Source organism: Williamsia sp. 1138, from assembly GCF_002095435.2.
Taxonomy (GTDB): Bacteria; Actinomycetota; Actinomycetes; order Mycobacteriales; family Mycobacteriaceae; genus Williamsia.
On the sequence record NZ_MJEJ02000052.1, the window covers coordinates 172,684 to 229,205 of the forward strand.

General features: G+C 65.4%; 57 protein-coding genes and 1 tRNA gene (2 of these 58 only partly in view). 33 read left to right on the plus strand and 25 right to left on the minus strand.

The window, feature by feature from the left end; translation table 11 throughout:
* The 3 genes in view from BH683_RS24325 to BH683_RS24335 are tightly spaced (at most 46 nt apart) and all read left to right on the plus strand, a layout consistent with a single transcriptional unit that may run on beyond the window.
* On the plus strand, positions 1-364 hold the 3' portion of the coding sequence (locus BH683_RS24325; RefSeq protein WP_084838862.1) for an ABC transporter ATP-binding protein. Its footprint begins 1,304 nt before the window's first position; 364 of the gene's 1,668 nt are visible here — the last part of the coding sequence; its start codon lies off the left edge, out of view; the stop codon is at positions 362-364.
* A gap of 5 nt (positions 365-369) precedes the next feature.
* Positions 370-1,494, plus strand: coding sequence for an LLM class flavin-dependent oxidoreductase (locus BH683_RS24330; protein WP_210405269.1), 1,125 nt, complete (start codon positions 370-372; stop codon positions 1,492-1,494).
* 46 nt (positions 1,495-1,540) lie between these two features.
* Positions 1,541-2,287 (plus strand): hypothetical protein, encoded by a 747-nt coding sequence (locus BH683_RS24335; RefSeq protein WP_084838864.1) that lies wholly within the window; start codon positions 1,541-1,543, stop codon positions 2,285-2,287.
* A gap of 1 nt (position 2,288) precedes the next feature.
* Here BH683_RS24335 and BH683_RS24340 read toward each other — a convergent pair whose 3' ends face one another.
* Positions 2,289-2,867, minus strand: coding sequence for a TerD family protein (locus BH683_RS24340; protein ID WP_084838865.1), 579 nt, complete (start codon positions 2,865-2,867; stop codon positions 2,289-2,291).
* 102 nt (positions 2,868-2,969) lie between these two features.
* Here BH683_RS24340 and BH683_RS24345 point away from each other — a divergent pair, with 102 nt between their 5' ends.
* A complete protein-coding gene (locus BH683_RS24345) occupies positions 2,970-3,764 on the plus strand; it encodes an SDR family oxidoreductase (RefSeq protein WP_084838866.1) in 795 nt (264 codons plus the stop codon).
* Between the two features lie 153 nt (positions 3,765-3,917).
* Here BH683_RS24345 and BH683_RS24350 read toward each other — a convergent pair whose 3' ends face one another.
* Positions 3,918-5,495, minus strand: coding sequence for a fatty acyl-CoA synthetase (locus BH683_RS24350; protein WP_084838867.1), 1,578 nt, complete (start codon positions 5,493-5,495; stop codon positions 3,918-3,920).
* Between the two features lie 107 nt (positions 5,496-5,602).
* Here BH683_RS24350 and BH683_RS24355 point away from each other — a divergent pair, with 107 nt between their 5' ends.
* Positions 5,603-6,373 (plus strand): LuxR C-terminal-related transcriptional regulator, encoded by a 771-nt coding sequence (locus BH683_RS24355; RefSeq protein ID WP_246833567.1) that lies wholly within the window; start codon positions 5,603-5,605, stop codon positions 6,371-6,373.
* Positions 6,374-6,381: 8 nt separating this feature from the next.
* On the opposite strand, the gene BH683_RS24360 is transcribed toward BH683_RS24355, so the two are convergent.
* The 9 genes from BH683_RS24360 to BH683_RS24400 all read right to left on the minus strand — a co-directional run bounded on the left by BH683_RS24360 (position 6,382) and on the right by BH683_RS24400 (position 12,831).
* On the minus strand, positions 6,382-6,747 hold the full coding sequence (locus tag BH683_RS24360; protein WP_084838868.1) for a hypothetical protein: 366 nt from the start codon (positions 6,745-6,747) through the stop codon (positions 6,382-6,384).
* Between the two features lie 55 nt (positions 6,748-6,802).
* Complete coding sequence (locus tag BH683_RS24365; protein ID WP_084838869.1) at positions 6,803-7,336, minus strand: flavin reductase family protein; 534 nt, start codon at positions 7,334-7,336, stop codon at positions 6,803-6,805.
* Positions 7,337-7,398: 62 nt separating this feature from the next.
* Positions 7,399-7,812 (minus strand): SRPBCC family protein, encoded by a 414-nt coding sequence (locus BH683_RS24370; protein ID WP_084838870.1) that lies wholly within the window; start codon positions 7,810-7,812, stop codon positions 7,399-7,401.
* Positions 7,813-7,817: 5 nt separating this feature from the next.
* Complete coding sequence (locus BH683_RS24375) at positions 7,818-8,987, minus strand: LLM class flavin-dependent oxidoreductase (protein ID WP_084838871.1); 1,170 nt, start codon at positions 8,985-8,987, stop codon at positions 7,818-7,820.
* Between the two features lie 252 nt (positions 8,988-9,239).
* Positions 9,240-10,031, minus strand: a complete 792-nt coding sequence (locus BH683_RS24380) for a putative hydro-lyase (RefSeq protein ID WP_084838872.1) — start codon at positions 10,029-10,031, stop codon at positions 9,240-9,242.
* Positions 10,028-10,906, minus strand: a complete 879-nt coding sequence (locus tag BH683_RS24385) for a 5-oxoprolinase/urea amidolyase family protein (RefSeq protein WP_084838873.1) — start codon at positions 10,904-10,906, stop codon at positions 10,028-10,030. Before BH683_RS24385 ends, BH683_RS24380 begins: the two co-directional genes overlap by 4 nt.
* Positions 10,903-11,517 carry an allophanate hydrolase subunit 1 gene (locus BH683_RS24390; protein WP_084838874.1) on the minus strand — a complete coding sequence of 205 codons (615 nt, stop codon included), beginning with the start codon at positions 11,515-11,517 and terminating at the stop codon, positions 10,903-10,905. Before BH683_RS24390 ends, BH683_RS24385 begins: the two co-directional genes overlap by 4 nt.
* Positions 11,514-12,245 (minus strand): 5-oxoprolinase subunit PxpA, encoded by a 732-nt coding sequence (locus BH683_RS24395; RefSeq protein ID WP_084838875.1) that lies wholly within the window; start codon positions 12,243-12,245, stop codon positions 11,514-11,516. The genes BH683_RS24390 and BH683_RS24395 overlap by 4 nt, the downstream gene beginning before the upstream one ends.
* An 85-nt stretch (positions 12,246-12,330) precedes the next feature.
* Positions 12,331-12,831, minus strand: a complete 501-nt coding sequence (locus BH683_RS24400; protein WP_084838876.1) for a MarR family winged helix-turn-helix transcriptional regulator — start codon at positions 12,829-12,831, stop codon at positions 12,331-12,333.
* A gap of 62 nt (positions 12,832-12,893) precedes the next feature.
* On the opposite strand from BH683_RS24400, the gene BH683_RS24405 reads away from it, so the two are divergent.
* Positions 12,894-14,054: an FUSC family protein gene (locus tag BH683_RS24405; protein ID WP_246833568.1), complete on the plus strand. Its 1,161-nt coding sequence runs from the start codon at positions 12,894-12,896 to the stop codon at positions 14,052-14,054.
* Here BH683_RS24405 and BH683_RS24410 read toward each other — a convergent pair.
* The gene (locus tag BH683_RS24410; protein ID WP_084838877.1) at positions 13,994-14,596 is read right to left on the minus strand and encodes a TetR/AcrR family transcriptional regulator; all 603 of its coding nucleotides are present in this window, start codon (positions 14,594-14,596) and stop codon (positions 13,994-13,996) included. The genes BH683_RS24405 and BH683_RS24410 overlap by 61 nt on opposite strands.
* Before the next feature lie 96 nt (positions 14,597-14,692).
* Between BH683_RS24410 and BH683_RS24415 the strand changes: the two genes are divergently transcribed.
* Together BH683_RS24415 and BH683_RS24420 are read left to right on the plus strand one after the other, a co-directional pair.
* Positions 14,693-15,832 (plus strand): acyl-CoA dehydrogenase family protein, encoded by a 1,140-nt coding sequence (locus BH683_RS24415; protein WP_084838878.1) that lies wholly within the window; start codon positions 14,693-14,695, stop codon positions 15,830-15,832.
* 24 nt (positions 15,833-15,856) lie between these two features.
* Entirely contained in the window at positions 15,857-16,831 is a 975-nt protein-coding gene (locus BH683_RS24420; RefSeq protein WP_246833569.1) for a TIGR03564 family F420-dependent LLM class oxidoreductase, read from the plus strand.
* Between the two features lie 118 nt (positions 16,832-16,949).
* On the opposite strand, the gene BH683_RS24425 is transcribed toward BH683_RS24420, so the two are convergent.
* Entirely contained in the window at positions 16,950-17,891 is a 942-nt protein-coding gene (locus BH683_RS24425; RefSeq protein ID WP_084838879.1) for an ROK family protein, read from the minus strand.
* 199 nt (positions 17,892-18,090) lie between these two features.
* Here BH683_RS24425 and BH683_RS24430 point away from each other — a divergent pair, with 199 nt between their 5' ends.
* Entirely contained in the window at positions 18,091-19,041 is a 951-nt protein-coding gene (locus tag BH683_RS24430; protein ID WP_143696124.1) for a hypothetical protein, read from the plus strand.
* A 90-nt stretch (positions 19,042-19,131) separates the two neighbouring features.
* Here the strand turns inward: BH683_RS24430 and BH683_RS24435 are convergent, their stop codons facing one another.
* On the minus strand, positions 19,132-20,349 hold the full coding sequence (locus BH683_RS24435; protein WP_084838881.1) for a thiolase family protein: 1,218 nt from the start codon (positions 20,347-20,349) through the stop codon (positions 19,132-19,134).
* Positions 20,350-20,493: 144 nt separating this feature from the next.
* Here BH683_RS24435 and BH683_RS24440 point away from each other — a divergent pair, with 144 nt between their 5' ends.
* From BH683_RS24440 to BH683_RS24480, 9 genes are all read left to right on the plus strand, one after another.
* A complete protein-coding gene (locus BH683_RS24440) occupies positions 20,494-21,645 on the plus strand; it encodes an MBL fold metallo-hydrolase (protein WP_348639233.1) in 1,152 nt (383 codons plus the stop codon).
* A complete protein-coding gene (locus BH683_RS24445) occupies positions 21,642-24,161 on the plus strand; it encodes an HAD-IC family P-type ATPase (RefSeq protein ID WP_084838882.1) in 2,520 nt (839 codons plus the stop codon). The genes BH683_RS24440 and BH683_RS24445 overlap by 4 nt, the downstream gene beginning before the upstream one ends.
* A gap of 17 nt (positions 24,162-24,178) precedes the next feature.
* Positions 24,179-24,367, plus strand: a complete 189-nt coding sequence (locus BH683_RS24450) for an Rv0909 family putative TA system antitoxin (RefSeq protein ID WP_084838883.1) — start codon at positions 24,179-24,181, stop codon at positions 24,365-24,367.
* Complete coding sequence (locus BH683_RS24455; RefSeq protein ID WP_246833570.1) at positions 24,306-25,625, plus strand: lipase family protein; 1,320 nt, start codon at positions 24,306-24,308, stop codon at positions 25,623-25,625. Before BH683_RS24450 ends, BH683_RS24455 begins: the two co-directional genes overlap by 62 nt.
* A gap of 57 nt (positions 25,626-25,682) precedes the next feature.
* Positions 25,683-26,120, plus strand: coding sequence for an SRPBCC family protein (locus BH683_RS24460; RefSeq protein WP_084838884.1), 438 nt, complete (start codon positions 25,683-25,685; stop codon positions 26,118-26,120).
* Positions 26,121-26,180: 60 nt separating this feature from the next.
* Positions 26,181-27,851 (plus strand): substrate-binding domain-containing protein, encoded by a 1,671-nt coding sequence (locus tag BH683_RS24465; RefSeq protein WP_084838885.1) that lies wholly within the window; start codon positions 26,181-26,183, stop codon positions 27,849-27,851.
* 223 nt (positions 27,852-28,074) lie between these two features.
* Positions 28,075-28,581: an FMN-binding protein gene (locus BH683_RS24470; protein WP_246833571.1), complete on the plus strand. Its 507-nt coding sequence runs from the start codon at positions 28,075-28,077 to the stop codon at positions 28,579-28,581.
* Positions 28,578-29,450 carry an FAD:protein FMN transferase gene (locus BH683_RS24475; protein ID WP_246833572.1) on the plus strand — a complete coding sequence of 291 codons (873 nt, stop codon included), beginning with the start codon at positions 28,578-28,580 and terminating at the stop codon, positions 29,448-29,450. Before BH683_RS24470 ends, BH683_RS24475 begins: the two co-directional genes overlap by 4 nt.
* Positions 29,447-30,964 (plus strand): FAD-dependent oxidoreductase, encoded by a 1,518-nt coding sequence (locus BH683_RS24480; RefSeq protein WP_084838887.1) that lies wholly within the window; start codon positions 29,447-29,449, stop codon positions 30,962-30,964. Before BH683_RS24475 ends, BH683_RS24480 begins: the two co-directional genes overlap by 4 nt.
* Before the next feature lie 89 nt (positions 30,965-31,053).
* On the opposite strand, the gene BH683_RS24485 is transcribed toward BH683_RS24480, so the two are convergent.
* The gene (locus tag BH683_RS24485) at positions 31,054-32,013 is read right to left on the minus strand and encodes a proline dehydrogenase family protein (RefSeq protein WP_084838994.1); all 960 of its coding nucleotides are present in this window, start codon (positions 32,011-32,013) and stop codon (positions 31,054-31,056) included.
* A 2-nt stretch (positions 32,014-32,015) separates the two neighbouring features.
* Positions 32,016-33,650: an L-glutamate gamma-semialdehyde dehydrogenase gene (pruA, locus tag BH683_RS24490; RefSeq protein WP_084838993.1), complete on the minus strand. Its 1,635-nt coding sequence runs from the start codon at positions 33,648-33,650 to the stop codon at positions 32,016-32,018.
* Positions 33,651-33,853: 203 nt separating this feature from the next.
* On the opposite strand from pruA, the gene BH683_RS24495 reads away from it, so the two are divergent.
* Positions 33,854-35,389 (plus strand): helix-turn-helix domain-containing protein, encoded by a 1,536-nt coding sequence (locus tag BH683_RS24495; protein WP_246833586.1) that lies wholly within the window; start codon positions 33,854-33,856, stop codon positions 35,387-35,389.
* Here BH683_RS24495 and BH683_RS24500 read toward each other — a convergent pair.
* The 3 genes from BH683_RS24500 to dacB all read right to left on the minus strand — a co-directional run bounded on the left by BH683_RS24500 (position 35,325) and on the right by dacB (position 38,902).
* On the minus strand, positions 35,325-35,996 hold the full coding sequence (locus BH683_RS24500; RefSeq protein ID WP_084838889.1) for a Pr6Pr family membrane protein: 672 nt from the start codon (positions 35,994-35,996) through the stop codon (positions 35,325-35,327). The two genes, BH683_RS24495 and BH683_RS24500, sit on opposite strands and share 65 nt — an antisense overlap.
* A 4-nt stretch (positions 35,997-36,000) precedes the next feature.
* Positions 36,001-37,137, minus strand: a complete 1,137-nt coding sequence (locus tag BH683_RS24505) for a DUF3068 domain-containing protein (RefSeq protein WP_168187114.1) — start codon at positions 37,135-37,137, stop codon at positions 36,001-36,003.
* Positions 37,138-37,240: 103 nt separating this feature from the next.
* On the minus strand, positions 37,241-38,902 hold the full coding sequence (dacB, locus tag BH683_RS24510; RefSeq protein WP_143696125.1) for a D-alanyl-D-alanine carboxypeptidase/D-alanyl-D-alanine-endopeptidase: 1,662 nt from the start codon (positions 38,900-38,902) through the stop codon (positions 37,241-37,243).
* Positions 38,903-39,004: 102 nt separating this feature from the next.
* On the opposite strand from dacB, the gene BH683_RS24515 reads away from it, so the two are divergent.
* Entirely contained in the window at positions 39,005-39,532 is a 528-nt protein-coding gene (locus BH683_RS24515) for a GNAT family N-acetyltransferase (RefSeq protein WP_084838892.1), read from the plus strand.
* A 100-nt stretch (positions 39,533-39,632) separates the two neighbouring features.
* Here the strand turns inward: BH683_RS24515 and BH683_RS24520 are convergent.
* Positions 39,633-39,705: transfer RNA gene (locus BH683_RS24520), tRNA-Arg, on the minus strand.
* Positions 39,706-39,727: 22 nt separating this feature from the next.
* Positions 39,728-39,976 carry a DUF2630 family protein gene (locus BH683_RS24525; protein ID WP_084838893.1) on the minus strand — a complete coding sequence of 83 codons (249 nt, stop codon included), beginning with the start codon at positions 39,974-39,976 and terminating at the stop codon, positions 39,728-39,730.
* 96 nt (positions 39,977-40,072) lie between these two features.
* On the opposite strand from BH683_RS24525, the gene BH683_RS24530 reads away from it, so the two are divergent.
* Positions 40,073-40,891, plus strand: coding sequence for a maleylpyruvate isomerase N-terminal domain-containing protein (locus BH683_RS24530; RefSeq protein ID WP_084838894.1), 819 nt, complete (start codon positions 40,073-40,075; stop codon positions 40,889-40,891).
* A 23-nt stretch (positions 40,892-40,914) separates the two neighbouring features.
* Positions 40,915-42,219, plus strand: a complete 1,305-nt coding sequence (locus BH683_RS24535) for a family 1 glycosylhydrolase (RefSeq protein ID WP_084838995.1) — start codon at positions 40,915-40,917, stop codon at positions 42,217-42,219.
* Here BH683_RS24535 and BH683_RS24540 read toward each other — a convergent pair.
* Positions 42,116-43,135 carry a hypothetical protein gene (locus tag BH683_RS24540; RefSeq protein WP_084838895.1) on the minus strand — a complete coding sequence of 340 codons (1,020 nt, stop codon included), beginning with the start codon at positions 43,133-43,135 and terminating at the stop codon, positions 42,116-42,118. The genes BH683_RS24535 and BH683_RS24540 overlap by 104 nt on opposite strands.
* A 137-nt stretch (positions 43,136-43,272) precedes the next feature.
* On the opposite strand from BH683_RS24540, the gene BH683_RS24545 reads away from it, so the two are divergent.
* On the plus strand, positions 43,273-44,079 hold the full coding sequence (locus BH683_RS24545) for an SDR family oxidoreductase (RefSeq protein WP_084838896.1): 807 nt from the start codon (positions 43,273-43,275) through the stop codon (positions 44,077-44,079).
* Positions 44,080-44,083: 4 nt separating this feature from the next.
* Positions 44,084-44,848: a precorrin-6A synthase (deacetylating) gene (gene cobF, locus BH683_RS24550; protein ID WP_084838897.1), complete on the plus strand. Its 765-nt coding sequence runs from the start codon at positions 44,084-44,086 to the stop codon at positions 44,846-44,848.
* An 84-nt stretch (positions 44,849-44,932) separates the two neighbouring features.
* Here the strand turns inward: cobF and BH683_RS24555 are convergent, their stop codons facing one another.
* Positions 44,933-45,679 (minus strand): 3'(2'),5'-bisphosphate nucleotidase CysQ, encoded by a 747-nt coding sequence (locus BH683_RS24555; protein WP_246833573.1) that lies wholly within the window; start codon positions 45,677-45,679, stop codon positions 44,933-44,935.
* Between the two features lie 25 nt (positions 45,680-45,704).
* Between BH683_RS24555 and BH683_RS24560 the strand changes: the two genes are divergently transcribed.
* The 3 genes from BH683_RS24560 to BH683_RS24570 are packed head-to-tail and all read left to right on the plus strand — an operon-like array spanning position 45,705 to position 48,413.
* Positions 45,705-46,580 (plus strand): DNA-formamidopyrimidine glycosylase family protein, encoded by an 876-nt coding sequence (locus BH683_RS24560; RefSeq protein ID WP_084838899.1) that lies wholly within the window; start codon positions 45,705-45,707, stop codon positions 46,578-46,580.
* Positions 46,577-47,662 (plus strand): Ca2+-dependent phosphoinositide-specific phospholipase C, encoded by a 1,086-nt coding sequence (locus tag BH683_RS24565; RefSeq protein WP_246833574.1) that lies wholly within the window; start codon positions 46,577-46,579, stop codon positions 47,660-47,662. The genes BH683_RS24560 and BH683_RS24565 overlap by 4 nt, the downstream gene beginning before the upstream one ends.
* A 10-nt stretch (positions 47,663-47,672) precedes the next feature.
* Entirely contained in the window at positions 47,673-48,413 is a 741-nt protein-coding gene (locus BH683_RS24570) for an SDR family oxidoreductase (RefSeq protein ID WP_084838900.1), read from the plus strand.
* Here BH683_RS24570 and BH683_RS24575 read toward each other — a convergent pair.
* Positions 48,381-49,745, minus strand: coding sequence for a cytochrome P450 (locus BH683_RS24575; RefSeq protein WP_084838901.1), 1,365 nt, complete (start codon positions 49,743-49,745; stop codon positions 48,381-48,383). The two genes, BH683_RS24570 and BH683_RS24575, sit on opposite strands and share 33 nt — an antisense overlap.
* Here BH683_RS24575 and BH683_RS29185 point away from each other — a divergent pair.
* Positions 49,744-49,875: a hypothetical protein gene (locus tag BH683_RS29185; RefSeq protein ID WP_281492334.1), complete on the plus strand. Its 132-nt coding sequence runs from the start codon at positions 49,744-49,746 to the stop codon at positions 49,873-49,875. The two genes, BH683_RS24575 and BH683_RS29185, sit on opposite strands and share 2 nt — an antisense overlap.
* Complete coding sequence (locus tag BH683_RS24580) at positions 49,875-50,546, plus strand: response regulator transcription factor (RefSeq protein WP_084838902.1); 672 nt, start codon at positions 49,875-49,877, stop codon at positions 50,544-50,546. Before BH683_RS29185 ends, BH683_RS24580 begins: the two co-directional genes overlap by 1 nt.
* Positions 50,547-50,631: 85 nt before the next feature.
* On the opposite strand, the gene BH683_RS24585 is transcribed toward BH683_RS24580, so the two are convergent.
* Entirely contained in the window at positions 50,632-52,038 is a 1,407-nt protein-coding gene (locus tag BH683_RS24585) for a HAMP domain-containing sensor histidine kinase (RefSeq protein WP_246833575.1), read from the minus strand.
* Positions 52,039-52,204: 166 nt separating this feature from the next.
* Here BH683_RS24585 and BH683_RS24590 point away from each other — a divergent pair, with 166 nt between their 5' ends.
* The 4 genes in view from BH683_RS24590 to BH683_RS24605 are tightly spaced (each overlapping or abutting the next) and all read left to right on the plus strand, a layout consistent with a single transcriptional unit that may run on beyond the window.
* Complete coding sequence (locus BH683_RS24590; RefSeq protein ID WP_084838904.1) at positions 52,205-53,890, plus strand: thiamine pyrophosphate-binding protein; 1,686 nt, start codon at positions 52,205-52,207, stop codon at positions 53,888-53,890.
* Entirely contained in the window at positions 53,887-54,552 is a 666-nt protein-coding gene (locus BH683_RS24595) for an SRPBCC family protein (RefSeq protein ID WP_084838905.1), read from the plus strand. Before BH683_RS24590 ends, BH683_RS24595 begins: the two co-directional genes overlap by 4 nt.
* A complete protein-coding gene (locus BH683_RS24600) occupies positions 54,549-55,580 on the plus strand; it encodes a 3-oxoacyl-[acyl-carrier-protein] synthase III C-terminal domain-containing protein (protein WP_246833576.1) in 1,032 nt (343 codons plus the stop codon). Before BH683_RS24595 ends, BH683_RS24600 begins: the two co-directional genes overlap by 4 nt.
* Positions 55,577-56,522, plus strand: the 5' portion of a protein-coding gene (locus tag BH683_RS24605; RefSeq protein WP_084838907.1) for an aminotransferase class I/II-fold pyridoxal phosphate-dependent enzyme. It continues 59 nt past the right edge of the window; 946 of the gene's 1,005 nt are visible here — the first part of the coding sequence; the start codon lies at positions 55,577-55,579; its stop codon lies beyond the right edge, outside the window. The genes BH683_RS24600 and BH683_RS24605 overlap by 4 nt, the downstream gene beginning before the upstream one ends.

The following is a 56,522-nucleotide window of genomic DNA, read 5'->3' on the forward strand; positions in this document are numbered from 1 at the left end:
GCGCGTCGCGATCGCCCGCGCCCTAGCCCTGAACCCGCAGCTCGTCGTCCTCGACGAACCGGTGTCGGCGCTCGACGTCTCCGTGCAGGCGCAGATCCTCGATCTGCTCGCGAGGCTGCAACGTGAGTACGACCTGAGCTACCTCTTCATCTCCCACGACCTCGCGGTGGTCCGCCAGATCAGTGACGGTGTCGCGGTGATGAGGCGGGGTCACATCGTCGAAACCGGGCCCATCGCGGATGTTTTCGACAACCCATCGCACGAGTACACGCGTGAACTACTCGATGCGATTCCAGGGCAGGCGATTCCAGGGCAGGCCATTCCAGGAAAGACGAGCTCCGGAAACCGGGTGGCTGTGTCGTGACCCGCATCGCTCCGAGATTCCACTGGTTCCTGCCCACGGGCGGCGACGACGAGAGGCTCGGCGCGCGCTCGCACGGGGTGTCGATAGCCAGTGGGTACGTCGCGGACGCCGCCGCATCCGATGGGCATCGCGATGCGTCACTCGAGTATCTGACCGAATTGGCCAGGACCGTCGACGAACTCGGCTACGAAGCCGTCCTGACACCCACCGGCGGGCATTGCGAAGACGCCTGGCTCGTGACAGCGGCGCTGATACCCGCAACCCGGCGCCTCAAGTTCCTCGTCGCGTTCCGGCCCGGTGCGGTCGCGCCCGTGCTCGCCGCCCAGATGGTCAGCACCTTCGACAGACTCTCCTCGGGGCGTATCCTGCTCAATGTCGTTGTCGGGGGCGACGATGCCGAGCAACGGTCATTCGGTGACACCCTGGGAAAAGACGAGCGGTATGCGCGTGCCGACCAGTTTCTCGAGATCACCCGGGATGTCGGGCTGGGCAAACCCGTTCAGGTCGACGGGCCGTACTACACGATCGACCGACCGCGGTCGCCTGGCTTCGCCGGCCATCCGAGCGTTCCGATGCCGGATGTGTACCTCGGCGGATCGTCGACGGCGGCGATCGACGTGGCGGCCCGACGGGCCGACGTCTTCCTCACCTGGGGTGAACCGCCGGCTGCCGTCGGCGAGAAACTCGCGCAGGTCAAGCAACGGGCCGCTGATCTGGGGCGAACCATCCGCGGGGGCATCCGGTTGCATGTCATCGCCCGCGACACCGCGGAGCAGGCCTGGCAGGCGGCGGACGACCTCATCGCCGGCGTCGACGCCGACACCATCTCGGCACGTCAGCAACAACTGGCCGCCATCGGATCCGAAGGTCAGCGGCGGATGCTCGCGCTGCATGGCGGCGATCGGGACAACCTGGTCGTCGGACCCAATTTGTGGGCCGGCATCGGACTGATCCGCGGCGGCGCAGGCACGGCGCTGGTCGGCAGTCACGACGAAATCGCCGACCGCATCGACGAATACCGGGACGCGGGTATCGAGGAGTTCATCTTCTCCGGCTATCCGCACATCGAAGAAGCCCGACACTTCGGCGTCGGTGTCCTCCCGAAGTACCGGTCGGGGCAGCGGATCTAGGATCCGTTTCGCCGGGTTCGCGCTTCCGGGCCTGTAGTTTCAAGCCATGCACTTCATCGACAGCCTGGTCGACGGCGGAAAGCTGCCGATGTTCTTGCTGTTCCTGTCGTTCCTGGTCACCTTCATCGTGACCCGGACCATCACCCGCATGATCCGCGCGGGCAAGGGGCCGTTCAAGGACAACGTCTCTGGCGGCGTCCACATCCACCATTCGATACCGGGCATCATCTTGACGGTCGTCGGCGCCTTCACGTCGGTCGGCGTCGACGGGCATTCGCCGTGGGCCGAGGTGAGTGCGGTGATGATCGGAATCGGTTCGTCACTGGTGCTGGACGAGTTCGCGCTGATCCTGCATCTGAGCGACGTGTATTGGTCGTCGCAGGGTCAGCTGTCGGTGCAGTTGGTGTCACTGACCATCGCCTTACTCGGCCTGGTCCTGCTCGGGGTCAATCCGATCGCCGAGACCACCGGCTTCACCGGTGGACACGCCGTGGTGCTGGCGTATGTGCCGATCCACATTTTTGTCCTGCTCGTCTGCGTCGAAAAGGGGAAGTACTCGACGGCGGCGATCGGTGCCTTCATCCCACCAGTCGCGTGGGCGGGAGCGGCGCGGCTGGCGCGCCCCAAGTCACGGTGGGCTCACAAGCGGTACTCGCCCGCGAAACAGCAGTCCGCCCGCCACCGCGCCGACCGCTTCGACGAGCGGTTCGGGCAGTGGGGCCTGGACGTCGAGGACCTGGTGGCGGGCAAACCGACCGCGAGCCCGTCCGCGGTCACTCAGCCGTCGAAGTGACTCATCCGATGTTGACGCCGTAGTCGCGGGCGATCCCGGCGAGACCCGAGGCGTAGCCCTGGCCGATGGCCCGGAACTTCCACTCACCGCCGCGACGGTAGATCTCACCGAAAACCATTGCGGTCTCGGTGGATGCGTCCTCGCTGAGGTCGTAGCGCGCGAGCTCGCGGCCATCAGACTGATCGACAACGCGGATGAAGGCTCCGTGGACCTGCCCGAAGCTCTGGCCGAGGGTGTCGGCGTCGTGGATGGTCACGGGGAAGATGATCGACTCGACCTCGGGGGAGAGCGCCTTGAGGTCGACGTTGATCGACTCGTCGTCGCCCTCGCCCTCGCCGGTCCGGTTGTCACCGGTGTGCTCGATCGCGCCGTCAGGTGAGCGAAGGTTGTTGTAGAACACGAAAAAGTTGTCGTTGATCACCCGCTTGCCGGAGTTGATACCCAGTGCGCTGGCGTCGAGGTCGTAGTCGGCGCCGGTCGTCGACCGCACATCCCATCCGAGACCGACACTCACGGCCGTGAGATTCGGTGCCTCTTTGCTCAGCGATACGTTTCCGCCCTTGGCCAGACTGACTGACATCTTTATCGTCCTCCGTCGATCGATATGGACTGTGCTCTTCTCTGGTGATCAGCTCACCCAAGCCTACCGATGGCGTGGAGTCCGTGGTTTACAGTCGCGAGCATGCGTATCGACCTCAGCGGAAAGACAGCATTGGTGACCGGTTCGAGCCAGGGCATCGGATGGGCCATCGCGAAGGGCCTCGCCGAGGCCGGAGCGAAGGTGGCGATCAACGGGCGAGATCAGGGGAAGGTCGACGCGGCGGTGCGCGACATGCAGATCAGTGTCCCGGATGCCGATCTGGTGCCGGTGGCCTTCGACGTCACGACGTCCGACGGGGTGAACGGTTTGCTCGGTGAGCTCCCGGCCGTCGACATCCTGATCAACAATCTGGGTATCTTCGGCGCCGAGCCCGCACTGGAGATCTCCGATGACGAGTGGCGCCGGTACTTCGAGGTGAACGTCTTGGCCGCCGTACGCCTGATCCGGAGCTACTTGCCGGGCATGACCGAAAGCGGTTGGGGCCGAGTGCAAAACATTGCCAGTGACTCCGCGATCGTGATTCCCACGGAGATGATCCACTACGGCATGTCGAAAACCGCTCTGCTCGCCGTCAGTCGTGGGTTCGCGAAGGAAGCGGCCGGAACGGGTGTGACCGTCAACTCGGTGATCGCCGGACCCACGCACACCGGTGGCGTCGAGGACTTCGTCTACCAACTCGTCGACAGCAATCTTCAGTGGGACGAGGCGCAACGTGAGTTCATGCGGCTCCACCGCCCACAATCACTGCTGCAACGCCTGATCGAGCCCGAGGAGATCGCCAACATGTGCGTGTACCTGGCGTCGCCACAGGCGTCGGCGACCACCGGGGCAGCGGTGCGCGTCGACGGTGGATACGTCGATTCCATCGTGCCCTGACACCCGCCGACCGTGCCGTTACAGCCGCCGACCGTGCCAATACTGAAATCGACTGGGCCAAAAGATCATTGCGTGAGCATTTATTGGTACGCGTAATGACAACTTCGGCACAGTCGAAGGTGTTATTGGCACGGTCAGCGGGGTTGTTCGGGGTCAGTCGCCGGCGTCGGCGATCGCGTTGTAGCGATCCCGTAGATCGCGCTTGAGGATTTTGCCGCTGGGATTCTTGGGCAAGGCGTCCGCGGCGATGACGTACTTCGGGATCTTGTACCGTGCCAGATGCCCTCGGCAGTACTCGATGATCGCGTGCTCGTCGACGGCGTCGCCTGCGGTCGGCACGATGACTGCGACGATCGCCTCGATCCACCGCGGATGGGGGACACCGAACACCGCGGCCTCCTGGACGCCCGGGATCTCGAAGAGCACTTCTTCGACCTCGCGGCTGGCGACGTTTTCGCCACCGGTTTTGATCATGTCCTTCTGGCGGTCGACGACCCACAGGTAGCCCTCGTCGTCGAGGAAACCGAGATCTCCGCTGTGGAACCAGCCGCCGCGGAATGCCTCCGCGGTCTTCTCCGGGAGGTTGAGGTAGCCGATGGTGGCCTGCGGACTGCGGTGGACGATCTCGCCGACGGTGCCGGCAGGCACCGGCTGGAGGGTTTCGTCGACGATCTGGGTCTGCACGTTCAATGCGGGCCGGCCCGCTGAACCACCCCGGGTCGTCTGGTCCTCGGGGCCCAGAGCTGTTGCCAACGAGGCCATCTCGGTCTGCCCGTAAAAGTTCCAGAGCCGGAGCTCGGGGAGCAGAGTGGTCATCTCCCGCAGGATCTCGGACGGCAACGCCGAGGCGCCGTAGTAGCCCTTGCGTAGGGATGCGATGCGGTCGGGTGTGAAGACCGGTGAGCGCAGCAGCGCGATCCAGACCGTCGGCGGACAGAACAGCTTGGTCGCGCGCTCGTCGGCGATGGCCCGCAGGAGTAACGCGGGGTCAGGTCGATCGACGATGACGCTGGTGGCCCCGAGGAAGATGTCGGTGCACAGGAAATTGTCGAGTTGGGCACAGTGATAGAGGGGGAGCGCGTGTACCTCTATGTCGTCGGCCGTCATCGCGCCGGTGACGATGCAGCTCATGTACTGCCACATCAGGGAGTGGCTGGTGTGCATCGCGCCCTTGGGCCGGGACTCGGTGCCTGAGGTGTACATGATCCGGATCAGGTCGTCGTCGTCCACGGCGACGTCGGGCACCTCACCTGCAGCGCTGCCAGTCCACTCGGCGATCGAGGGCCATGACGAGCCTTCGCCAAGAGGAATTGACGTCCTCAGCCGGATCGAGGTCGTGACGGATTCCGCCGCCAGTTCGGCGGTCGGGACGAGTGCGTCTTCGACCACAAATGCGTCGGCCTCGCAGTCGTCGAGGATGTAGGCGATCTCCGGCGCCGTCAGCATGAAGTTGATGGGCACCACCACCACGCCGATCCGAGCGGCGCCGAACACCACCACGGGGTACTGCCAACAGTTGTGGGACAGCACCGCCAGTCGGTCGCTTTTTCGCAGGCCACCGGCGTGAAGACCGGCAGCGACTCGATCGATCATGTCGTCGAGTTCACGGTAGGTCAGCCGGACGTCGCGGTGGACAACCGCGGTCTTGTCGGGGTATAGCACCGCCGATCGGCGGGGGATGTCGCCGATAGCCTGACTGCGAGCAACCTGAATCGGGAGGTCGTCGATCATGGTCGAGCACCTTTCGCGGAAGCAGGATTGCAGTGACTACGTAGTACTGGGGAGGTCATACGAGTACTCTCTGTGGACATGTGGTCCAGGACACGGGAGCCGGCGCAGTGACGACCGATCCGGTGTGGCAGGACCAGCTCTCGCGCAAACAGATGCTCGGCATCCTCGCGGTGCTTGAGCAATGCGACAACGCGACCGGCGGGCAAGCGTTCAAGGAGTCGCTGGTCGATGCAATCTCGACCTATTTTGACGTCCGTGATGTGACGTTTTTCCACGGTCCGACCTTTCCCGAGATCTTCGACGATCCAGCTCCGCTGCTGACCGGCGCGACCGAACCACTGCTGACCGTCTACCACGAGGCCTGGCAGGACAAGGACGTCTTCGCGTTGCCGCAGGCGCGGCGGGTGCTCACCGGAAACGGCTTCGCCACGCTCGACGAGCTGTCGCGGTTGCCGATGCCGCAGCGCTCGTACGTGGTCGACTACCTCAATCCCAACGACATGGACACGGCGTCGGCGATGCACCTGCCGTTGGCGGACGGGGAGGCGCTGATCGGCATGTTCGACCAGGTCCGGACCTGGGACGAGACCGACGTGCTCGCGGTGCGGGTTCTGGCGAAACAGCTGCGGGCACGTACGGCGACGATCGCGGCCGCCGTCGAACAGTGCGTGGTCGATCCGCTCGAGCATCTGACACCCCGGCAGATCGAGGTCGCCGAACTGGTGAGCGACGGGTTGAGCAACGCCGAGATCGCCCGCGAACTGTCGCTGTCGGAGTTGTCGATCAAGAAGTACATCAGCCGCATCTTCGACGTCACCGGACACCGGAACCGGTCGGAGCTCGCGACGGCGGTCCTTCGGCGCGGCCATCGCGCTTAGAGCTGTGATCACGCGCCCGACGTGGGTGTGTAGGCGATCACGGTCAGCCCACTCGTTGCCAGCAGCGTCACGCGGGTCTCGTGTGCACCTTGTGAGCGGTCACCGATCTGCCACCCGAGCGCAAGGGCGCGCTCGAGTGTCTTGTTCAACTCCGATGTCCGAGCGAGGAGGGACCACGGGGGTCCGTCGACCTCGTCGGACACGCTGAGCTCGTTCCACGCGGCCCATGCGGTGTTGTCGGTGAACTTCGGGGTTCCGAGGACCGCCGATACGTCGCTGAACGATGCCGCCCATCGATCGCTCGCGTACATGACCGTCACCTTCTCGAACAGTTTGCCAAAGCCGTTGATCGGCAACAATTCTTGTTCACTCATCGGAGATCCCCGCTTTCGTATGTGGCAGGTTGTGCCGGGCCCCTATCCTGCACGGTCACGGGTGGGCCCGGAGACCATGGAAGGTCGAACGATGGAAGACCAGCGGCTCGCTGGGTGCGGGAACGGCCAGGGCGTCAACCCGACCGACCACGAGATCGTGGTCGCCAATGGGCTGATCAAGGTGGACGCTGCAATCGATCCACGCGTGCGCCCCGGTGAGGCGCGGGACACCGTTGGTGGCCGGGCTCCAGGTGACGTCGACGAACTTGTCCGTGCCGCTGCGAGCGAACTTTCGCGCCAGCAGGTGCTGGTCCTGCGCCAGGACGTTGACGCAGAACCGACCGTTCTCGATCACGTGCGGCAGGGTGGTCGAGTCTTGTCCCGCGAAGAATCCGACGAGCGGCGGATCGATCGAGATCGACGTGAATGATCCCACCGTCATGCCGGCCGGCGCACCCGTCACGTCGATCGTGGTAATAATGACCACGCCGGAACTGAAGTGTGCCAGTGCTTCTCGGAAAGACTCGCTCACTCCGGCGGGATCGGTGGCGCTGATCGTGGCTGATGCTTCGGTGGTGTTGGTTGTCATGGGTTCCTCTCGATCGGCTGCCGAAGCCGGTGCGTCGTTACGCCCCGGCTTCGGCAGCGCGCCTACACTCCGACGACCTGGGCCTTCAGTTCGGTCAGTGCATCGGAGTAGATGCCCTCGATGGCGGTGACCAGACCAGCTTCGACCTCCGCGGATTCGGCACCGAAGTCGGCGGACCACTTCACGACGCCGGCGTCGTCGCCGTCCTCGAGCACCAGGATCGTGGATTGATAGTGCTGCAACGGGAGTGGACCGTCGATGTACTGGTAGGTATATGTGCGCGCCGCGTCGAGGTGCTCGATGATCCGCTCACGAGCCGGCTCTCCGTCGGTGAAGACAACGTGCCGGACGTCGTCCTCCATTCTGGATGAACTGATGGCGGGAATCCACGCTGCGACGTCGGCGATGTTGCCGATCCGCTCCCAGAGCGTGTCGGCGGAGACCGGAAAACGTCGTTCGACATTGACAGTGGCCATGACGACTACACCCGTCCCAGCTCGGCTTCGTACTTCTTCGTCATGTGTTCGACGGCCTTGACGTGTTCGGCGGCCTGGCCTTCGCGCACGGCCTGGGCGCGGGCGGCGGCATCGAGCATCGGCTGTGCCTGACCCTGGAAGTACGGCATCACGTCTTGCGCGAACAGTTCGTACGAGCGGCGGGTCGCTTGCGGGTTGGCCCAATCATGGCCCTGGATAAGCAATGTGCCGAATCCGCCGGACTGGTCTACGAGACGCTGGACCTGCACGCGGGCTTCCTCGGCCGTACCGATCACACCGATGCCCGAGGTATTGATGAAGTCGATCATCTCTTCGCAATTGGTGCCCCGGACGTCCATCTGCGGGAACGCGGCGACGTGCTGGAGGTAGTTGAACCAGTACTCGATGCCATGGGCGACGTCCTTGTACGCCTGCTCTTTGGTCTCCGCGATGTGGAACGGCCCCACGAGGCGCCAGGTGGACCGATCGACCTCGTCTGTACGACCCGACTGCGCGGCAAACTCTTCGAGCATGCCCCAATGATGTTGCAGGGCGCTGAAACCGTCTGCGGTCAGGGTCGCGGCAATCGAGAGCAGGCCGATTCCGTACTTGCCGGCGAGACGGGCTCCGGTCGGCGAAGCGATGGCAGCGACGACGACGTCGAAGAGAGGGTCGGAGTACGGCGCCATCTGGATTTTGGCGTCGAAGAGTTCGTGGGTGCGGGTCTTGGCTGTGACGGTCTCGCCGCGCAAGAGCCGCATGATGATGTCGGTGTTCTCCGCCAACAACTCTCGGGTGTCGATCTGCGACAGACCCAGCATCGCGGCGTCGGTGGGCAGCGAGCCCGGGCCGAGGCCGAACAGTGCACGGCCCTGGGTGAGGTGATCGAGCATCACCATGCGTTCGGCCGCCCACAACGGATTGTGGTACGACACGGAGGTGACGCCGGTGCCGAGCTTGATGCGACTGGTGCGTTCACCGGCGGCTGCGATCATGATCTCCGGGGATGCGTATATCTCGGCTCCGGCGGAGTGGTGCTCGCCGAACCAGGCCTCGTCGTAGCCGAGGGCCTCGAGGTACTGAACGAATTCCAGGTCACGCTGCAATAGCAACGTCGGATTCTGTCCCGGTGTGTGGATCGGCGCGAGGAAGGTTCCGAACTTCAACCTGCTCATGTGGCACTCCCTTGTGTGATGTAGACAACAACACCACTGACGCTATGGCTGCCACTGCTGACGGCGTAAGTCCGCAAAAGTAGACACTCCGCCCGTCGCCTGCGCCAAGCGACCGTCGACGAGCCAATCCGCCCGCCGACCGTGCCGATACTGAAATCGACTGGACCAAAACATCATTGCGCGAGAAGTTATTGGCACGCTCGATGACGACTTCGGCACGGTCGACGGTGATATCGGCACGCCCGGGGGACGTCAGGGGACGAGGTAGTCGCTGTCCCGGGCATCGGTGATCACCATGTGACCGGGGGCATGACCGATGGCCAGCGCCGGCCGCGACTCCATGACCGCGGCCTGAGGTGTCACGCCGCAGGCCCAGAACACCGGGATCTCGCCGGGCCGGATCTCGACTGCGTCGCCGAAATCGGGGACACCTAGATCGTCGATACCGATCGCCCCGGGATCGCCGATGTGAACGGGAGCCCCGTGGACGGCTGGGTAGCGCGAGGTGACGCGCACGGCGGTCGCGACGAGATCGGCAGGTACCGGACGCATCGACACCACTTCTGGCCCGTGCAGACTTCCGGCCGGGCGGCATCGCTTCGACGTGCGGTACATCGGCACGTTGCGGCCCTGTTCGATGTGGCGCACGGGTACTCCGGCGTCGAGGAGTGCGGCTTCGAAGGTGAAGCTGCAGCCGATCAGGAAGGACACCAGGTCGGGGCGCCACCACGACGTGACGTCGATCGTCTCGGCGACCATCTCTCCGTGCTCGTAGACGCGGTAGAGCGGGACGTCGGTGCGGATGTCGCCGTCGCCCAGCAGTGGCCCGGTGACGTCGCCGGCATCGATCACATCGAGCACCGGGCAGGACTTCGGATTGCGCTGCGCGAAGAGCAGGAAATCGTAGGCGTCCGCGCGGGGCAGTGTCAGGAGGTTGGCTTGCGTCCAGCCGGGTGCCCATCCTGCGGTGGGTGTCACGAGACCCTCGCGGAAGAGTGCACGCGCGGCGTTCGGATCGATGGCAGCGGCATCGGGGTGTGTCATCGCCGACTCCAATGCAAGCGCACCGACTGACCGGGACGAATCTGCGCCGCGACATCGGTGTCTTCATCGACGAGGACCGCTACCACGGGATAACCACCGGTCAGGGGGTGGTCGGCCAAGAAGATCACCGGTTCGCCGTTCGGCGGCACCTGGACCGATCCGCGCACCAAACCTTCGCTGGGTAGCTGCCGGTCCTCGTCGCGGTGCCGGAGCCCGGGAGCCCTGCCGCTCAAGCGCATTCCCACGCGGTCACTGTGATCGGACGCCCGCCAGACCGTATGCACCAGATCGTCGATGTCGACGACCCAATCGTCTCGCGGTCCACGCAGCACATTCAACTCGACCTCGCCGGCCGCGGGTGTGGCGACGGCGGCGACATCGAGATCCGGGAGATCGCCGGGTCGCTGTCCGATGGCCAAGGTGTCGCCCTCGGCGAGACGCTCGGGTCCGAGCCCGGACAGGGTGTCGGTGCTCCGCGAGCCCAAGGTGGGTTCCACGACGACACCGCCGCGAACGGCGACGTACGCGCGTAGACCCGCACGTGCCGTCCCGAGCGTGAGGGTGCCGCTGGCGGGGACGACGAACGCGGCATTGCGGCCGACGGGCACCGGTCCGGAGCCGCTGTCCACCAACACCTCCAGGTCGGCGCCGGTCACCGCGAACCAGGTCTCGTCGCCGGCGCGCAGGGACAGCCCGCCGAGCGTCACCTCCAGCGCGGCAGCTCCCTCGGGGTTGGCGAGAAGACGGTTGGCCAGGCCGTACGACCGGCGATCGGCGGCACCTGATCGCCCGACACCCAACGCGGCCAGGCCCGCCCGGCCACCGTCCTGGACGGTGGCCAGGGGACCGGTGGCGAGAATCTCGAGTGAACTCATGACTCGGCCCTCCGAAACTGGACCCGCGTTCCCGGCTGCAGCAGTGCCGGGGGGTCGCGGTCGACGTCCCACATCGGTAAGTCCGTGTGTCCCAGCAATTGCCAGCCACCGGGGGACGACCGGGGGTAGATCCCGCTGAACTCCCCAGCCAACCCGACAGCCCCGGCCGGGACCTTGGTGCGCGAGGTGTCGCGGCGCGGCACCTCCAATCGGGCATCTCCGCCGATGAGATAAGCGAAACCCGGTGCGAAGCCTCCGAACGCGACCTTCCACGCGGTTCCCGTATGTGCCTCGATGACCTCGTCGACGTCGAGGCCGGTCAGGCGGGCGATGTCGTCGAGGTCGGGGCCGTCGTAGACCACCGCCACCTCGACCACGGGTCCGTCGTCGAGTGTTGTTGTCTCGGTGGGCGACAGGGCTTTCAGGTCTTTCTGAAGGCGAGGTATCACCTGCGGTGCGTCACCGATCACCAACACGGTCCGGGCGCCGGGCACCAGGTCGACCACCCCGGGCAGGGCGGCGTCGCGAATCGCTGTGGTCCAACCGATCACCTCATCGGTGTCGGCGACCTCGAGAAGCAGTGCACGGTCACCGTAGTTCAGCAGATTCACGTGAATGCCTCCAGATCAACACCTTCGGATGTCAGTAGCTCCCGCACCGCCCGTGCCATCTCTATGGCCGCAGGTGAATCACCATGCACACACACCGAATCCACGTCCACGGAGACGACCGAACCATCGACGGCCTCGACGTGACCGTCGGTGACCATCCTCAGCACCCGCGCTGCCACCTCGGCCGGATCATGCAGAACCGCGCCGGGTTCCTTCCTCGACACAAGAGTCGCCTTTGGCGTGTACCCGCGGTCGGCGAACGCCTCTCGCACCACCCGTAGTCCCTGTTGTTCCCCGAGCGCCAGCAGCCGAGAACCGGGGAGACCGAGCAGTGCCAATCCTGGGTCCACCGAGATGATCGCGTCGACGACCGCCTGTGCGTGCTCCTCGTGATGAACCGCCGTGTTGTACAGCGCGCCATGGGGTTTGACGTACGTGACGCGTCCGCCTGCCGCACCGGCCAGTGCCTGTAGGCCGCCGATCTGGTAGACGATGTCGTCGGTCAGTTCTGTCTTCGAGGCGTCGACGAAGCGGCGACCGAATCCGGCGAGGTCGCGATACGCCACCTGCGCGCCGATGCGGACGCGGCGTTCGACCGACCAGCGTGCCGTCCGGGCAATGGTGCTGGGGTCGCCGGCGTGGAATCCGCAGGCGATGTTCGCGCTGGTCACCAGGTCGAGCATCGCCTTGTCGTCGCCGAGTTCCCAGCGGCCGAAGGATTCGCCGATGTCAGATCATCCTCGCAGATGCGGACGTCGGCACCAGCGTCTGGCGAGATGAATCTGAATATAGTATCAGTTTGCGCAAGCCGATCTACTGCGGTAGGGCCGCCGATACCTTGCGCAGCAACGTGATCAATTGCGCCCGCTCCTGCGGGCTCAGTGATTCGAGGATCTTGGTGTCCCGGGCGAGCCGGCGTGGGAACTGGGTGTCGACGAGTTCGCGGCCGGCTTCGGTGAGCTCGAGTAGCACCACCCGACCGTCCCGGTCCGAGCGACGTCTGCGCACCAGTCCGATGTCCGAGAGGCGTTCGGTGAGTTTGGTGATCGAGGCGCCACTGAGCATCGTCGTCGAGACCACCTCGCTGGCCCGAAGTGGCCGCTGTGCCCTGGCGAGGGCGCCGAGCACGTCGAACTCCGAGCGGCCGATGGAATGCGCCTCGAGGTCGCGGTCGAGGGAGTGCGTCAGCGCAGAGGCGATGCGGTTGATGCGGCCGAGAACCTCGACGGGCGTCGTGTCGAGGTCGGGGTAGGCCTCTGCCCACTCGCGTCCGATCCGTTCGACGATGTCGTTCGGCGCGCTGTCTGACGTCACCGGCTCATCGTAACCGTCTCCTGATATTTAGTTCACTAGTAAAATAGTGATAAAATACCGTGGTGCCCGATACCTTGATGTCCACAACCACTGTGCTGTCTGAACAGGCCCGCCGGAGTGGGGCGGCGTTCCGTCATCTCTGCTCTCCGCGCACCTGGTGGAGCGCCGCGGTGACGCTGAACCGCGGAAACACCGCGATTGCGCCCGCGGTTCGCGTAGGTGTCGCAGTCGGTCTCGTCCTTGTTGTGGGTGGTCTCCTCGGTCACCGGGACCTCGCCGGATTCGCCGCACTGGGGTCGCTGACCTCGGCATTCTGTCGGGCAGATCCCTATCGTGTGCGCCTTCCGAGGCTGCTGGTCGTCGGTGGGGCGGTGGTGCTCTACGTCGGACTCGGGGCGATCCTCGGTGCGTCGGGCTCGTCGATCGCCGTGCAGGTCGTGGCGGTGTCTCTGGCCGCCGGGTTGGCCGCGCTGCTCGTGTCGGCGTTGCGGCTGATGGGCCCGGGAGCGGTGGTGTTGATCTTTGCCGCAGCGGGTGCTGCCGGGTTCGCCACGACGGTGGGTGACGTGGGACGACTGATGGCCGCTGCGATCGTCGGGTCGTTCGTGGGCATCGCGGCCTCGCTCGCACCCTGGGCGTGGGATGCGTTCCGAGGCGACGACGGGCACCGGATCGCCGAACGCGCGGGTGTCCTTGTCGCTCTGCGCGGTGTCCTCGGTCGCCGTCTGCTCATGCGGTCGGCGCGCATCGTTGCTGCATGCGCGATCGCGGCCACCATCGCCGTGGCCGCCGGCCTGCAACATCCGATGTGGGCTGCCATGGGAGCGCTCGCGAGCCTGCAGGGAATCGACTACCACGCCACCGTGCACCGTGGAGTGCAGCGGCTACTCGGAAATCTCGGCGGCGCTGCGGTGGCGATCGCCTTGCTGGCGCTACCGCTGGGTTACTGGGGTGCCGTGGCGCTCATCGTGGTGCTACAAGTGGCCGCCGAGATCCTCGCCACCGTCAACTACGCACTGTGTTCTCTGGCAGTGACCCCGATGGCCCTGCTGCTCACCGGACTCGGCGCCGGCCTGACCGCCGACGTCGCGGTCGACCGAGTGGCAGACACTGCGGTGGGGGTGGTGTGCGGCGTGGTGCTGGCAGCCTTGACGGTGGCCCATCACGAGTTCGCAGGCAGTGACCCGATCCCCGTGGTGAGCAGCTCCGCGAGTTCGAGGTAGGCCTGTGAATCGTCGAGTCCTACAGCTTCTTTGATGCCGCGCTGCTGAATGCGCACCATGACGGAGGCGGCGACGTCGGCGACGAAAGCGGCGTGGACGTCCCGGACGTCACCGGCCGCAGCGCCCTCGATGATGAGATCGCGTACCCGCTCGGCCGCGGCCCGGGTGTTGTGCTCGTACACATCTCGGGCAGGCGGGTAGGCGGCAAGATCATCCATGAACTGTTCGGACGCCGGGGCCAGTGCGGCCCCGACCGCCGTCAGATACGCCGTGAGCCGGGCGCGGGTTCCGACTCCGGTGGCCACTGCGCCCTCGACTTCTGCGGTCGCGGCCCGAAAGAAGTGCACGGTGACCGCTTGGACGAGGTTTCCTTTGCTGCCCGCCAAGGTGTACAGCGTGGATTTCGAGCAACGCAACCGGGCGGCGATCTCGTCGAGGGTCAGGTGCGCGAACCCCTCGGACAGGAAAAGCCGGACGAGCGAGTCGAACAATTCGGCCCGGCGCGCGGTGGCATGAACTCCTGGGGCGGTGGTCGGGACCATGGCTTGATAGTACTGCTTGACGACGTCCAGTACTGTTATGAGTACTGAAGCTCGCGTGCCAGTACTGTCGCGCGAGGACGACCAAGGGAGATCGCGATGTCCGTCAACCGGCTGCTGCCCACCGAAGAGGCCCGTGACCTGGTGCAATTGGCGAGTGATGTCGCCGACAAGACCTTGAGGCCCATAGTCGACGAATACGAGAAGGGCGAGAAGTACCCGGACGAGGCTTTCACAGTGCTGGGTCAGACGGGGCTGCTGAGCCTCCCGTATCCCGAGGAGTGGGGCGGTGGCGGTCAGCCGTATGAGGTGTACCTGCAGGTCCTCGAAGAGCTCGCCGCGCGCTGGGCCGCAGTCGCCGTGGCGGTCAGTGTGCACAGCCTCTCGTGCCATCCGCTGATGATGTTCGGTACCGAGGAGCAGAAGCAGCGCTGGCTTCCGGAGATGCTCGGAGGCGAGAAGATCGGTGCGTACAGCCTGTCGGAACCGCAGGCCGGTTCCGATGCCGCGGCGCTGAACTGCAAAGCCGAGGCCACAGGCGGCGGTTACCGGGTGACCGGGGCCAAGGCCTGGATCACCCACGGTGGTGTCGCAGATTTCTACAACCTCTTCGCGCGCACTGGTGAAGGGTCAAAAGGCATCTCGTGTTTCCTGGTTCCCGGCGACACCGAAGGTCTGACCTTCGGCAAGCCCGAAGAGAAGATGGGCTTGGCCGCGGTCCCGACGACCTCCGCGCACTACGACGGCGCGTTCGTGCCCGAGGAGCGTCGTATCGGCACAGATGGTCAGGGACTGCAGATCGCGTTCAGCGCGCTCGATTCCGGGCGCCTGGGCATCGCAGCGGTGGCGGTCGGAATCGCGCAGGCCGCCCTCGATGACGCGGTGGCCTACGCCAAGGAGCGAAAGACGTTCGGCAAGAAGATCATCGATCACCAGGGTCTGGGATTCCTGCTGGCGGACATGGCCGCTGCCGTCGACTCGGCGCGGGCGACGTACCTCGACGCCGCGCGACGCCGTGATGCCGGCCTGCCGTACTCCCGCAATGCGTCGGTGGCGAAACTGGTCGCGACCGACGCCGCGATGAAGGTCACCACCGACGCGGTCCAGGTCTTCGGTGGCTATGGCTACACCAAGGACTTCCGGGTCGAGCGGCTCATGCGCGAAGCGAAGATCACCCAGATCTTCGAAGGCACCAACCAGATTCAGCGGCTCGTGATCAGTCGGTCGCTCGCGGGCTGACGGCGCGCGCTCGATAAAATCATCGTGGGTCTTGGTCGCCCGATCGGAATGGCGATGCGCGGCGACGACGTTGGTCGAGACATGACTCTCGGAGTGGCTCTCAGCACGCCTGGTGACGGAAACGCAGTCGACGGGGTCGTCGCACTGGCACGCGAGGCGGTCAGCGCCGGTCTGATCTCCGCTTGGCTCGGGCAGCGATTCGACTACGATGCGATCACCCTGGCCGGGATCATCGGGCGTGAGATCCCCGAACTGCGGGTGGGGACGTCGGCAGTCCCGATCTTCGCCAGACATCCGTCGCTGGTGATCGGCCAGGCTCAAACAGTCCAGGCCGCCACGCACGGACGGTTTCAGCTGGGCCTGGCGTTGGGGAGCTCACTGACCGAGCGCGCTTTCGGGGTCCCGTTCTCGCGGCCGGTCGCCCTGTTGCGCGAATTCCTCACCTCCGCGCGCGCTCTGGTCACGACCGGGACCGCCGACCATCACGGCGAATTGCTGACTGTCGCACCACCCTTTCCCGCAGTGGTTCCCGGCGCCGGCACGGACCTGCCCATACTTGTCGCGGCCATGGGGCCCAAGGCGTTGGCGGTAAGCGGCGAGCTTGCCGACGGAATCCTGCCGTTCCTGGCCGGCCCCGCAACACTCGAGCGCCACATCGTTCCTGTGGTCAACGCGGCTGCAGAGGCGGCCGGGCGACCGCCGGTGCGGATCATCGCATTCGTTGCGGCAGTGGTGACCGGCGACGTCGAGGCGGGGCGCGAGTCGGCGCGCGCCGCGATGGGGTTGTACAACACCATCCCCTCGTACCGGCGGGTGATCGAACTCGAGGGAGCACGCGAAGCCGCCGACCTCGCGCTCGTCGGGTCCGCGGCGCACGTTCGTGCCGGTGTCAAGCGCTATTTCGACGCGGGTGCCACCGAGGTGGTGCTGACGCAGACCGATCTTCTCGGGATCGGCGTACAACGCGACACCTGGAATGCTCTGGGCGACCTACGTTGACGCTGGTCATTTGCCACGGTTCATGCACGCCCTCGACAACATGTTGTCGCGCAAGCATTTCCGCAGGAGGAATCCCTACTCTGCGCCCATCGGTGAAGGCGTGCCGGCCTGATCCGGGTCAGGGTTGTAGGCCCACCAGATCACGCCGGTACACCAGGGCGGCCGCGCCGGTGAGCGGCGCGGTCTCCGGTAGTCCGGCGTCGACGACGTGCACTCGCGAAACATACTCCAGTGGGTGACTGCTGACGACCTGTGCGATCATCGGGACCAGATCTGTTGCAACTCGGGAGAATCCGCCGCCGATGGCCACCACGTCGGTCTCGACCAACGCGCAGGCGCTGCAGATCGCCTGCCCGACGGCCTCGGACACCCGGACGACGGCGCGGCGTGCGATCGGATCACCGTTCCGATAGGACCGGGCGAGGTCTTCGCCGGTGTGCCCGCTCCACCCCTGCGTATTCGCCCAGGCCACGGTGTGTGGGCCGGAGGCAACGGATTCGAGAGTGGTTCGGCTGCCGATGCTGAGTTCGCCCGTGAAGCCGGATATCTGGATCTGGCCGATGTGCCCGGAATTGCCTGCAAGGACCCGGCCGCCCGAGATGAAGCCGCCGCCGATTCCGGTGGAGATCACCATCCCCAACAAGTTGCTGGTTCCGGCTGCGTTACCCAGCCAATGTGCGGCCAGTACGATGGCCACACCGTCGCGATGGAAATGAACGGGTTTGTCGCCCAGAGTGTCTCGGACGCGCTCGGAGACAAGGGTCCGCAAGGGGTAATCGCGCCACTGCGGGATGTTGATGGGCGACAGTGTGCCCGCCCGTTCATCGATCGGCCCGGCAGCGGCGATTCCGGCACCGATGATCGTGGCGTTCGAGGGGGCGTGGCTCAGCGCGTGGTCGACCACCGCCAGGACGGCGGCGTCCAGGTCTGCGGGCGACGAGTCACCGCCCGTCGGCGCCCGGCTCCGAGAAGCGTCGAGCACCACCCCGTCCGGGTCGACCAGCGCGGCTTCCACTTTCGTGCCACCGAGGTCGAGCGCCAACACCAGTTCATTCGCCACCGCTCCAGCGTAGTGGCCCCATCTCCATCACCTCCCACAAACGCTCCACCTTTACAAAGCCGCTCCACAAATATGTGGAGCGGCTTTGTATTTGTGGAGCGTCTGATGGTTGTCCACAGTAGGCAAGCTATCCACAGCCATCGATCTGGACGGCATGGATGCGGCAGGTGGGCGGAGGTGGTGCTCCAGGATCGGACAGGTGGGGGAACACGAACTGACACCGGACGGGCTCATTCTGCGCCGCAACGCGCGTACGGCAGGCCTGAGCGACCACTCGCTCCAGGCAGCAACTCGGCACGGCACGCTGGAGAGGGTCTACTGGGGGATGTATCTGCCGAGTGGGTCGGCCGGAGAACTGCTGACTCGTGAACAGCGGCAACACCGGTACCGATACAAGGTTCTCGGAGCAGTCGACGCGGGGCGTGGCGACAAAGCGGTCAGCCATTGGTCGGCGGCAGCGCTGTGGGGAATGCCGATGTTGGGAGGTGATCTCGAGCGGGTGCATTTCACCGCCAACCGGGCCGGCGGTGGTCGCGATCGCACTCGTGCCTGCACCCTTCATGCAACGCCCTGGCAGCCGGATGAGGTCATCGAACTGCCCGGACTCCTGGTGACGACACCGGCGCGGACGGCGGTCGACATCAGTCGCGCCGGCACCTTCGAGCAGGGAGTCTGCGCGTGCGACGCCGCGCTGCGTATGGGAGCGACGCGTCTCGAACTGGAGACCATCGTCGCTCGGGCCGGTCGACGAAAAGGCATCGGCACTGCACGACGAGCGGTGGCATTCGCCGATGTCGCAGCGGAGAGCATCGGTGAATCTTGGTCGCGCGCATTGATGTCCGCCATGGGTGATATCCCGGTACCCGAGCTGCAACCGGAGATCCATGACTCGGACGGTGTCTTCGCGGCGCGAACCGACTTTCGTATCAAGGGCACACTGTTGGGAGAATTCGATTGGTACGACAAGTACATCCGCTACCTTAAGCCGGGTGAATCGCCTGCCGATGCGGTCTACCGGGAGAAACGACGCGAGGAGCGTCTGAACGAACTGGGGTTCACCGTCGCTCGGTGGGGCTGGGACGATCTGATGAACCCCGACCGATTGCGCCGGATCCTTCGCAACGGCCTGCGCAGAACGGGATACGCCTAGGCCCACCCGTAAACGCTCCACAAATACAAAGGCGCTCCACATATTTGTGGAGCGCCTTCGTATTTGTGGAGCGTTTGGGAGGGCGGGGGGTTACAGCCGTTCGATGATGGTGGCGTTGGCGAGACCGCCTGCCTCACACATCGTCTGCAGACCGTAGCGTCCGCCGGTCTGTTCCAGCGCGTTGACCAGGGTGGTCATGATGCGGGCTCCGCTGGCCCCGAGTGGGTGGCCCAGTGCGATGGCGCCGCCGTTGACGTTGGTCTTGCTCAGGTCTGCGCCGGTGTCCTTGGCCCAGGCCAGCACGACCGGCGAAAAGGCCTCGTTGACCTCGAACAGGTCGATGTCGGAGATCGACAAACCGGCTCGGGCGAGCACTTTCTGGGTCGCCGGGATGACGCCGGTCAGCATGTAGATCGGGTCGGAGCCCACGACGGAGAAGCTGTGCAAGCGGGCGAGCGGCCTGAGGCCGAGTTCCTTCGCCTTGGCGCTGCTCATGATCAGGACCGCGGCACTGCCGTCGGACAGTGGACTCGAGTTCGCTGCGGTGATCCGCCAGTCGATCTGTGGGAACCGCTCCTTCATCGCCGGGTTGTAGAAGGCCGGCTTGAGGGTGGCTAGCTTTTCGATGGTCCCGCCCGGACGGATCATCTCGTCGGAGGTCAGACCCGCGAGCGGCACGATCTCGTTGTCGAACCGGCCCGCCTTGGTCGCCGCTGTCGCCTTGTCATGGCTCGAGATGGCGAACTCGTCGAGTTCGGTACGGGAGAATCCCCAGTCGGCTGCGATCAGCTCGGCGCTGTACCCCTGTGGGATGAAGCCCTCGGGATAGCGCTGCAGCAGCGCCTCGCCGAACGGGTTGGAGCCCGGACGGACATCCGACATCATCGGAACCCGGCTCATCGATTCGACGCCGGCAGCGATCACCACGTCCTGGACACCGGACATCACGGCCTGCGCGGCGAAGGAAATCGCCTGCTGGCTCGATCCACACTGACGATTCACCGTGGTCGCCGGCACCGACTCGGGGAAACCCGCGGCCAGTACCGCATTGCGGCTGATGTTCTGACCCTGCTCATCGGCCTGGGTGACGTTGCCGGTGATGACATCGTCGACCAGAGCGGGATCGATGCCCGTCTGCTCCACCAGGGCCTTCAGGCTGTGCGCCAGCATGTCCACCGAATGGACACCATTGAGACCACCGGCACCCACTATCTGTCCAGCTCCGCCTTCGGCTGCGTGTCCCGCTTTGCCCTTGCCGATCGGCGTGCGTACCGCACCGACGATGACCGCGTCGACTATTTGACTCATCACTGCCTCCTGTTGGCTGACTATGTCTGATAAAAGTCAGATATACGCCGAGTTATTCCTGGTGTCCAGACGCCAGAGGAAAGATCGGCGGTGAGGGTGGTTCGAGCCGGATGTCCGGTGGACCTGGCCGGTAGTGTGTCCTGCGTGGTGCGTCTTCCGAATCTCATGACCGGTCCCAGGCTCCTGACCAGTGCCGCCACCGCCGGAGTCGCGCTCGCCGCGGCCGGTGTCACCGCCGGGGGTGAGGTCTATCGGGCAATGGGGGCACCCAAAGATCTTGTGCTCCCGCATATCAGCGGTTCGCCGCGCCAGCAGGGCGGCACCTTCGCGAACGTCGAACCTGCGACCCCCGTCGAAGGTGACCGCGCGGCGGCGCTGGCGATGCTGCGCCGCGGTGACATCGGCAAACCCTCGAAGCGCCTGCAATTCGACGTCACGCCTCTACCTCAGGAGGCCGCTGACCTCGCCGCGACGTGGATGGGTCATGCCTCGGTCCTGGTAGAACTCGATGGTCACCGCATCCTGACCGATCCCGTGTGGAGCAAACGCTGCTCACCATCGAGCATCGTCGGGCCCGCCCGCATGCACCCGGTGCCGCACGCCCTCGATGAGCTGCCCTCGCTCGACGTCATCCTGATCAGCCACGACCACTACGACCACCTCGACACCGCGACGGTCCGCAAACTCGCGGTTCTGCATCCGGAGGCGACGTTCGTGGCGCCGATCGGGGTCGGGGCTCATCTGGAGTACTGGGGTATCGACTCGGAGCGTATCCACGAGGCCGACTGGGGTGAGTCGATCACGATCGGCGATCTCACGTTCAACTGCTGCCCGGCCCGGCACTTCTCCGGTCGCGGTCTGCAGCGCAACACCACTCAATGGGCGAGCTGGGCCGTGGCGGGTCCGAACAACAACTTCTTCTTCTCCGGCGACTCCGGAATCACCGACGCCTTCGAACAGGTTGGGTCCGACCACGGACCGTTCGGCCTGAGCCTGATCGCGATCGGCGCGTACGACCGGCTCTGGCCCGACATCCACCTCAACCCGGAGGAGGCGGTCGAGGTGTACCGGATGCTCAACGGCGACAAGCTCTCCGAGTCACTGCTGTTGCCCATCCATTGGGCCACCTTCAACCTCGCGCTACACGAGTGGGCTGATCCGGTCCAGCGGCTGTTACCCGCAGCCCAGGTACATCAGATCCCGCTGATCACACCGATGCCGGGAGCCCACTTCGACGTCACCTCACGCACGGGACACGGATTCGACAGCCAGTCCTGGTGGGAGGTCGCCGCATGACCGCCGTCGACGAGGCGCACGTCGCCACCGGGCTCACCAGGGCCCAGGTTGCAGAGCGGGTCGCCGCCGGGCAGGTGAACGTGCTGCCGGACCGCTCCGGACGGACGGTCGGCCAGATCGTCCGCGCCAACGTGTTCACCCGTATCAACGCCATTCTCGGTGTGCTGTTCATCATCGTGATGAGTACCGGTTCGGTCATCAACGGCGCCTTCGGCCTGCTGATCATCGCGAACAGCGGTATCGGCATCATTCAGGAGATCCGTGCGAAGAAGACCCTCGACGCCCTCGCGATCGTCGGTCAGACCCGGCCGATGGTGCGCCGCGACGGTGTGGCCGCGGAGATCGCGCCGAGCGAGGTGGTCCTCGACGACATCATCGAGCTGGGTCCGGGCGACCAGATCGTCGTCGACGGTGACACCGTCGAATCGGCGTCGCTCGACATCGACGAGTCGCTGCTCACCGGCGAGGCCGACGCGGTCGACAAGGCGCCCGGCGACCACATCATGTCGGGCAGTTTCGTCGTGTCGGGGTCAGGCGCCTATCGGGCCACCAAGGTCGGCCGGGACGCCTACGCGGCTCAACTCGCCGAGGAGGCAAGCAAGTTCACGCTCGTCGACTCCGAGTTGCGGAGCGGCATCGACAAGATCCTGAAGATCATCACCTGGCTGCTGATCCCGGCCGGACTCCTGACGATCATCAACCAGCTGTTCATCAGCGACAACGGCATCAAGGCGTCGCTGCTGGGCATGGTCGCAGCCCTGGTGCCGATGGTCCCCGAAGGCCTGGTGCTGATGACGACCATCGCCTTCGCGGTAGGGGTCGTGCGACTGGGCAGACGGCAGTGCCTGGTCAACGAACTGCCCGCGATCGAAGGTCTCGCCCGCGTGAACGTCGTCTGCGCCGACAAGACCGGAACGCTGACCGAGAACGGCATGCGGCTCTCGGAACTCGTTGCGGTGCACGGTGAGCAGGCCGATCTGCAGCAGGCCGACCTCCAGCTGGCACTGGCAGCCCTGGCCGCGCACGACCCGCGCCCGAACGCCAGCGTGCAGGCGATGGCCGAGGCATTCCCCGATGCGCCCGACTGGACCTCGACGCACATCGCACCGTTCACCTCCGCGAAGAAGTGGAGCGGGATCTCGTTCTGCGACGCCGCGTCCGGTGACGATCGCGGCAACTGGCTGCTCGGTGCGCCCGACATGCTGCTCGATCCCGACGGCGACACCGCCGCGCAGGCAAGCGATCTCGGCTCGGGCGGGTTGCGGGTACTCCTGCTCGCCTCGACGGATGTGCCGGTCGATTCCGAGGCCGACGGCCTGAGCGCCCCCGGTGCGGTCAGCGCGCGTGCGTTGATCGCGCTCGAGCAACGCGTCCGCCCGGATGCCCGCGAAACGCTGGACTACTTTGCCTCACAGAATGTGTCGGTGAAGGTGATCTCCGGCGACAACGCCGTGTCGGTCGGCGCGGTCGCGGGTTCCCTGGGGCTCGGTACCGTCGACGACGCCGTCGACGCCCGTAGCTTGCCCAGCGAGCAGGACCCACTCGCCGATGTCCTCGAGGGTCACACCACTTTCGGCCGGGTGCGTCCCGACCAGAAGCGGGCGATGGTGGGGGCGCTGCAATCCCGTGGCAACACGGTCGCGATGACCGGCGACGGCGTCAACGACGTCCTGGCCCTCAAAGATGCCGACATCGGGGTCGCGATGGGGTCGGGCAGCTCGGCGAGCCGGTCGGTGGCGCAGATCGTGCTGCTCGACAATCGTTTTGCCACCCTGCCGTACGTGGTCGGCGAAGGTCGCCGGGTGATCGGCAACATCGAACGGGTCTCCAACCTGTTCCTCACCAAAACGGTGTACGCGGTACTGCTCGCGCTGATGATCGGGATCGCCGGGGTCGCGGGCAAGATCTTCGGCTTCACCCCGATCTCGTACCCGTTCCAGCCGATCCACGTCACCATCTCGGCGTGGTTCACGATCGGTATCCCGGCCTTCATCCTCTCGCTCGCCCCCAACAACGAACGTGCCCGCACCGGCTTCGTGGGCCGGGTGCTACGGCTGGCGATCCCGTCGGGCATCGTGATCGCGGTCTGCACCTTCGTCGCGTACGCGATCGTCTATCCGGGCGGCGGCGGCGTGGAGCTGGGTAGCAAAGATTCGATCGACATGACCCCCGATCAGATGCAGGCCGCGACCACTGCGCTGATCACGCTGATCTCCATCTCCCTCTGGGTACTGGCGGTGGTCGCCCGGCCGTACAACTGGTGGAAGATCCTGTTGATCTCGGGGTCCGCGCTGGCCTATGTCCTGATCTTCAGCCTGCCGCTCACCCAGGACCTGTTCAAGCTCGACCCCACCGATTGGGCCAAGACGAGTGTGGCCCTGATCGCCTCGGCGATCGGGATCATCTTGGTGGAGTTGCTCTGGCGGCTGAATCCGGTCATCGCGAGTTGGTCGAGTAGGCTGAACTCCCGATCTTCACAGAAAGACACCGTCGAAACAGCACGTTCGGGCGGGTAGACCAGAAGGAGGATCCCATGGATCTCAAAGGCCTGATCAACAAGGGCAAGTCGACGTTGAGCAAGAACACCAAGATCATCGATCAGGGTGCCGACGCGGTGAACAAGGCCACCAAGGGCAAGTACGCCGGCCAGGTCAGGAAGGGTGCGGACGCCGCGAAGAAGTTCGCACAGGACGACAAGAGGAACCCGGGCCAGCAGCACTGACAGGCACCCGATCAAGAAGCTGACCACAGCGCTGATCGCGCCGGCAGTCGCACTGCTCGCGATCACCGCGTGTTCCACCACCGGCGACGACGACGGCCAGGCGCCGCCGTCGTCGCCGAGTGCGTCCGCGGGCTCGTCTGCGGCGACGTCGCCATCGCAGCCCCCGGCGCCCACGCCCGCAGAGCGGGGCGACATCGTCACGCAGGCGACGTTCGATGCCGGTTCCGAACTCCGAGCCGCCGGAACCCTGACCCGCGTGGTCTACCGATCCACCGCCGGGTACGGAGGCGGTTTCGGCACAGAGGTCTCCGGGGTGATCGCCGTTCCCGAGGGCGACCCCCCTCCGGGCGGCTGGCCGATCGTCGCCTTGGGCCACGGCACCACCGGCACCGATCCGAGTTGCGGTCCGTCGGACTATCCCGACCTGCTCGGCGAAGACGGCAATGTGACCCGCTTGCTCAATCGTGGGTTCGTCGTTGCCGCCAGTGACTACCAGGGGCTCGGGACCGCGGTGAGCAACCCCAGGCCGCATCCCTATCTCGAGCCGAGAACCGTTGCCTTCAACATGATCGACGCGGTGCGCGCCGCCCAAAACGTGGTCCCGGACACGTCCGACCGCTGGGCGGCCATCGGGGCGTCCCAGGGCGGACAGGCCGCCTGGGCGTCCGCAGAGGCGGCAGGCGACTACGGCCAGGGACTGGAGTTCGTGGGTGCGGCGGCGCTGGCGCCTGCCGCGGATGTCTCACCCATCACCGACGCCGGAATCGACACCAAGTACACCGACGCCCAGAAGATCTTCATCCCGAACCTGGTGGCGGGGCTTCGTGAGGTGTATCCCGATCTCGACCCCGACGACTACATGCGGGGCGGTCTCGCGGCAGGGGCCGACGTGTTCACCTCGTGCGGCCCGACGTCGACGGCGGATCGCTTCAGCGCTGCCATGTCGATCGCTCCCGGCGATGCCGCGATCGCCGATCAGGAGGCCGCCGACCGGATCCGCGAGATCCTGCAGGGTGATGCACTGCCTGCTCGCCGGGCGGATGGTCCGTTGTTCGTCGCGTACGGAGACCAGGACACCATCATCCTGCCCGCCTGGACCACAGCGGCGCTGCAGCGTGCCTGCGCGGCGGGCGACGTCGTCGAGGTCGTTCGCAAACCGGACGGCGGGCACACCAATCTCGGGGTCACCACCACCGCCGTCGACTGGATCTCCGATCGTTTCGCGGACCAGCCGGCACCGGATAGTTGCCCCGTCTGAGGGGACACGGGCGGCCGCTCGCACCACTGCGTCGACTCGGACGCTAACGTCAGCGGCATGGCAAAGGTCAAAGACTCGATCAAGGTGGGATTGACGCCGGCACAGGCGTGGGAGCATGCGCTGGACCTGTCCCGATTCGGTGACTGGCTCGTCATTCACGACGGGTGGCGCAGCGAGCTCCCGGGGCCGGGAGAGATCGGCAAGGGCACCGAGGTGTCGTCGGTCGTGGCGGCCAAGGGCACCCGGGTGCGCTTCAACTGGGTCGTCGACGAGTACGACCCGCCCCGTCGCGTGAGCCTGAAGGGCGACGGCAAGGGCGGTGTGAAGGTCACCCTGATCCTCGAGGTCGCTCCTGATGGTGACGGCGCCGACCTCACCTTCGAGCTCGAACTCGGAGGCCTGCCGATGATCGGGCTCGCCGGCCGAGCGGCCGCGAAGGTCGTCAAGGGCGACATCCACACCTCACTGCAGAAGTTCCACGACCTCTACGCCTGACCTCGCCGCGGTCGCCGGTGTGTATAGAATCCGGCGAACCTCGAAACAAGGTGGTGAGGGATGGGTCGACATGGAGTCGACAGCGACGCCGAGGAAGAGTTCGGATTCAGCGGACACCGTGACGGCGGGCGGGGGAGTGGGGGACGGTGGGCCCTTGTCGCTCTGGTGCTGGTCGCGGTGTTGGTGGCGGGACTGATCTTGTGGCGCACTGTGTGGGACGGGTCAGGGACCGATTGCGATTCCCGGGAAGCGGTGGCAGTGATCGCCGACCCGTCGATGGCCGGCACCCTGAAGCCGGTGGCTGCCGAGGCGTCGGGTGACTCCTGTTACGACTTCACCGTGACCGCTGTCAGCGGCGCGAACGTGGCAGGGCAGCTGACCAAGGGTGATCAGGCTCCGGATCTGTGGATCGCGGATTCTCAGACGAGGGCACGCAAGGTCACCGACCAGGTTCGTGTGGCACCCGACATCATCGCCGATTCCGTCGCCGCAAGCCCTGTGGTTGTCGCGGGCAAAGATGTTGCGCCGTTGAACAATTGGGTCGACGTCATGACGCTGCCGGGGCTGCGGCTCGGCAATCCGATCGACTCGAGTACCGGAGATGCCCCGATCGTCGGCGCGCTGGCCGCCGAGCAGGACGGGGCGATCACCCGCAAGGAGTTCACCGACGCGATGACCTTGCTGGCGCTGCAGCAGGGCAACGCGCGCGTCGGCGGCGACTCCGACGGTGACCGGCTCGCGGTCGCGGCGGGCAGTGATTCTCCGACCGTCGTCAGCGAACAGCATTTCATCGAGTTCCAGCGCGCGAATCCGGAGAGCGGTCTGACGCCCTCGGTCCCGGCGGACGGGACCATGGTCCTCGACTACCCGATGCTCAACACCGCGTCCGCCGCCCGCAAGGACACCATCGCGCAGGCAGGCGCGAAGCTCGTCGAACAGATCGCGTCCGATCAAGGCGCAGAAGCTTTGACCGAGAGCGGCTTTCGTACGTCGGTGGATGAACCCGGCCCTGAGGGCGGGGTCGGTCAGGTGACGGTGCTGACCCTCAAGGATCCGGCCCAGGAAGACAAGGCGTTGCGGCAATGGGCGGTACTCGGCGTGCCGATCCGCAGCCTGGTCGTCGAAGATGCCTCGGGCTCGATGGAGGAACGTGCGGGCGACTCCACGCGTGCGGAAATGCTCGTGGAGGCCAGCCAGAACGGACTCAAGCTGTTCCCGAACAACACCGCATTGGGTGCGTGGCTGTTCTCGATCAACATGGGCGGGCAGGGACAGGACTGGCTCCCGATCGCGCCCATCGAACGCCTCGACACCGTCGATGCGGACGGACAGACGCACCGCGCGTACCTGGAGTCGCAGATCGTCACCTTGCCGGACCGCCTCGGTGGTGCGACCGGTCTCTACGACACCACGCTGGCAGCGTTCAAGGAGGTGCAGGACAGCTACGACCCCAACTTCTCCAACAGCGTCATCCTCCTGACCGACGGTCAGAACGAGGACGACAACTCCATCAGTCTGCAGGGGCTCCTTGCCGAGCTCAAGGCGCTCGAGGACCCGGCCAGGCCGGTGTTGATCCTGACCATCGGTATCACCGAGGATGCTGACGCGGACTCGCTGCAGCAGATCGCAGATGCCACCGGCGGGACCAGCTATATCGCGGAGTCGGCAGCGGACATCTCGACGGTGTTCGTCGATGCGGTGGCCTCGCGGATCGAGGCGGCCGGGCGTTAGCTCATCGCTGAGATCACGAAAGATCGTGAGACCGACGTCCATCGGATTCAGGCGATGCGATCGACCAGATCAAGGGCCGAGGCGCAGGGCTGGACTATGGCGGAAAAGGGCCGGTGGGCAGGGATAACACGCCCGCGCTTAAAGCTGGCTGAGTTCTGAGAGATTCCTGTCAAAGTCCCGCCAAACGGACCGCGGTCGACTCTCACCAGGCACTATGGACACCATGACTTCGACCATCACTTCATCTGCAACGAGCCGAATTGTCAACGCGGGCAAGGTCGCCGCGGTGATCGCGGCGACCGGCGCTGCGATTGCCGCCTGCGGCGACGACGGCGGCAGCACCTCTGCGTCGACCACCACGGCAGCAGCGACATCCACCACGACGGGCTCGACCGCCGCGGAATCGACAGCGGCACAGGGCGGCTCGACCTCCCCGTATGCCGACGGTGAGTACTCGGCCACCGGCACCTACAACTCACCCGGTGGTGAGCAGTCGGTCGGTGTCACAGTCACCCTGTCGAACTCGGTTATCACAGCGCTCACCCTCGACACCAGCCAGACCAAGGGCACCTCCGCCGAGTTCCAGGCGAAGTTCGCCAGTGGAATCGACTCTCTCGTCGTCGGCAAGAGCATCGATGAGCTCGACGTCAGCAAGGTCTCCGGATCGTCGCTGACCTCCGGCGGGTTCAACAACGCGATCGACGAGATCAAGAGCGAAGCCAAGGCGTGATCAGCGGGTCGACGGCGGTGTCCGTGTGGGAGTTCAGTGCTCTCGGGACGGCGTGGGACATCACGGTGCCTACGCCGCTTTCCGAGGCGCTCCGCGCGCAGATCGCCGTCGAACTGGCCCGTATCGACCAGGTGTGGTCGAGGTTCCGGTCAGACTCGGTGGTCGCCGAGATCGCCCGCACCGCGGGGGAGTACCCGATCGCCGAATCCGATCAGCCGATGCTCGACCTGCATCGACGGCTGTACGAGGTCACGAACGGGCTCGTGACGCCGTTGGTGGGACAAACCTTGGATGATGCCGGGTACGGCGCCGGGTATGCCCTGCGGCCTGCGGACACGGTCGCGGGGGTACCTGCCTGGGACGATGTCATCGCCGGCTGGCAGGGGACCCTCCGCACGAGCCGACCAGCGCTGATCGACGTCGGCGCCAGCGGAAAGGGCTTTGCCGTCGACCAGGTCTCGAAGATTATCGCCGACGCGGGGTTCGACGAGTACCTCGTCAACGGCAGCGGAGACATCAGGGCCGGTGCAGCGCCGCACCGCATCGCCCTTGAGCACCCGACAGATCCCACGAAGGCCATCGGCACGGTGATGATCGAGAACAACGCGATCTGCGGTTCGGCCGGCAATCGGCGAGCATGGGCCGATTGGCACCACATCGTGGACCCGCGCAGCAGCAGACCCACCCGAGAGGTACTTGCCACCTGGGTGATCGCCGACGACACCATGACCGCCGACGGTCTGTCGACCGCACTGTTCTTCTCCTCTCCGCAGAAGCTGTTGCGCGACTATCGCTTCGACTACGTGGTGGTGCGGGCAAATGGCAGCGTGGAGCATTCACATGCCCGAGAACTGGAGCTCTTTCTATGAAGTTCGTCCGACTCATCGACCGGATCTCGATGTACCGCTTCGTGTTGCTGGCCTTGGTGGTTCTGGCCGTGTACTCGCTGGCCGTTGCGGCCTCGGACACCGACTTCGCTTACACCGCAACACAGCTGGTCGGATCGCTGGCGATTCTGGTGGTCGTCTGTGGCGTCGTCACCTACGCGTGTGCGGCAGTCGTACGGGTACCGCCGGGTAGCGAATCGTGGTTGATCACTGCGCTCATCCTGTTCTTCATCTTCCCGGGCGTCACCGATTCCGACGCGGCGTGGGGACTCGTCCTGGCCGCCGCGGTCGCGAGTGCCTCGAAGTACGCCCTGGCCGTGCGGCGGCGCCACATCGTGAACCCTGCGGTGGCGGGTGCGGTGATCAGCTACCTCCTCGCCTACTTCTCCATCGGGCCGTTCGAGTACCCGGTCTGGTGGGTGGCCGCTGAACCGTTGCTGATCGCCATGATCGTGGTCGGTGCCGCTGTGGTGTGGAAGCTGCGCGAAGGGTGGCTCGTCGGCGTGTACGTCGCGGTATCGGTCCTGACGATCATCGTCGTGGCACTTGATGCCGACACTCCGATCGGCGATGCACTCGATCTGGGCTTCACGTCCACACCGCTGCTGTTCGTGGCGGCGATCATGTTGACCGAACCACTGACCTCTCCGGCGACGCGGATCCCGAAGGTGCTCTACGCGGCTCTCGTCGCCGTCCTGATGTTCTGGGGTCAGACGTTCGAGATCACGTCCGACTTCACGCTGGCGTTCGTTCCTGAGATCGCCTTGCTCGCGGGCAGTCTGTTCACGTTCGTCGTCGGGATGCGGTGGCGACGTACAGTGCTCACCGTGGACTCGGTGCGGCCGATCGGGGTGGACACGTACGAGGTCCTGGCCACGCCACCGCTGCGCTTTGCGCCCGGACAGTGGGCGCAGATCTCGGCGGCCACCTGGAGTCCGACGCCGGACAAGCAGGGCACCCGGCGGGTGCTCTCGCTGGCCGGAGCGCCGTCGGAAACCCATACCCGCTTCGGGTTCACCGCGATCGGTGAGCCGTCGGCCTTCAAGAAGAGGCTGATCGACGGCTCCACCACCACGTTGTACGTCGATGAGGTGGGAGGCGACTTCAGATTGCCCCGCAAGACGTCGACCCCCACCGTCTTCATTGCCGGTGGCATCGGCGTCACCCCGTTCCGATCCATGCTTGCCGAGTTGACGGCCAAGACCGGTGGCGATCTGTCCCACGTCTCGATGATCTACGCCGCCAACAGCGACGATCGTTTGGTGTACGCGGACGTTCTCGATGCCGCGAAGAACCTTGGAGCCCAGGTGATCACCGTCGTCGGAGGGTTGGTGAGCGTGGAGGAGATCGACTCCATCGCCCGCCCCGGGGCGCACTATTATCTGTCCGGACCGCCGGCGATGCTGGCGGCTCTCAAGCCGATGCTGATCCGCGCCGAGCCCCAGCTCCGGTGGCAGCCGTGGCGCGTGCACACCGATCGCTTCATCGGGTACTAGGCCTCGCCGAAAATTCGCGCCACCTGTGCGCGTACGCGCCAGTTGCAACCGGCGCGCACGCACGCAGGTGGCGCGAATTCGGGAATGGGCTAACCCCGCGATACCAACGCTCGCAAGAAGAACGTGAGGTTGGCCGGACGCTCGGCGAGGCGGCGCATGAAGTATCCGTACCACTGGGAACCGAAAGGAAGATAGACGCGGACCTGACGGCCGGCCTGCGCGAGTCGGACCTGTTCACCGTCACGGATCCCGTAGAGCATCTGATGTTCCCACTCGTCGGCCCCGCGGCCGGCGGCTGCGGACAGTTCCTCGGCCGCCTCGATCATCGCGGGATCATGACTGGCAACCATCGGGTAACCGCTGCCGTCCATCAGAATGCGCAGACATCTCAGGTAGGAGTTGTCGACATCGGCCCTGCTCTGGAACGCAACGTCTGCCGGCTCGGCGTATGCCCCCTTGCACAACCTGATTCGTGACCCGGGATCAGAGAATTCGGCGCAATCATCCTCGGTGCGATGGAGATAGGACTGCAACACGGTGCCGAGTTCTGGGAAGTCGGCGCGTAACTCGCGCACGATCCGCAAGGTGGCATCCGTCGTCGTGTGGTCCTCGGCGTCGACGGTGACCCAGACACCGGCCTGTGTTGCCGCGCTGGTGATGCGGTGGGCATTCTCCAGAGCGATCTTCTCGCCGTACCGCGGCAGCGCCCGACCCAGTGCCGACAACTTCAATGAGACCTCCAGCGGGTGACCTTGCGCGGCCACCTCCCGGTCGCCGAGCATCCCGATGAGCCGCAGATATGCCTGTACCGTTGCGTCGGCCTGTGACTCGTCGGTGGTGTCCTCGCCGAGGTAGTCGATGCTGATCGTTCGACCCGACTCGAGCAGGCCCGCCCCTGCGCCGAGTACGTCGTCGAATGATTCACCGGGCACGAAGCGGTGCACCACGTTTCGGGTGGCTGGGATCCGCTCGGCCGTGCGTTTGATCCGTTCACTCCGGGCGGCGGCCATGATGACGCTGCGTGCCACGGCGGCAGTCGGTGCAGCCATGTTCATTCACCTGCCATGTGCGGATAGGACGACGATGTCGGCGGGTCGAAGGTCTCCTTGATGGTGCGGGTGGAGGTCCACCGCATGAGATTCTGTTTCGATCCCGCCTTGTCGTTGGTCCCCGATGCCCGTGCGCCGCCGAACGGTTGCTGGCCGACGACCGCTCCAGAAGGTTTGTCGTTGATGTAGAAGTTTCCTGCGGCGTTGCGCAGCCCCGACATCGCGGTGCTCACCGCCGTCCTGTCGTCGGCGATCACGGCGCCGGTCAGGGCGTAACGGGCACTCGAATCCACCTCCTGCACCATCGATTCGAAGTCGTTGTCGGGGTAGACGTGCACCGCCAGGATGGGACCGAAGTACTCGGTGCGGAAGGACTCGTCGTGGGGGTCGTCACTCAGCAGGACTGTCGGCTGGACAAAGAAGCCGGTCGAATCGTCGTGCCCCCCGCCGGCCGCGACCGTGAGGGACGGGACGGATTTCGCGCGCTCGATTGCGGAGGCCGAGGTGTCGAAGGCCCGCTGATCGATCACCGCGCCACCGAAGTTGCTCAGGTCGCGCACGTCGCCGTAGCGCAGTGCGTTGGTCTCCTGAAGGAAGTCGTCACCCATCTTGTCCCACACCGACCTCGGGATGTAGGCGCGTGAGGCGGCCGAACACTTCTGACCCTGGTATTCGAACGCCCCGCGGATCAGCGCAGTGCGCAGGACATCGGGATTCGCCGACGTGTGGGCCAGGACGAAGTCTTTGCCGCCGGTCTCGCCGACGAGACGCGGATACGTGCGGTACCGGTCGATGTTCGAGCCGACCTCCCGCCACAGGTGCTGAAACGTCCTGGTGGAACCGGTGAAGTGGATACCGGCGAGGTTCGGATCGGCCAGCACCACGTCCGACACCGCGATCCCGTCGCCGGAAACGAGATTGATCACCCCGGGTGGCATCCCGGCGGCTTCGAGGAGTGTCATCGTGAGGTAGGCGGCGTAGGTCTGGGTGGGTGACGGTTTCCAGACGACGGTGTTGCCCATCAACATGGGAGCGGTCGGCAGGTTCGCGGCGATGGCGGTGAAATTGAACGGCGTGATCGCATAGACGAAACCCTCGAGAGGCCGGTGGTCGAGCCGATTCCACACTCCTGGACCGGAGATGGGCTGCTCGGCGAGGATCTCCCGGGCGAATCCGACGTTGAAGCGCCAGAAGTCGACGAGTTCGCACGGTGCGTCGATCTCTGCCTGCTGCACCGTCTTCGACTGTCCGAGCATGGTGGCGGCAGCGATCTTCTCGCGCCACGGCCCCGACAGCAGATCGGCAGCACGCAGCAAAACTGCGGCGCGATCGTCGAAAGATGTTGCAGCCCAGCCTGCTGCTGCATCCCGGGCGGCGGCGACGGCGGCGCGGGCGTCATCGTGGGTGCCATTGGTGAACGTCCCCAGCACTTCTGCATGGGAGTGCGGTTGCACGACCGAGACGCGCTCACCGCTGCCGGCGGCATGGACACCACCGATCACGTGCGGCAGGTCGATGACGTCGGCCGCGGTGACCCTGTCGAGTTCAGCGGTGATGCGGTCTCGTTCGGCGGATCCGGGCGCGTAGGTGTGGACCGGTTCGTTCCGGGCGATCGGGGGAGTGGTGATGGCGTCCATGTGTCCATTCCAACCCGGCGCGATCCGCGAAGCCATGGCCGATCCGACAATGAGTTGCGCTATCCTTGTGCCGATCGGACAAAGGACTTCTCGCCATGGTGCAACCGAGCGGTGCAACCCAGACCGGTGCTACCCGGACTGGTGCCATCCCGACGGGTGGTTCGCTGACCCTGGGAAGGCTGCTTCTCGCGCTCGACGGCACCATGGTGACCCTGGTCGAAGCGCCGGACGGGCTGGACCAGCCGGTGTCGACCGCCGCGCTGCTCGACGCCGATGACCTGTTGCTCGGTGTCGGACGGGCGGCCCGCGCCGCAGAGCTGGCGTTGCTGGTCGGGGTCGATTCAGATCAGGCCATCGCGTGGCTGGCCACGCTCGGGACCCGGACACCGGCGGCCATCCTGGTGAAGCTGCCCGACGCCGACCTGGTCCGACGGGCGGCGGCCGGAGGCATCGCGGTGGTGGCGGTGGATCCCCACGCACGGTGGGAGCGGATCTACAACCTGATCGGGCGGGTCCTGGACCAGTCTCGCGCGGGATCACCGGAATCGATGGCCAGCGGTACCGCGGGCGACCTGTTTGCGCTGGCACAAGCGGTCGCCGACCGAACCGGCGGCCTGGTGAGCATCGAGGACGCCGACTCGCATGTGCTGGCGTACAGCAGTTCTGATGAGCAGGCGGACACGCTGCGCCGGTTGTCGATCCTCGGACGCGAGGGTCCACCGGAGATGCTCGACTGGCTTCGGCAGTGGGGTGTGTTCAGTGCCCTGCGATCCCGGGCCGAGGTGGTCTCGGTGGGCGAACGTGCCGACTTGGGGCTGCGGCCACGGATCGCCATCGGGATCCGAGAGCCGGGCGCTGCAACGTATCTGGGCACGCTGTGGTTACAGCAGGGTGCCACTGCTCTGTCGGACGACGCCGGTCCGGTGATCACCGGTGCTGCCGCGGTGGCCGCTCGGATCATCGCGCGTTCCGCGGCGGTGCCGTCGGCGCACGGTGAACAGGTGCAGCGCCTGCTGGGGCTCCGCGGCGACGTTGTCGATGTTCCCTATCTCGCATCCGCACTGGCCTTGCCGGGGGACGGCCCGGTCGCGGTCGTCGGTTTCGGAGGGCAGGATGTCGTCGATCCCGGCACGGTGCTGACCGGGGCGTACCTGCCGGCGCTGACGTTGCACGCCAGCGCTTTCCGGCCCGACTCGGTGACGGCCGCCGCTGGCGATCGTGTCTACGTGCTGTTGCCGCGGACTGACGCCGGAGCGGCGATGCGGTGGGCGCGGGTGACCGTGGCCGCGGCGCAGCGCCAGTTCGGTCTACGGGTCCGCGGCGTCGTCGCCGATTCGCCCGCAGGTCTGGGTGCAGTGGCGGGCCTGCGCGGCGACGTCGACCGGGTTCTTGACGCGGCGCTACGCGAGGGCGCCCACATCGACGTCGTCAGTACCGTCGAACAGTCGCGAACGCCGGTGTTGCTGGGGGAGATCGTGGGTCTGCTCGCCGACAACCCTGATCTGATCGATCCGCGGGTCGCTCAGCTCCGTGAGTACGATCTGGCCCACGATGCGGCGCTGGTGCCGTCGGTGCGGGCGTATCTCGACGCGTTCGGAGATGTGCGGGCGGCTGCCGGCGACCTCCATGTACACCCGAACACGCTGCGCTACCGGCTTCGTCGCGCGCGCGAGCTCACCGGGCTGGACCTGGGTGACCAGTCGACCCGGCTGGTGGTGGCGTTGGCGCTTCGCGTGTAGCCACCCGGAATCTGCTGTACCAGGCGAGCGCCAGCGAGATCAGGGCCGCGAGGACGGCGATGCCGATGCTGACCACGATCACGGCCGCGACACCGTTCTCGCCCGGATCGAGGAACGGGTAGGGGTACCAGTCGACGAGCGGGCCGCGGATCGAGGTGTATGCCACGTACACCAGGGGAAAGGTCAACCAGATCATGGCTTTTCGAGAACTGATGCCCACCGCGGGCGGATCGATCAGCCAGTCGATCGCTACCGCGACGGGGACCAGGTAGTGCAAGACCGTGTTGTCCCAGGCGACCGCTGTGAACTGGGTGGCTTCGAGTCCGGACAGCAGGACGGTGAAGCCGATGCCGGTCACCAGCATGTACAGGGTGCTCGCGCCCCGCAGCATCGCGATCCGGTCCAGCGATCGTCCACTCGCCAGCAACCCCACACTGAGCAGTAGGACCACCGAGGCAAGCAGGTTGCTCTCCACGGTGAAGTAACTGAAGAAATTGGCGGCTTCGAACGTGCCGCGATCGATCAGCACCACCACCTCGGTGACGAGCGCAGTGAGGGTGAGCAGCCCAAGGATCAGTTTGAAACCGATGAGACCGAGGGTGCGCACGTGCTCATTCAACTCTGTTGCCGGGTTCCTCCGGTCGTCGCCGCACCAGAAGTCCGATTCCCGCCAGCAGGGCGACACCACCCACAACGCCGATGATGATCGGAATGATCGTTCCGCCCCAGCGCAGTTGGTCGACGTAGCCGCTCGCCTTGTCGGACTGCCGCTTGATCGTCGCATCGGTCCAGGCCATCGTCGCGCTGAAGGCATCCATCCGGAAATCGCGGATGGGCGCCGCCAGATCGGGGTCCTCCCAGCCGGGGGACTTGAAGTACTGCTGCTGGATCTCGCGGCCGTTGAGCACTGTCCCGGTGTTCGGTTCCACCCACACATGCCGCGTAGCCTTCGCGAACCGATCCATCACGACCTTCTCGTCCGCGGGTATCCCGGTGATGCCCCACCAGCTCGCCGGCATCTCGAGTGAGGTGCCCAGACCCGGTTGGCCGCTGGGGGTCTCCAGCAGGGTCTGGTCGATTTCGGGGACCTCGCTGACGAACTCGTAGGCCGTCAGACCGTTGATCTCGGTCTCGCCGACAAACTTCGCGGGCACGTCCTGCCGGGAGTTGATGTCGTAGTAGAGCTGGTCGGACTTGTCGACGTCGAATCCGAACTTGTACTGGAATCCTTCGCGGGGTGCCTCGACGAAGTTGTCCTCGGCGTCGATCGTGCGGGTGCCCTCCGGGGCCTCGATGGTGTGCAGGCGGTTGATCTCGCCGTTGGGCTTGCTGGTTTCGCGGTCGAGAGAAACCACGTCGACGCTGCCGGTGAGCACGCCATCCTCGCAGGTACGTCGGCCATCGACGGGCGCGACGGTGGGCTCGATCGTCTCGTCGCCATCCTGGATGCGGTCGATCTGGACCGTCTGTCCTGACTGCACGGTCACCTGACCGGAGTCGGACGGGTCGATGACAACGGTGCGGCGTTGCTGGGTGAGGTGAGCGTCGAACACCTCGGCTCGTGGCCCGCTGACCGAGCAGCGGTTGAAGACCCGGGCCGGAACGTCGTTGCTGTCGGTCAGACCCGCGGGCTGCGACTGCGCGACGGTGGTGATGTCGAGGTCGAGCGGCACCACTTTGAGCTTGGGGACCAACCACAGTGGAACCGCGATCGCCGCGGTGATCGCCGCTATCCCGATGAAGATCAACGCCGGTGCCAGAAACCTTTTGATGTCGAAACCCCTCTCGAACGCCGATGTCCGAGTCCAAGTATGGCAAGGGTGATTGTCAGGGTGCGTGAGGGTGGTGTGTTCAGAGTGTCTCGTAGATGATGCTCGAGATGACGCCCTCGTCTTCGAAGACCGACGAGATCTCCGGCCCGAAGTCGTCGAGCCGTCCGGCGTTGTTGACCATCAGCGCGTAAGCGACCGTGCGGCCGCTCTTGGTCTCGATGTATCCGGCGAGATTCTGGGCGACGAGGTTCACGGCCTCGCCGTCCTCGGTGGGTTCGACGGTCGTTCCGGTCTTCGCGAACACATGGCCCTTACCGGGCAGCGTGGTGCCGGTGGAGGCCAGCGAACCGTTGACACCCATGACCGGCAGGCAGGCCTGGTAATCGGCCGCCACATCCGTCTTGCTCATCGCGGTCAGCAACTGGACCAGCGCTCGAGGGGAGGCCTTGCTGTCGGGACTGCCGCTGCCGTTGGTCGGGAAGTCGAACTGGTTGCCGTCGAGGCCGAAATCGGCAATGAGGGTCTCCCGCTCGGCGGCCAGGGCAGTGTCGATGGTGGTCGCTCCCTTGGTCAGACCGAACAGGCTCAGCGCCAGATTCGCGCCCAGGTTGAGGCTGACCTTCAGGATGAGCTGGGCCTGCTGCAGGTAGGGCGGTGACACGAAGGCGGCCACGCGGTTGCCGTCGGTGTAGGTGCTCGCAGCAGGCAGCCGGTCAGCCGGGTTGGGGCCGATGGCCTGAGCGGTCATGGTGATGCCGTTTCGGCGCAGGGCCTCGATGAAGGCGGTGCGCGCGTAGGCCGCAGGGTCCTCGATCCGAAATGTGCCGACGAAGGTCTCGTTGCCGGTGAGGGGTGCCTGATAGTCCACGGCGATGTCGCCGCCGACGGTGCCGGTGCAACCGGCGACGCCGACACACTCGATCCGGCCGTTGTCGGACAGCGTCACCGTGCTGTCAGTCCCTGCGGGAACCGTGGTGACTGCGCCCGCGACGGTCAGGGCAGACGATTTGGGTCGGTAGTCGACCGTCGCCGGCTGACCGGGCTGCGTGGGATCGACGATCACGTCGACCATGTTCTCGTTCACGAGGATCGGGGTGATCAGCAAATTGCCGTTGGGAACGCGGTACGGCGTGAACAGTCTGTCGTCGACGATCACGTTGCCGCTGATGGTCGTGATGCCGGCCGCTTTGACCTGGGCAGCGAGGTCGTTGATGGCGAACAGCGGGTCCTGCGGCGTCGGGATCGCGGTGCCCAGGTTGTTGGCGTCGTTGTGATCGAAGTCGGTGAACTGCACTGTGTCCGCGTCGATGCGACGGCCCCCGAAGGTGAGGTCTCCGTTGCCGACGAGGATCAGATCCCCGTTCAGCGTGCCCTGCTCGACGGAGCCCGTGCGATGCACAGGCGTGTTGATGCGGTGGTCTGCACCCAGCGTGTTCAGCGCCATCCCGACCGAGAACAGCTTGCGTGTCGACCCGGTGAGTGCGATGTCGTCAGGGTTGAGGGCGTACAACACCTCGCCGGTCTCGACGTCGCTGACCAGCAGGCTCCACGTCGCGCCGGACTCGGTGTAGCGGGGCTTGGTGAGGACGGCATTGATGCTGTCCGGCAGGGGACTCGCGGTCTCCGAGGCGCTCGCCGACGGGCCGGCGCTGTCGGAGTCGGTGCTACAGGCGACTGCCGCCACAGAGACGCCGGCGACCCCGGCGAGAAACGAGCGGCGCTTGATCGTGGTGCTGAACATGGTGATTCCCTCGGGCCCGGTTACTGCAACTTGCGGCAACACTGAAGTTTGCCATGCTCGCGTCGAAATGCCCTCAGGGTCAACTCTTGTAGCCTGGGCCGAATGTTGATCCGTCAGGCAACCCGCGACGACGCTCACGCGCTCGCCGTGGTCGCGGCCGCCACCTTTCCGCTGGCCTGCCCACCGCAGACGACCGAGGCCGCGAAGGCTGACTTCATCGCGACCGAGCTGTCGCAGGAGCGTTTTGACGAGTACCTGGCCGACCCGGAGCGGGTCATCGTCGTCGCGGACGACATTGATCACCTGAGCGGCTACACGATGATCGTGTTCGGTGAGCCCGCTGACCCCGACGTCGCAGAAGCCATCAGGCTGCGACCCACCGTGGAACTGAGCAAGTGCTACGTGCTGCCCGGCGCACATGGAGGCGGGGTCGCCCATCGGCTGATGACGCAGACGTTGGAGCTGGCCCATGAGCGAGGTGGCTCCGGGGTCTGGCTCGGAGTCAACGAATTGAACACCAGGGCTCGTCGGTTCTACGAGAAGAACGGCTTCGGAAAAGTCGGGCGCAAGAGGTTCCTGATCGGCGGAACGTATGAAGACGACGACATCCTCGAGAGGGCGTTGCCCTGAGGGCCCACCAGAAACGTCCCCGTGAACAACGACCGAGGGCGTTCTGCCCTCGGTGGTCGTCCTCGGAGACGAAAATGGTGGTCCGGCGGAGATGTCACAGTGCCCTCGGCAGGATTCGAACCTGCGACCTACCGCTTAGGAGGCGGTTGCTCTATCCCCTGAGCTACGGGGGCGCACGGGAGAGAACTTACCAAGTCAGTTGAGGTAGCCCTCGACCACGTTCTCGGACCGCACCGCGGCGTCGTCGGGATTGCCCCCGGAACGGCGTAGCGCGTCACGCTGTCGGAGCAGGTCCCAGCACTGGTCGAGCTGTACCTCGACCTCGCGGAGCTGGGCGTGCTCTTCGTCGGGCGTGATCTTGCCGTCGGTCAGCTGGGTGCGGAGTTCTTTTTCATGCGCGATCAGATCGGTGATCTGGGCGTGGAGGTTCTTGTCTGTGGTCACCCCACAAACTGTAGGCGCCGACCCTGGGTCCACGCACGTGCCGGTACCCGCAGTTCGGCCGCGGCCGCAGGTGAAGTCACCTTATGCTCTGCAATCATGAGCCGAACAGTCGTGCCGAAGGAACCGGCGGTCGCCGCGCTGGCCTCGGTCTGGAGGTCCATCGAGGCGATCGCGGCCGATCTCACCGCCGACCAGTGGGACAGCCCGTCGATTCTGCCGGGGTGGACGATCGGGGATGTCGTCGCCCACGTCATGACGACGGAGTTGCTGCTGCTGGGGGATCCGGTGCCCAGTACCGACGCAGACGTGGAGTCGTTCGCGCACGTCCACAATGAGATCGGTGCCATGAACGAGCGCTGGCTCGAGCACTATCGGGCTCGCGGACGGGACGCGGTGCTCGCCGACTTCAGCGCTGCGACGTCGCGGCGGCTCGATGCACTGCAGGCGATGAGCCAAGACGACTTCGACGCCGATTCGTTCACGCCGGCCGGACCCGACACCTACGGACGCTTCATGCGGATCCGGATATTCGACAGCTGGGTGCACGAGCTCGACCTGCGGGACACCCTGGGATTGACCCCGCCCGCCGACGCATCGAGCGCGGTACTGGCCTTTGACGAGATATTTCGTGCACTTCCGTTTCTCGTCGGGAAGAAGGCGGGCGCGCCGGAGGGCAGCCGCGTCCGGATCGTCGTCACCGGCGTCGTGGAGAAGACCGTGAACATTGCTGTGGACGGCCGGGCGACGATCGTGTCCGATTTCGCCGACGAACCCAATGTGACCGTGACGATCAATTATGCTGACTTCGCTCGTCTCACCGCAGGGCGTGCGACGGCCGATCCGGCGGTCGCCGTCGTCGCCGGCGACCGCGCACTCGGCAACGATGTGCTCGGAAACCTGACGTTCGCGATGTGAGGCAGATCTCGGGGGAGGAATTCATGATCGGAACGACACTGATCCGGCGACTGATGATGGTCGCGTTGCCGGTAATCGTCGCGCTCGCGATACTGCCGGCGCCGGCGCATGCGCAGGCACCCGGTCTCGGCCAGGATTTTCTGTGGGGCGTGGGTTCGGCCGGTTTCCAGTCCGAGGGTTCGTCGCCCGACAGCAACTGGTTGCGTTACTCGAGCTCCGACCGGGTACACGACCCCGTGGGTACGTCGGTCGACTTCCGGCATCGATACGTCGAGGACATCACGAACGCGAAGCTGATGGGGGTCAAGGTCTACCGGATCAGTGTCGAATGGGCGCGCATTCAGCCGAAGCCGGGTGTCTGGGATCAGCGTGAACTCGAGTACTACGACCGCGTCATGCACTACATCCTGCTGTCGGGGATGCGGCCGATGATCACCCTCGATCATTGGGTGTATCCGGGCTGGGCGGTCGACCGTGGTGGCTGGAACAACCCGAACATGGTGCGCGACTGGCTGACCAATGCGAAGAAGGTGGTGGACCGCTATGCGCGTTTCGATCCCATCTGGATCACGGTCAACGAGCCGCTGGTCTACACCTTTCTCAAAGAACTGAGTTTCGGTGGCATCGCGCCGCAGAATGTTCCGTTGATGCTCGACCAGCTGGTACAGGCACATCGCACCATCTACGACTACATCCACGCCCGCCAGCCCACGGCGTGGGTCACGTCGAACTCGGCGTATCTGCCCACGGTGCAGCCGGTTCTGGACTCGATGTTCCTCGATCGGATCAAGGACAAGCAGGATTTCGTCGGCATCGACTACTACTATTCGGTCGCGGCGACCGACCTGAACACCTACAACGCGGCGACGGAGGAGTACTGGAAGGCCTCGACCTCGGCGGACGGCCTGTATTACGCACTGCGTTACTACGACCGGAAGTTCCCCGGTAAGCCGCTCTACATCGTGGAGAACGGGATGCCGACCGAGAACGGGGCCCCGCGGCCGGACGGATACCGACGGGCCGATCAGCTCCGCGACGCCGCTTACTGGCTGGCCCGCGCCAAGGCAGACGGCATGAACGTCGTCGGCTACAACTACTGGTCGATCACCGACAACTACGAGTGGGGCAGCTACACACCACGTTTCGGGCTGTATCAGGTGGACGTCACCTCAGACCAGGCCTTGCTTCGCCGTCCCACGCCGGCAGTCGCCGCCTACCGGGACGTCATCGCCAATGGAGGCGTTCGCTCAGACTATCGACCCACCAGGCCGGCCCAGTTCTGCTCTCTGGTGGATGCTCCAACGAGCTGCAGTCAGCCGGTACGGTAAACGATTCGTCGAGTTCGGGAGTGGAGGCGAGGTTCTCGTCGGCGGACCGTTCGGCCTCGGCGGATCCGAAGAGTGCCACGGCGACAGCGCCCAGGACCGCGAACGTGAAGCCCGCCAAAGCCATCCACTCGAGACCGGGCACGGTCGAGTCGCCGAGCCACATCACCCCGACGATGCCCGGTGCGGCGGTCTCACCGACGACCAGGGCAGCAGTCGAACCGTTGACGGCACCCAGCTGTAGCGCGACGGTGTGGAGGTAGAAGCCGGACGCGCCGGCGATCGCGATCACCCAGGCAGCGGGATCGGCCAGCATCGTCGGCAGCGAGAACGGATCGATACCGTCGAGGACCCGGACACCGATGGCGACCGCACCGAAGAGCAGTCCTGCAGCGGCACCGGCGGTGACCGACCCGGCCGGTCCCATCCGCCGGACCCCGTAGATCGACAGCCCGACGAGCACAAGAGTCGCCAGCAGAAGGGCCCAGTGCAGCGAGCGTGGGGTTGCGCCTGCGGTGTGTGGCTGCGAAGCGGCTCCGAGGATCAACAGCGCGGCCAGCACCGTGCCGATGGCAACCCAGTCCTGGGTGTGCAGCCTGATTCCGAGCAGACGGATGCCCAGAACGGCAGTGATGACAAGGTTGCCGGCAACGATCGTCTGGGACAAGAACAGCGGCAGCATCCGGGCGGCACCCGCTCCTGCGATGAAACCGAGGACGTCGAAGATCGCGCCGACGATGAACACGCCGGTCATCGCGGTCGCGGCGGTGGACCGCAGAGAGGGCGCGCCCGTCGCCGTCGACATGCGGTGGTCGGCGGAGTTCTCCCGGGCTGCCTTACGCGCACCGAGCGCCTGCATCACCGACGACAGGCCATAACCCACCGCCGCGATCAGGGCCAACGTGACTCCGACAACCACTTACAACACCCACTTTCCACACAGCTCGTTGTAGACAACAACTAAGTCTGCTCAGGTAATTCCCAGCTTCGCCACTGATTTTTCTCAGACGCCGGTGGCGTTGTTCACAGCGCGCGGGTCGCCATTAGGGTTGGGCGATGAGCACAACCGTCTTGATCACCGGCGCATCCAGCGGAATCGGCGCCGAGGTCGCCCGCCAATTGGTGGCCAAGGGCCTGACCGTTCTGGGTACGAGTCGCAGGCCCGATGCGATTGCGAAGCCGATCGCGGGTGTCACCTATCTCGAACTCGACCAGAACGACCCGGCCAGCATCGCGCGGTGCGCAGAGCAGGCGGGCGCGATCGACATCCTCATCAACAACGCTGGTGAGAGCCAGATGGGACCGCTCGAGGACACCCCGATGGACGTCATCGAGAAGTTGTTCGCCACCAACGTGTTCGGGCCGATCGCGCTGACCAAGGCGGTGTTGCCGGGGATGCGCCAGCGCGGGAGCGGGACCATCGTGATGGTCGGGTCCATGTTGTCGAGCTTCCCATTGGCCTTCCGGTCCACCTATTCGGCGACGAAGTCCGCCATGAAGGCGTTTGCCGACGCGAGCCGCCGGGAGCTGGCTCCGTTCGGGATCGCCATCTGCACCGTCGAACCGGGCACGATCGCGACCGGAATCGGCGACCGACGTGGCTACTACATCGCCGACGACTCGCCCTACCGCGCCGACTACGACACCGTCGCCGAGGCCACGCGGCGCAACGAGAAAGCCGGACTCGCAGTGGAGCCGATGGCGGCGCTGATCGTCGAGGCCGCGCTGTCCGAGGATCCGAAACCGCTGTACGCCAAAGGAAACAAAGCGCCGGTGGTGTTCGCCCTACGCCGGTTGCTGCCGCGTCGAGCCATCCTCGACATCACCGGCCGGTTCCACGGTCTGCCGAAAGCGCGACCCTGAGGCAATGCGCAAACTACTCGTCATCGGGATCGGTCCGGGCGATCCGCGGCAGGTGACCATCGAGGCCATCGACGCGATGAACTCGGTGGACGCGTTCTTCGTCCTCGACAAGGCGCCAGAACGTGGCCTCGCCGTGAAGCACTCGCTGGTCGGCTTGCGACAGGAGATCTGCGAGCGATACATAGACGGCGACTACCGGTTCGTCGAGGTGCCCGATCCGCCTCGTGACCGCAACCCCGACGACTATCGCGCCGAGGTGCGGCGCTGGCACGACGCCCGCGCTGATCTCATCGAAGCAGCGTTGGCGACCGAACTGGCGGACGACGGGGTCGGAGGGATCCTGGTGTGGGGCGACCCGGCGCTCTACGACAGCACGCTGCGCATCGTCGACACCATCATCGACCGTGGTCGAATCGAACTGGAGCACACTGTGATCCCGGGGGTCACCAGCTTCTCCTCGCTGACCGCCGCTCACAAGATCCTGCTCAACCGCATCGGCGAGCCCATCCACATCACCACCGGGCGCAGGCTGGATGAGACACCCGACGGGGCGTCGGCGAACCAGGTCGTGATGCTCGACGCCGACTGCACGTTCCTGCAGACCGCTGCGCCGACGGATCAGATCTGGTGGGGCGCCTACCTGGGTCTGGACAACGAGATACTCATCGAAGGAACGGTCGGTGAGGTCGGTGAGACGATCCGCGAGACCCGTGCCGCCGCCCGTGAGCGACACGGCTGGATCATGGACATCTACCTGCTCCGCCGCTGATCCGGCCCCCGATAATGGGTTGTTTTGGCGGAGCCGAACAGGGCTTTTGTTCGCCAGAACGACCCATTATCGGAGGGCGGGGAGCTAGAGGATCTCGTCGAGGGCGGACAGGATCGGGTCGCGGAGTTCACGGCGGCAGATCACGAAGTCGGGCATGAACGGGTTGGGACGGTTGTACTCGAGCTCCGACCCGTCGATGCGACTGCAATGCAGCCCCGCAGCCTGCGCGACCCCAACCGGTGCGCAGTTGTCCCACTCGTACTGTCCGCCTGCGTGGACATACGCGTCGGCGTCTCCGCGAACGACGGCCATGGCCTTCGCCCCGGCCGATCCGATCGGCATCACCTTCAGGCCCAGGCGGTGCGAGACATGACCGGCCTCGAACGATGTCCAGCCGCGGCTGGCGACCATCCGCCCACTGAGTTCGCCGTCCACCTTGGGCACGGAATCGGTACTGAACACCTGGTCGATGGCCGGTAAGGAGACCGCACAGTCGGTTGGCTGCCCACCTTCGGTGAGCGCGATGTGCACGGCCCAGTCGTTTCGGCCTGCCGAGAACTCGCGGGTGCCGTCGAGGGGATCGATGATCCATACGCGGTCGGCGGAGAGCCTGCGACCGGTGTCCTTGGCCTCTTCCGACAACACGGCATCCCCGGGTCGGTGCTCGGCGAGGACCGCCGCGATCCACGTCTGCGCCATCGCATCGCCGACGTCGCCGAGCAGATATCCGCGCAGCAACTGCTGATACCGGATGTTGACGAGGATTTTCCCCGCGCCTTCGGCCAGCATTCTGGCCAACTCGGCGTCGGTCGCCGAACCACTGGAGCGCATCCGTTTACTAGAGCACACTGGACCCATGCCTGAGTTACCTGAGGTGCAGGCCATCGCCGACTACGTCGACGGCCGTGCCGCCGGACTACCCATCAGACGCGTCGATGTCGCATCCCTCGCAGTTCTCAAAACCGCCGATCCGCCCTACACCGCACTGGCCGGGAGAGTGATCGACAGCGTGGGCCGGGTCGGAAAATACCTGGTCATCACGACATCCGGAGCCGACGAGGGACCGATCCACCTGATCATCCACCTGTCCCGCGCGGGCTGGCTGCGGTGGTCGGACAACCTGTCGCCGACCCCACCACGGCCAGGCGGCAAAGGCCCGATCGCACTTCGTGTGCATTGCGGTCTGCCAGGAGAAGGGTTCGACGTCACCGAGGCCGGCACCCAGAAGCGCTTGGCCGTGTGGATCGTCCGTGACCCCGCCGAGGTCGAGCGGATCGCGACGCTGGGTCCGGACGTCCTCGCGTTGACCCGCGACGAGTTCGCCGCGCTGCTGGCGACGACCGGCGCGCGGATCAAGACGGTGCTGACCGATCAGCGGATCATCGCCGGGATCGGGAACGCCTACAGCGACGAGATCCTGCACACGGCGAAGCTGTCGCCGTTCGCGACCTCCAAGAACCTGTCCGATGATCAGATCGACCTGCTCCACGCGACCATCCACTCGGTCCTCACCGGTGCGATCGGCCGACTCGAAGGCCAAGAGGTTGCCCGGCTCAAAGGCGAGAAACGATCTGGTTTGCGGGTGCACGCCCGGACTGGGATGCCGTGCCCGGTATGCGGGGACACCGTGCGGGAGGTCTCGTTCACCGACCGCTCGTTCCAGTACTGCCCGACGTGCCAGACCGGTGGCAAGATCTTGGCGGACCGGCGGATGTCGCGACTACTGAAGTGACAGGCTCTGATCTGGACGAACTGCCGCCAGGCCTGCGGCTCAATCAGATCCAGTTCATGGCGACGCACAACTCGTGCCATCAGCTGATGCCACCTGATGAACGCTTCCCACTGCTGATGGGGCCGAACCTCGACTCGTACCGGTACGAGCATCCGCCACTCGATGTCCAGTTGGAGCAGCAGCAGGTGCGCGGAGTCGAGCTGGATGTCTACCCCGACCCGCGGGGTGGGCGATATCGGTATCCGTCCGCCCGACGGTGGCGCGGGCGTGGACCTCGACCGGAAAAGCTCTGGGACGAGCCCGGTTTCAAGGTCATGCATGGCCCCGATGCCGACTACGGCACCAGCTGTCCGACACTGGGTGGGGCCTTGCGGACCATTCGGGACTGGTCGAGAGCGAATCCGTCGCATGTGCCGATCGTCATCCAGCTCGAACTGAAGGCGTCGTGGCCGTGGGCGCTGCTGACCGGGGGTGCCCGCGTGCCGCAGTGGACGCCGAAGACCCTCGACGATCTGGACGCGCAGATCCGGCAGGTGTGGGGCGACTCCGCACTGCTCACCCCGGACCGGATCCGCGGGACCGCGTCGACACTGGAGAAAGCGATCCTGACCACGGGGTGGCCACTGGTCGACGAGGTGCGGGGAACCGTCCTGTGCTTCCTGGACTACGGCGATCACGAGTACATCCGCGACCACTATCGGCGTGGTCGGCCCAGCCTGCAGGGCCGGGTTGCTTTCACAGCACCTGCTCCGGGGCATGATGATTCGGCGTTCGTGATGCGTAACGATCCGCGGGGGGACAATGCGGAATACATCACCGATCTGGTGCGGCGCGGCTACTTCGTCCGCACCCGCGCCGACGAACCGGTGTCGACGGCGAAAGCCGACGAACACACCCGGCCGGCAATCGCGATGAGCTCGGGTGCTCACATGATCAGCACGGACTTCCCGCAGCCGGGGCTCGCGTTCCGCTGGGGCGACGGCAGGTTCGTCGCGCGGCTACCCGGGGGAGTTGCGGTGCGGCCGAACCCGGTGACGGCTCTGGAGACCAGCGCAGCGGAGCTCGACCCTGTCACCGGGTAAGTTGCCTCCCATGACTCGCAACAGGATCCTCATCACCGGCGCCAGCTCAGGTCTGGGCGAGGGGATGGCCAAAGCCTATGCAGCGCAGGGGCGCGCGTTGGCGCTGTGCGCCCGGCGTACCGACCGGCTCGATGAGCTCAAGGCAGAGCTCGAACCGCAGGCGGCGCAGATAGCGGTGGCCCATCTCGACGTCACCGATCTGCCGACGATTCCCGCTGTCTTCGGCCGGCTCCGACAGGAGCTCGGCGGCCTCGACCGGGTGATCGTCAACGCGGGACTCGGCAAAGGGGCACCCATCGGGACCGGCAAGGCACACGCCAACATCGAGACGGTGCAGACGAATCTGGTTGGCGCGCTTGCTCAGGTCGAGGCTGCCCTCGAGATCTTCCGCGAGCAGAACTCCGGGCACCTGGTGCTGATCAGCTCGATGAGCGCGGTGCGCGGCCTCCCCAAGGCGCAGGCAGCGTATTCAGCGTCGAAAGCTGGACTCTCCGCGCTCGGGGAGGGATTGCAGGCAGAATTCGCCGGCTCGCCCATCAAGATCAGCGTGATCCTGCCCGGCTACATCTCCACCGACATCAACGCCGGTGTGAAGACCAAGCTGATGGCCGACCGCGATACCGGTGTGAAAGCGCTCGTCGCCGCGATCGACGCAGAGCGGGCCCGGACCCCGGTGCCCCGGTGGCCGTGGACCGCCGTCGATCTGGCACTGCGTCATCTACCGGCGGCCGTCACTCGCCGCATGGTCTGAGCGCTTCCGCACTCTTGCGGGGAAGCCGGTGTTCACCGTCAGTGAGCGGTCCTTGACCGGCATCAGAAAATCTTGCGGCACAGACCAATCGAACTCGCGGAGCATTCGGTGTAGGACGGTGAGCACTTCCATGCGTGCAAAGTTCATGCCGATGCACTTGTGCACGCCGCCGCCGAACGGCATCCAGGCCATCCGATGACGATCGGAATCGTGGCCGTCGAGGTCGTGGCGGGTGGGATCGAAGCGGGTGGGGTCGGGCCAGATGTCGTTGAGCTGATGGTTTGCTCCGATGAGGACGATCACGAAGGTTCCCTTGGGGATGTGGTGCCCGCACAGCTCGGTGTCCTTGACGGCGGCGCGCGGCAACACCGGGACCGGCGGGCGAAGTCGGATCGCCTCCTTCATGACGAGGTCGCAGAGTGGCATCAATGCCAGGTCGTCGTAGGTGATCGTCTCCGGCAGTGTCTGGACCTCGGTCCGCAGTCGGTCTCGCCACTGCGGACTCTTCGCGAGCTCGAATGCCGTGGCGGTCAGCGCGATGGTTGCCGTGTCGTGGGCGGCGAAGATCATGAAAATCATGTGATCGACAATCGCGGCGTCGCTCAGACGGTGTCCGTCCACTTCGGCCCGGCACAGTCCGGACATCAGGTCATCGCCGGCGCCCGTCCGTTTGGCTGCGACCAGGTCGCCGAAGAATTTCTCGAGGCGCCGACGCGACCGGAGGCCGCGCCTCCACCGTGAACCCGGTATCGGGAATCGGACCACAGCGCCACCGGCCTCGATCAGATCCACGCATGCGCGATTGAGTTCTGTTGTCGCGGCTCGATCCAACTCGACGCCGGCGAACACCTCCAGTGCGATGTCCAGGGTGAGATTCTTGAACTCTGTGCGCAGGTCGACGGCCTCACCTACCGGAAGGGCGCGAATCGAGCGGGTGATCCGGCGCTCGAGCTGTCGATGGTAGGCGGCGAGCCGATCGGCCGTAAACGCCTGCTGCATGATCCGTCGGTCGTGGTGATGTTCCTCAAAATCCATCAGGAGGATCCCTCGCCGGAAGAAACGGCCCAGTGCGAACCCGTACACGGGTTCCGTGGAGAACGCCTTATCCCTGTTGAGAGTCAGTTCGGCGGCCGCGGGCGGACCCTGCGCCACCACGACCTTGCGCCCGAGCGCGGTTGTGAGCGCGATGTCGCCGTAGGCGCGACGCAGGGAGGCAGCCAGATCGGCGGGGCGCCGCACCAGTTTCACTGTCGAGACCAACGGCAGACCTCTGGGGCCACGGACCGCCTTCAGGCCGCTACCGGCAGGTGGTGTCGACAACACTCTGCTCATGAGTCCTCCTTCAGCGCCGAAACGACGCTCATCGCTCGATACCTCACTGATAGGCATTCGTCGCGGCGATGTTCTGGGACGGGACAAGTACCCTGAAGGCGCGTTCGACAGTCCCGAGGAGGCCGAGTAGTGCGCGTACTGGTGGTCGAGGATGACGTGCGAGCTGCAGAAACCGTGCGCCGCATGCTTGTCAGCGACGGGTGGAGCGTAGTGGTTGCCCGTGATGGTGCCGACGGTCTCTGGCAGGGGACCGAGAACGAGTTCGACGTCATCGTTCTGGACATCATGTTGCCCAAGATGAACGGATACCAGGTCATCAAAGGGCTCCGGTCCCGGCAGGTGTGGACCCCGGTGCTCATGCTCTCGGCCAAGGACGGCGAATACGACCAAGCCGAGGCCCTCGATTACGGTGCCGACGACTACCTCACCAAACCGTTCTCGGTGGTGGTGCTCAAGGCCCGCCTGCGCGCTTTACTTCGGCGCGGTGGCAAAGAGCGTCCGGCGGTGCTGTCTGCCGGTTCGCTGACCCTCAACCCGTCGGACCACGTGGTCTGCCGCGATGACGCACCGATCAAGCTGACGCCGCGAGAATATTCGATGCTCGAGTTCTTGATCCGGAACAAAGGGCGTGTCGTCACGAAAGTTGAGATCCTGCAATCGATCTGGGATGAGAACTACGAAGGCGACGTGAACATCGTCGAGGTGTACATCCGATATCTGCGCAAACGAATCGATATTCCGTTCGGCGCCAATTCGATTCGAACAGTCCGCGGTTCGGGCTACTGCCTGGTCGACGAATGATCAGACCGTTGAGGCGCCCTGAAAACCGGTCTGCACAGGGCCGCCAAGGGAGCATTGCCCCCGGTACCCTCGTATTTGCCGGTTTTCAGGGTTCCACAGCGGCTTCGAGCACCGGCCTCTCACGTTCGGCGATTGTGCCGGGATCGGCGTCTTCGGAGAACCCGGTCGAGATCGTCATCGTGAAACACGCCCCACCACCGGGAGCGTCCGACACCGTGATGGTGCCGCCGTGCGCTCGTGCGATCTCGGCGGCGATCGGCAGGCCCAGTCCCGACCCGGCTTGATGGCGGCCCCGATCGGAATCGAGCCGGTAGAAACGGTCGAAGATCTTGTCCCGCAGTTTTTCCGGTACGCCGGGACCGTCGTCGATCACCCGGACGGTGGCTGCGGACAGGTCGGTGTTCTGCGTCATCTGGAGTGTGATCGTCGACGTCGCATGATGTGCGGCGTTGTCGGTGAGGTTCCGGATTGCCCGTGACAATTTGTCCGAATCGCCGATCACCCGGATCGGCGTGACATCGGCGACCACCTTCGCCAGTCCCAGTGAACGCAGGCGTTTGACTTCGGCGCCCACGATGTCGTCGAGGTCCACCTCATCGACAGTGAGCGGGATGCCCCGTTCATCGGCACGGGCGAGGAGCAGCAGGTCGGCGACCATGGTCCTCATCCGTTGCGCTTCGGGCAGCAAAATGGTCCGTACGGTGTCGACGTCGATGGGGGAGTCGGTGTCGTCGGCCAGGTCGAGGATGCCCACGAGCGTGGTCAACGGCGAACGCAGCTCGTGGGAGGCGTCGCCGACGAACTGCAGCTGGCTCACGCGACTCCGCTCGAGGCGGTCGAGCATGTCGTTCATCGTGACGGCCAGGGTGGTCAGCTCATCGTCGGTAGAAGGGACCGGCACACGGCGACTGAGGTCGGAGCTCGTGATCGCCGAGACCTGCCGGGTAATGCGTTCGACAGGTTTGAGCGCCCGCCCGACGAAGAAGTAGATCCCGGCCCCGGCGATCAGGATGACGACGGGGAACTCGATCGCGAGAATTATCGCGGTTCCACGAAGTCCCGAAAAGTACGGCTGCGTCGACACCGCGGTGATCACGTTGTAGTCGATGCCCTCGTACTGGGCTCCGGTGACTTGGCCGCAGTAGGTCCCCGACCGTCCGGGGATCTCGACGCCGTCGACGCGCTGGGTGTTCCACCACCCGGGCTTGATGTCCGATATCGCGGCCTTGTCGCCCCGGGGTGCGCTGAACAGCACGGTCCCGCTGTTGTCGACGATCTGGATGACGTCAATACCGGTTGTGGGCCTGAGCAATTCGGGATCGACGTTCTCGATCCCGCCATCGTCTATCTGGTGGGCGATCTCGTACGACCGATTTCCGGTCGACTTGTACATCTGCGAATCCTGTTGCCGGTGCAGCATGAAGAGCATGATCACGGCGCCGGCGACCACAGCCATGGCGACGATGATCGTCGCCACGATCGTGGAGCGCATACGCACTCCCTGATTGCGGCGGAACATGGCGCGGAAACCGCATGTTCTTTGTGCGAACACCTGAAGGGACTCCTAGCTGGGCTGTTGCTCGATGGTATGTCCGTGGCCGGTGCCTGTGAAGAGCACTCTCAGCGACCTTTCAGCGAGATGCGCGCAGTGTTGGGTCATGGCCCAATCCACTATGTCTCCCGGAACAGTGGCCGACGCGATCATGCGTCGGCTCCGTGACATCGGGATCGAACAGGTCTTCGGGGTCCACGGGGCCAACGTCGAAGATCTCTACGTCGCGGCGCTGGCAACCGACGGCCTCGATCCAATTGTCGCGAAACACGAATTCTCGGCCGGGACCATGGCCGACGGGGCTGCACGGATCACGGGCGTTCCCGCCGTCGTGATGACGACGTCGGGAGGCGGGGCGATGAACGTGGTGCCGGCGCTGGCCGAGTCCTACGACAGTCGGGTGCCGGTGCTGGCCCTGATCGGCGCCGCGCCGACCGGTCTACAGGGTCGGGGAGCATTTCAGGACATGCTGTCGGCGCCTGCGACGATCGATGCGCCCGCGATCCTCGGTTCGGTCAGCGGGCTGTGCCTGACAGTCACCGATCCCGGCGGCATCCATCAGGCGCTCGACGCCGCCGAGGAGGTGCTCGCTCGCAATCTCCCGGTCGTGCTGATCGTGCCCAAGGATGTCCAGCGGGCTCCGGCACCGGTGCAGAGCCGGAACGTTCGTTTCCCGGCGCGGGCCGCGCTGCCCGTCGCCGAGTTGGAGACCGTGGCCGCGGCACTCACCACTGCCCGCGGCGCCGTGGTGGTACTCGCCGGCGACGAGGCTGCCCGGCAGCAGGTGGGTGCCGAGCTGGCTGATCTGGTCGACGCGGTCCGGGGAGTGCTCGCCGTGACGCCCGGTGGCCGCGACACCATCGGGCCGGCGTCGCCGACCGTCGGGGTCGCCGGAGTGATGGGGCATCTGTCGGCTGCCAAGGCAGTGTCGGCGGCGGCAGTGGTCCTGGTGATCGGAAGCCGACTGCCGGTGACCGACCGTGCCGGCCTCGACCTCGACGGCACCACCGTGATCCATCTCGGCGCAGAGCAGCCCACGTGCCTGGTCACGCAGCACATTCGGGTCACCGACCTGAAGTCGGCAATCGAGTTGATCGTCAAGAACATCGATACCTCGATTGCAGTCGTGGACCGGCTTTCGCCCGGACTCGAGACCCTCTCCGGCCCGGCCCGTCTCGTAGGTGGGACGGAGTCGTCGCCGATGACCTCCACCGAGGTTGTCGAGATCCTGGGAGGGCAGATACCCGAGGGTGCCAACGTGTTCGCCGACGCCGGGAACGTCGGAGCCGCAGCCGTCCATCACCTTCCGGTCGGGCGAGGCGGCCGATTCCTGGTCGCCCTCGGCATGGGTGGGATGGGCTACGCATTCGGTGCCGCCATCGGAGCGGCGATGGCGACCGGACGCCGGTCGGTGGTACTGGCCGGCGACGGCGCATTCTTCATGCACGGCATGGAGATCCACACCGCCATCGAACATCGGGTACCGCTGACCGTCGTGATCTTCAACAACGACGCCCACGGCATGTGTGTCACGCGAGAGCAGCTGTATTTCCCGGGAACCGCGAGCGTCAACAGATTTCGCCCTACCGATTTCGTGGCCGGGCTCACCGGCCTGTTTCCAGGACTGCCCGTTCACGGTGCGGCCGTTCGAGACGATCTGGCTACCGCGGCCGACACCGTCTTCGCTCACCACGATGGACCCAACTGCCTTGTGGTGCAGACCGATCCCGACGAGATGCCGCCGTTCGCGCCCTTCGTGACCGCTTTCGAATCACTCGAGGAGAACCGATGACCACGACTCTGCCCGCACTCGAAGACCTGGGAAACGCCGCTACCGAACTCGAGGGTCTGACACGGATCGAAACCCACGATCGCCACCAGGCGACGCCGATCATCCTGGACATGCTGCGATCGGTGTACCCGCACGATCAGGTGTTCGGAGAGTTCTGCCCGGTGCAGGCGTTTGTCGACGCGCCACCGCGTGAGGTCTACGACTGGCTCGCAGACACCCGTTCGCTCGAGGAATGGACCTACAGCCTGCGAGGATTCACGCCGACATCAGATCCTGGCTTGTGGATCGCCAAGGATCGTCTCGGCGACAACACCGACTGTTACACGCGTACGGACGCCAATCCCGAAGCGATGACTGTCGACTACCACTGCGCGTGGGATCAGGGTGAGCACCTCTGGATGATCTATCTGATGAGGGTGGTCGACGCGCAGGTGGTGCTGAACAAGCCGGGCTCAGTTGTGCTGTGGAACAACTGCAAACACCCCTTCTACGACGACAACGCCTACCCCGACACCGCCCCACCCGAGCGACCGGTGTGGGTCGGTGACTTCTGGGACATGTTCTCGGCGGGACATCAGCTGGAGATGAACAACCTCAAGGCCATCGCCGAATATCGCCATCGCAACGGCCTGCCCGTCAAGCCCGAATGGATGACCCGATGAGCGCCCCGGACCCGACAGCACCGACCATCTCGCTGATCGACGTGGCGAGTTACCTGCCCGAGAACCGGGTCCCGGCGGAGTACTTTGCGCAGTTCGCCGAATCCGACGATTTGGCAGGCAATCTCATGTTCCGGGCCCCGAAGTTCCGGCACCACGCCGCGCCGGACGAGACGTCGACCGACATGATCGAACGGGCGATGATGCCCCTGCTCGACCGTCACGGAAGCGAGATGCTCGACGATGTCGACATCCTCATCACCCACAGCCAACTGCCCGAACTGCCCGTCGTGGGTTGTGGTGGCGAGGTCGCGCATCGGCTCGGGATCAAACCGGAGACAGTCATCGATGTCCACAACGGAGGTTGTGCATCCTTCATCCACATGATGAAGCTGGCGCAGCAGCTGATGATCGCATCGGGTGCACGAAAAGCTTTGATAGTAAACGCGCAGAACAGTGCCGGCCAGGTGTTCGTACAGGATCAGGTCCGGGGTAAGCCGCAGGCGGCGATCCCCGGTGATGGTGCGAGCGTGGGATTGCTCGAACTGTCCGGTTCGTCACCCGTTCTCGCGGTCACTTGCCGCACCTACGGCGAATACGCCGGTGACATGACGTCGGTCTCGACGCCGCAGCGGAAGTACTGGGAGGCCGGACCCGGTCAGATCCACGTCGGCTTCACCGAGGCGAAGATCTCGAAGGTGCTCGCCCGGGGCAATCGTCTGGTGCCCGAGGTCGCCTACGACGTCGCCGACAAGATCGGCGTGCGTCCGTCGGAGCTGGACTGGTTCATCACCAACCAGCCCAATCGAATCTTCTTGCGCAATTGGCGCGATGCCATGGAGCTCCCCGAAACGCGACATCCGGACACGTTCGAAGAATGCGGCAATCTCTTCGGGGTCGGTGTGCCGTTGACCCTGGACACCGCGGTCTCCGACGGCCGGATTCAGTCCGGTGACATCGTCATGATGGCGGCATTCGCCCACGCCGGTGACTTTGCCGGTGCGACCGCAGTGCGGTGGGGTGGACGATGACGGATCTGATTCCGTTGCATCTCAACGAGAGCCCGTATCCGCCGCTGCCCAGCGTCGCATCGGCGCTGCAGGGATGGATCAACGAGGCCAACCGCTATCCCGAGTTCCTTCCGAATGCGCTGCGTTCGGTGGTCGCCGACTTCGTCGGTGTCGGCTCTGATCGGGTGAGCATGGGTGCCGGCGCCACGGGGCTGGCCTACCAAGTGCTGCAGGCATTCTGCGGACCGGGTGAGCGGTTTCTCACGTCGACCCCTACCTTCGACGGGTATCCGATCCTGGCGGATCTGGCGGGTGTCGGTGTCGACGCAGTGCGGTTGCGTCCCGATGGCGGCACGGATCTGCCTGCGATGGCTGCGGCGATCGGCGCCCGGACCCGAGTCATCGTGCTGTGCTCACCGCACAATCCCACGGGATCGGTGATCGGTGAGGACGAACTGCACCGGTTCCTGCAGCAGGTCGGTGAAGAGCGGATCGTGGTCCTGGACCAAGCCTATTTCGAGTTCGCCGACAGCGGCCCCGACATCCATCGACTGCTCCGGTGTTACCCGAACCTGCTGATCCTGCGTACTTTCTCGAAGGCCCACGGGTTGGCGGCCCTGCGGGCGGGATACGCGATCGGTGCCGCGTCCACGATCGAGCGGGTACGTCATTACGAGGTGCCGTTCGGGATCGGATCGGCGGCCGGAGTCGCGGTGCCGGTGGCGCTGGCCGCGACGGACGAATTGGCGACCCGGGTTCATGCGGTTCGTACCGAACGGACCCGGTTACAGGCGGCGTTGGTGGACCTCGGGATCGAGACCCTGCCGAGCCAGGCCAACCATGTGTTCGTCCGTACTGTGGTGCCGGTGGATCTGGCATCGGTACTGCGCGGTGGTGGGGTCGCCGCGAAGGTCTACGGCGGCGCCGAGGGCCTGACGGGGGTACGGATCACCGTCGCGGACC

Coding starts and splice junctions, on each gene's coding strand:
- BH683_RS24335 (WP_084838864.1), top strand. CDS start 1,541: ATGCACTTCATCGACAGCCTGGTCGACGGCGGAAAGCTGCCGATGTTC.
- BH683_RS24340 (WP_084838865.1), bottom strand. CDS start 2,867: ATGTCAGTCAGTCTGGCCAAGGGCGGAAACGTATCGCTGAGCAAAGAG.
- BH683_RS24345 (WP_084838866.1), top strand. CDS start 2,970: ATGCGTATCGACCTCAGCGGAAAGACAGCATTGGTGACCGGTTCGAGC.
- BH683_RS24350 (WP_084838867.1), bottom strand. CDS start 5,495: ATGATCGACGACCTCCCGATTCAGGTTGCTCGCAGTCAGGCTATCGGC.
- BH683_RS24360 (WP_084838868.1), bottom strand. CDS start 6,747: ATGAGTGAACAAGAATTGTTGCCGATCAACGGCTTTGGCAAACTGTTC.
- BH683_RS24365 (WP_084838869.1), bottom strand. CDS start 7,336: ATGACAACCAACACCACCGAAGCATCAGCCACGATCAGCGCCACCGAT.
- BH683_RS24370 (WP_084838870.1), bottom strand. CDS start 7,812: ATGGCCACTGTCAATGTCGAACGACGTTTTCCGGTCTCCGCCGACACG.
- BH683_RS24375 (WP_084838871.1), bottom strand. CDS start 8,987: ATGAGCAGGTTGAAGTTCGGAACCTTCCTCGCGCCGATCCACACACCG.
- BH683_RS24380 (WP_084838872.1), bottom strand. CDS start 10,031: ATGACACACCCCGATGCCGCTGCCATCGATCCGAACGCCGCGCGTGCA.
- BH683_RS24385 (WP_084838873.1), bottom strand. CDS start 10,906: ATGAGTTCACTCGAGATTCTCGCCACCGGTCCCCTGGCCACCGTCCAG.
- BH683_RS24410 (WP_084838877.1), bottom strand. CDS start 14,596: ATGGTCCCGACCACCGCCCCAGGAGTTCATGCCACCGCGCGCCGGGCC.
- BH683_RS24415 (WP_084838878.1), top strand. CDS start 14,693: ATGTCCGTCAACCGGCTGCTGCCCACCGAAGAGGCCCGTGACCTGGTG.
- BH683_RS24435 (WP_084838881.1), bottom strand. CDS start 20,349: ATGAGTCAAATAGTCGACGCGGTCATCGTCGGTGCGGTACGCACGCCG.
- BH683_RS24445 (WP_084838882.1), top strand. CDS start 21,642: ATGACCGCCGTCGACGAGGCGCACGTCGCCACCGGGCTCACCAGGGCC.
- BH683_RS24450 (WP_084838883.1), top strand. CDS start 24,179: ATGGATCTCAAAGGCCTGATCAACAAGGGCAAGTCGACGTTGAGCAAG.
- BH683_RS24460 (WP_084838884.1), top strand. CDS start 25,683: ATGGCAAAGGTCAAAGACTCGATCAAGGTGGGATTGACGCCGGCACAG.
- BH683_RS24465 (WP_084838885.1), top strand. CDS start 26,181: ATGGGTCGACATGGAGTCGACAGCGACGCCGAGGAAGAGTTCGGATTC.
- BH683_RS24470 (WP_246833571.1), top strand. CDS start 28,075: ATGACTTCGACCATCACTTCATCTGCAACGAGCCGAATTGTCAACGCG.
- BH683_RS24480 (WP_084838887.1), top strand. CDS start 29,447: ATGAAGTTCGTCCGACTCATCGACCGGATCTCGATGTACCGCTTCGTG.
- BH683_RS24485 (WP_084838994.1), bottom strand. CDS start 32,013: ATGGCTGCACCGACTGCCGCCGTGGCACGCAGCGTCATCATGGCCGCC.
- pruA (WP_084838993.1), bottom strand. CDS start 33,650: ATGGACGCCATCACCACTCCCCCGATCGCCCGGAACGAACCGGTCCAC.
- BH683_RS24495 (WP_246833586.1), top strand. CDS start 33,854: ATGGTGACCCTGGTCGAAGCGCCGGACGGGCTGGACCAGCCGGTGTCG.
- dacB (WP_143696125.1), bottom strand. CDS start 38,902: ATGTTCAGCACCACGATCAAGCGCCGCTCGTTTCTCGCCGGGGTCGCC.
- BH683_RS24515 (WP_084838892.1), top strand. CDS start 39,005: ATGTTGATCCGTCAGGCAACCCGCGACGACGCTCACGCGCTCGCCGTG.
- BH683_RS24530 (WP_084838894.1), top strand. CDS start 40,073: ATGAGCCGAACAGTCGTGCCGAAGGAACCGGCGGTCGCCGCGCTGGCC.
- BH683_RS24535 (WP_084838995.1), top strand. CDS start 40,915: ATGATCGGAACGACACTGATCCGGCGACTGATGATGGTCGCGTTGCCG.
- BH683_RS24545 (WP_084838896.1), top strand. CDS start 43,273: ATGAGCACAACCGTCTTGATCACCGGCGCATCCAGCGGAATCGGCGCC.
- cobF (WP_084838897.1), top strand. CDS start 44,084: ATGCGCAAACTACTCGTCATCGGGATCGGTCCGGGCGATCCGCGGCAG.
- BH683_RS24555 (WP_246833573.1), bottom strand. CDS start 45,679: ATGCGCTCCAGTGGTTCGGCGACCGACGCCGAGTTGGCCAGAATGCTG.
- BH683_RS24560 (WP_084838899.1), top strand. CDS start 45,705: ATGCCTGAGTTACCTGAGGTGCAGGCCATCGCCGACTACGTCGACGGC.
- BH683_RS24570 (WP_084838900.1), top strand. CDS start 47,673: ATGACTCGCAACAGGATCCTCATCACCGGCGCCAGCTCAGGTCTGGGC.
- BH683_RS29185 (WP_281492334.1), top strand. CDS start 49,744: ATGAGTCCTCCTTCAGCGCCGAAACGACGCTCATCGCTCGATACCTCA.
- BH683_RS24575 (WP_084838901.1), bottom strand. CDS start 49,745: ATGAGCAGAGTGTTGTCGACACCACCTGCCGGTAGCGGCCTGAAGGCG.
- BH683_RS24585 (WP_246833575.1), bottom strand. CDS start 52,038: ATGCGCTCCACGATCGTGGCGACGATCATCGTCGCCATGGCTGTGGTC.
- BH683_RS24590 (WP_084838904.1), top strand. CDS start 52,205: ATGGCCCAATCCACTATGTCTCCCGGAACAGTGGCCGACGCGATCATG.
- BH683_RS24595 (WP_084838905.1), top strand. CDS start 53,887: ATGACCACGACTCTGCCCGCACTCGAAGACCTGGGAAACGCCGCTACC.
- BH683_RS24600 (WP_246833576.1), top strand. CDS start 54,549: ATGAGCGCCCCGGACCCGACAGCACCGACCATCTCGCTGATCGACGTG.